This is a genomic window from Chryseobacterium vrystaatense (genome assembly GCF_000737765.1).
GTDB classification, from domain to species: domain Bacteria; phylum Bacteroidota; class Bacteroidia; order Flavobacteriales; family Weeksellaceae; genus Chryseobacterium; species Chryseobacterium vrystaatense.
This window is the reverse complement of record NZ_JPRI01000008.1, coordinates 57,672-115,342: the sequence shown is the minus strand read 5'-3', so window position 1 is coordinate 115,342 and position 57,671 is coordinate 57,672. Positions and strand designations below refer to the sequence as shown.

Annotated in this window: 50 protein-coding genes (2 of these 50 cut by a window edge); 24 read left to right on the top strand and 26 right to left on the bottom strand. The window is 37.6% G+C overall.

The window, feature by feature from the left end; genetic code table 11:
- Positions 1-212: the 3' end of a helix-turn-helix transcriptional regulator gene (locus IW16_RS18650; RefSeq protein ID WP_034747980.1), read on the top strand. It extends 742 nt beyond the left edge of the window; the window shows 212 of its 954 coding nt (coding positions 743-954); its start codon lies beyond the left edge, outside the window; its stop codon occupies positions 210-212.
- A gap of 67 nt (positions 213-279) precedes the next feature.
- On the top strand, positions 280-1,380 hold the full coding sequence (locus tag IW16_RS18645) for a linear amide C-N hydrolase (RefSeq protein ID WP_034747978.1): 1,101 nt from the start codon (positions 280-282) through the stop codon (positions 1,378-1,380).
- 230 nt (positions 1,381-1,610) lie between these two features.
- Here IW16_RS18645 and IW16_RS18640 read toward each other — a convergent pair whose 3' ends face one another.
- Positions 1,611-2,102: a DinB family protein gene (locus IW16_RS18640; RefSeq protein WP_034747976.1), complete on the bottom strand. Its 492-nt coding sequence runs from the start codon at positions 2,100-2,102 to the stop codon at positions 1,611-1,613.
- 183 nt (positions 2,103-2,285) lie between these two features.
- Between IW16_RS18640 and IW16_RS18635 the strand changes: the two genes are divergently transcribed.
- The 5 genes from IW16_RS18635 (at position 2,286) to IW16_RS18615 (ending at position 7,024) form a co-directional block, all read left to right on the top strand.
- A complete protein-coding gene (locus IW16_RS18635; protein ID WP_034747975.1) occupies positions 2,286-2,870 on the top strand; it encodes a hypothetical protein in 585 nt (194 codons plus the stop codon).
- Positions 2,871-3,440: 570 nt separating this feature from the next.
- Positions 3,441-4,010 carry a cob(I)yrinic acid a,c-diamide adenosyltransferase gene (locus tag IW16_RS18630; protein WP_034747973.1) on the top strand — a complete coding sequence of 190 codons (570 nt, stop codon included), beginning with the start codon at positions 3,441-3,443 and terminating at the stop codon, positions 4,008-4,010.
- Positions 4,000-4,647 carry a thiamine diphosphokinase gene (locus tag IW16_RS18625; protein WP_034747970.1) on the top strand — a complete coding sequence of 216 codons (648 nt, stop codon included), beginning with the start codon at positions 4,000-4,002 and terminating at the stop codon, positions 4,645-4,647. The genes IW16_RS18630 and IW16_RS18625 overlap by 11 nt, the downstream gene beginning before the upstream one ends.
- Positions 4,644-5,519, top strand: coding sequence for a tyrosine-protein phosphatase (locus IW16_RS18620; protein ID WP_117590665.1), 876 nt, complete (start codon positions 4,644-4,646; stop codon positions 5,517-5,519). The genes IW16_RS18625 and IW16_RS18620 overlap by 4 nt, the downstream gene beginning before the upstream one ends.
- Positions 5,520-5,629: 110 nt before the next feature.
- Entirely contained in the window at positions 5,630-7,024 is a 1,395-nt protein-coding gene (locus IW16_RS18615) for a type III PLP-dependent enzyme domain-containing protein (RefSeq protein ID WP_034731926.1), read from the top strand.
- A 153-nt stretch (positions 7,025-7,177) separates the two neighbouring features.
- On the opposite strand, the gene IW16_RS18610 is transcribed toward IW16_RS18615, so the two are convergent.
- Positions 7,178-8,383, bottom strand: a complete 1,206-nt coding sequence (locus IW16_RS18610) for a WD40/YVTN/BNR-like repeat-containing protein (protein WP_165572004.1) — start codon at positions 8,381-8,383, stop codon at positions 7,178-7,180.
- A gap of 97 nt (positions 8,384-8,480) precedes the next feature.
- Positions 8,481-9,140: an HAD family hydrolase gene (locus IW16_RS18605; protein ID WP_034747961.1), complete on the bottom strand. Its 660-nt coding sequence runs from the start codon at positions 9,138-9,140 to the stop codon at positions 8,481-8,483.
- Between the two features lie 472 nt (positions 9,141-9,612).
- Between IW16_RS18605 and speB the strand changes: the two genes are divergently transcribed.
- The 4 genes from speB (at position 9,613) to IW16_RS18585 (ending at position 13,593) form a co-directional block, all read left to right on the top strand.
- A complete protein-coding gene (gene speB, locus IW16_RS18600; RefSeq protein ID WP_034747958.1) occupies positions 9,613-10,470 on the top strand; it encodes an agmatinase in 858 nt (285 codons plus the stop codon).
- Between the two features lie 69 nt (positions 10,471-10,539).
- Positions 10,540-11,400 (top strand): bifunctional helix-turn-helix domain-containing protein/methylated-DNA--[protein]-cysteine S-methyltransferase, encoded by an 861-nt coding sequence (locus tag IW16_RS18595; RefSeq protein ID WP_034747955.1) that lies wholly within the window; start codon positions 10,540-10,542, stop codon positions 11,398-11,400.
- A 172-nt stretch (positions 11,401-11,572) separates the two neighbouring features.
- Positions 11,573-12,970, top strand: a complete 1,398-nt coding sequence (locus tag IW16_RS18590; protein ID WP_034747953.1) for a toxin-antitoxin system YwqK family antitoxin — start codon at positions 11,573-11,575, stop codon at positions 12,968-12,970.
- A gap of 14 nt (positions 12,971-12,984) precedes the next feature.
- A complete protein-coding gene (locus IW16_RS18585) occupies positions 12,985-13,593 on the top strand; it encodes an alpha-ketoglutarate-dependent dioxygenase AlkB family protein (protein WP_034748502.1) in 609 nt (202 codons plus the stop codon).
- Between the two features lie 151 nt (positions 13,594-13,744).
- On the opposite strand, the gene IW16_RS18580 is transcribed toward IW16_RS18585, so the two are convergent.
- From IW16_RS18580 to IW16_RS18565, 4 genes are all read right to left on the bottom strand, one after another.
- Positions 13,745-15,604 carry a CocE/NonD family hydrolase gene (locus tag IW16_RS18580; RefSeq protein ID WP_034747951.1) on the bottom strand — a complete coding sequence of 620 codons (1,860 nt, stop codon included), beginning with the start codon at positions 15,602-15,604 and terminating at the stop codon, positions 13,745-13,747.
- Positions 15,605-15,751: 147 nt separating this feature from the next.
- A complete protein-coding gene (locus IW16_RS18575) occupies positions 15,752-18,481 on the bottom strand; it encodes an outer membrane beta-barrel protein (RefSeq protein WP_034747949.1) in 2,730 nt (909 codons plus the stop codon).
- Between the two features lie 95 nt (positions 18,482-18,576).
- Positions 18,577-18,996, bottom strand: coding sequence for an SH3 domain-containing protein (locus IW16_RS18570; RefSeq protein WP_034747947.1), 420 nt, complete (start codon positions 18,994-18,996; stop codon positions 18,577-18,579).
- Positions 18,997-19,003: 7 nt separating this feature from the next.
- Complete coding sequence (locus IW16_RS18565) at positions 19,004-19,489, bottom strand: BON domain-containing protein (protein ID WP_034747943.1); 486 nt, start codon at positions 19,487-19,489, stop codon at positions 19,004-19,006.
- A gap of 220 nt (positions 19,490-19,709) precedes the next feature.
- Here IW16_RS18565 and IW16_RS18560 point away from each other — a divergent pair, with 220 nt between their 5' ends.
- Both IW16_RS18560 and IW16_RS18555 read left to right on the top strand, forming a co-directional pair.
- Complete coding sequence (locus IW16_RS18560) at positions 19,710-20,960, top strand: dicarboxylate/amino acid:cation symporter (protein WP_034747940.1); 1,251 nt, start codon at positions 19,710-19,712, stop codon at positions 20,958-20,960.
- Positions 20,961-20,966: 6 nt separating this feature from the next.
- Entirely contained in the window at positions 20,967-21,689 is a 723-nt protein-coding gene (locus IW16_RS18555) for a phytanoyl-CoA dioxygenase family protein (protein ID WP_034747937.1), read from the top strand.
- Positions 21,690-21,829: 140 nt separating this feature from the next.
- Here IW16_RS18555 and IW16_RS18550 read toward each other — a convergent pair whose 3' ends face one another.
- Positions 21,830-24,631: a GH92 family glycosyl hydrolase gene (locus tag IW16_RS18550; RefSeq protein ID WP_034747933.1), complete on the bottom strand. Its 2,802-nt coding sequence runs from the start codon at positions 24,629-24,631 to the stop codon at positions 21,830-21,832.
- A 102-nt stretch (positions 24,632-24,733) separates the two neighbouring features.
- Between IW16_RS18550 and IW16_RS18545 the strand changes: the two genes are divergently transcribed.
- The gene (locus IW16_RS18545) at positions 24,734-27,076 is read left to right on the top strand and encodes an outer membrane beta-barrel family protein (RefSeq protein ID WP_034747931.1); all 2,343 of its coding nucleotides are present in this window, start codon (positions 24,734-24,736) and stop codon (positions 27,074-27,076) included.
- Between the two features lie 297 nt (positions 27,077-27,373).
- On the opposite strand, the gene IW16_RS18540 is transcribed toward IW16_RS18545, so the two are convergent.
- Complete coding sequence (locus IW16_RS18540; RefSeq protein ID WP_034747928.1) at positions 27,374-27,829, bottom strand: hypothetical protein; 456 nt, start codon at positions 27,827-27,829, stop codon at positions 27,374-27,376.
- A 158-nt stretch (positions 27,830-27,987) separates the two neighbouring features.
- On the opposite strand from IW16_RS18540, the gene IW16_RS18535 reads away from it, so the two are divergent.
- Together IW16_RS18535 and IW16_RS18530 are read left to right on the top strand one after the other, a co-directional pair.
- Positions 27,988-29,097, top strand: coding sequence for an Mrp/NBP35 family ATP-binding protein (locus IW16_RS18535; protein WP_034747925.1), 1,110 nt, complete (start codon positions 27,988-27,990; stop codon positions 29,095-29,097).
- A 46-nt stretch (positions 29,098-29,143) separates the two neighbouring features.
- Positions 29,144-29,392 carry a NifU family protein gene (locus IW16_RS18530; RefSeq protein ID WP_051890476.1) on the top strand — a complete coding sequence of 83 codons (249 nt, stop codon included), beginning with the start codon at positions 29,144-29,146 and terminating at the stop codon, positions 29,390-29,392.
- A 206-nt stretch (positions 29,393-29,598) separates the two neighbouring features.
- Here IW16_RS18530 and IW16_RS18525 read toward each other — a convergent pair whose 3' ends face one another.
- From IW16_RS18525 to IW16_RS18500, 6 genes are all read right to left on the bottom strand, one after another.
- Positions 29,599-30,033, bottom strand: coding sequence for a hypothetical protein (locus IW16_RS18525; RefSeq protein ID WP_034747921.1), 435 nt, complete (start codon positions 30,031-30,033; stop codon positions 29,599-29,601).
- Positions 30,034-30,041: 8 nt separating this feature from the next.
- Positions 30,042-31,127, bottom strand: coding sequence for an efflux RND transporter periplasmic adaptor subunit (locus IW16_RS18520; protein ID WP_034747918.1), 1,086 nt, complete (start codon positions 31,125-31,127; stop codon positions 30,042-30,044).
- 11 nt (positions 31,128-31,138) lie between these two features.
- Positions 31,139-34,291: an efflux RND transporter permease subunit gene (locus IW16_RS18515; protein ID WP_034747915.1), complete on the bottom strand. Its 3,153-nt coding sequence runs from the start codon at positions 34,289-34,291 to the stop codon at positions 31,139-31,141.
- 16 nt (positions 34,292-34,307) lie between these two features.
- The gene (locus IW16_RS18510) at positions 34,308-35,693 is read right to left on the bottom strand and encodes a TolC family protein (RefSeq protein WP_034747912.1); all 1,386 of its coding nucleotides are present in this window, start codon (positions 35,691-35,693) and stop codon (positions 34,308-34,310) included.
- A 67-nt stretch (positions 35,694-35,760) separates the two neighbouring features.
- Positions 35,761-36,165: an HYC_CC_PP family protein gene (locus tag IW16_RS18505; protein WP_034747907.1), complete on the bottom strand. Its 405-nt coding sequence runs from the start codon at positions 36,163-36,165 to the stop codon at positions 35,761-35,763.
- A gap of 236 nt (positions 36,166-36,401) precedes the next feature.
- Positions 36,402-37,787 (bottom strand): T9SS type A sorting domain-containing protein, encoded by a 1,386-nt coding sequence (locus tag IW16_RS18500; RefSeq protein ID WP_034747902.1) that lies wholly within the window; start codon positions 37,785-37,787, stop codon positions 36,402-36,404.
- Between the two features lie 175 nt (positions 37,788-37,962).
- Here IW16_RS18500 and IW16_RS18495 point away from each other — a divergent pair, with 175 nt between their 5' ends.
- Both IW16_RS18495 and IW16_RS18490 read left to right on the top strand, forming a co-directional pair.
- Positions 37,963-38,529 carry an NfeD family protein gene (locus tag IW16_RS18495; RefSeq protein WP_034747898.1) on the top strand — a complete coding sequence of 189 codons (567 nt, stop codon included), beginning with the start codon at positions 37,963-37,965 and terminating at the stop codon, positions 38,527-38,529.
- A 30-nt stretch (positions 38,530-38,559) separates the two neighbouring features.
- Entirely contained in the window at positions 38,560-40,128 is a 1,569-nt protein-coding gene (locus IW16_RS18490) for a flotillin family protein (protein ID WP_034747895.1), read from the top strand.
- A gap of 57 nt (positions 40,129-40,185) precedes the next feature.
- On the opposite strand, the gene IW16_RS18485 is transcribed toward IW16_RS18490, so the two are convergent.
- From IW16_RS18485 to ppk1, 6 genes are all read right to left on the bottom strand, one after another.
- A complete protein-coding gene (locus IW16_RS18485; RefSeq protein ID WP_165572003.1) occupies positions 40,186-40,893 on the bottom strand; it encodes a barstar family protein in 708 nt (235 codons plus the stop codon).
- Positions 40,894-41,002: 109 nt separating this feature from the next.
- On the bottom strand, positions 41,003-44,041 hold the full coding sequence (locus tag IW16_RS18480) for a choice-of-anchor I family protein (RefSeq protein ID WP_034747889.1): 3,039 nt from the start codon (positions 44,039-44,041) through the stop codon (positions 41,003-41,005).
- A 207-nt stretch (positions 44,042-44,248) separates the two neighbouring features.
- A complete protein-coding gene (locus IW16_RS26710; RefSeq protein WP_165572002.1) occupies positions 44,249-44,401 on the bottom strand; it encodes a hypothetical protein in 153 nt (50 codons plus the stop codon).
- The gene (locus IW16_RS18475) at positions 44,398-45,051 is read right to left on the bottom strand and encodes an NAD-dependent epimerase/dehydratase family protein (RefSeq protein WP_034747886.1); all 654 of its coding nucleotides are present in this window, start codon (positions 45,049-45,051) and stop codon (positions 44,398-44,400) included. Before IW16_RS18475 ends, IW16_RS26710 begins: the two co-directional genes overlap by 4 nt.
- A gap of 434 nt (positions 45,052-45,485) precedes the next feature.
- Positions 45,486-46,370, bottom strand: coding sequence for a Ppx/GppA phosphatase family protein (locus IW16_RS18470; protein WP_034747883.1), 885 nt, complete (start codon positions 46,368-46,370; stop codon positions 45,486-45,488).
- Positions 46,367-48,439 (bottom strand): polyphosphate kinase 1, encoded by a 2,073-nt coding sequence (ppk1, locus tag IW16_RS18465; protein ID WP_034747880.1) that lies wholly within the window; start codon positions 48,437-48,439, stop codon positions 46,367-46,369. Before ppk1 ends, IW16_RS18470 begins: the two co-directional genes overlap by 4 nt.
- 421 nt (positions 48,440-48,860) lie before the next feature.
- Here ppk1 and IW16_RS18460 point away from each other — a divergent pair, with 421 nt between their 5' ends.
- The 4 genes from IW16_RS18460 (at position 48,861) to IW16_RS18445 (ending at position 53,511) form a co-directional block, all read left to right on the top strand.
- Positions 48,861-50,834, top strand: coding sequence for a type VI secretion system Vgr family protein (locus IW16_RS18460; RefSeq protein ID WP_034747877.1), 1,974 nt, complete (start codon positions 48,861-48,863; stop codon positions 50,832-50,834).
- On the top strand, positions 50,812-51,219 hold the full coding sequence (locus tag IW16_RS18455) for a hypothetical protein (RefSeq protein WP_034747874.1): 408 nt from the start codon (positions 50,812-50,814) through the stop codon (positions 51,217-51,219). The genes IW16_RS18460 and IW16_RS18455 overlap by 23 nt, the downstream gene beginning before the upstream one ends.
- Complete coding sequence (locus IW16_RS18450) at positions 51,216-52,835, top strand: phospholipase effector Tle1 domain-containing protein (protein ID WP_034747871.1); 1,620 nt, start codon at positions 51,216-51,218, stop codon at positions 52,833-52,835. The genes IW16_RS18455 and IW16_RS18450 overlap by 4 nt, the downstream gene beginning before the upstream one ends.
- A 79-nt stretch (positions 52,836-52,914) precedes the next feature.
- Positions 52,915-53,511, top strand: a complete 597-nt coding sequence (locus tag IW16_RS18445; RefSeq protein ID WP_051890474.1) for a DUF2931 family protein — start codon at positions 52,915-52,917, stop codon at positions 53,509-53,511.
- Here the strand turns inward: IW16_RS18445 and IW16_RS18440 are convergent.
- The 5 genes from IW16_RS18440 to IW16_RS18415 form a co-directional block, all read right to left on the bottom strand.
- The gene (locus IW16_RS18440; protein WP_034747867.1) at positions 53,495-53,731 is read right to left on the bottom strand and encodes a hypothetical protein; all 237 of its coding nucleotides are present in this window, start codon (positions 53,729-53,731) and stop codon (positions 53,495-53,497) included. The two genes, IW16_RS18445 and IW16_RS18440, sit on opposite strands and share 17 nt — an antisense overlap.
- On the bottom strand, positions 53,709-54,044 hold the full coding sequence (locus IW16_RS18435; RefSeq protein WP_034747864.1) for a hypothetical protein: 336 nt from the start codon (positions 54,042-54,044) through the stop codon (positions 53,709-53,711). The genes IW16_RS18440 and IW16_RS18435 overlap by 23 nt, the downstream gene beginning before the upstream one ends.
- Before the next feature lie 349 nt (positions 54,045-54,393).
- Positions 54,394-54,594, bottom strand: a complete 201-nt coding sequence (locus tag IW16_RS18425; protein WP_034747860.1) for a hypothetical protein — start codon at positions 54,592-54,594, stop codon at positions 54,394-54,396.
- A 42-nt stretch (positions 54,595-54,636) separates the two neighbouring features.
- Complete coding sequence (locus tag IW16_RS18420) at positions 54,637-55,194, bottom strand: response regulator transcription factor (RefSeq protein ID WP_034747859.1); 558 nt, start codon at positions 55,192-55,194, stop codon at positions 54,637-54,639.
- 7 nt (positions 55,195-55,201) lie between these two features.
- On the bottom strand, positions 55,202-55,423 hold the full coding sequence (locus IW16_RS18415) for a hypothetical protein (RefSeq protein ID WP_034747856.1): 222 nt from the start codon (positions 55,421-55,423) through the stop codon (positions 55,202-55,204).
- A 100-nt stretch (positions 55,424-55,523) separates the two neighbouring features.
- On the opposite strand from IW16_RS18415, the gene IW16_RS18410 reads away from it, so the two are divergent.
- Together IW16_RS18410 and IW16_RS18405 are read left to right on the top strand one after the other, a co-directional pair.
- Positions 55,524-55,838 carry a helix-turn-helix domain-containing protein gene (locus IW16_RS18410; RefSeq protein WP_034747853.1) on the top strand — a complete coding sequence of 105 codons (315 nt, stop codon included), beginning with the start codon at positions 55,524-55,526 and terminating at the stop codon, positions 55,836-55,838.
- Positions 55,839-56,457: 619 nt separating this feature from the next.
- Positions 56,458-57,671, top strand: partial view of a type VI secretion system Vgr family protein gene (locus IW16_RS18405; RefSeq protein WP_117590664.1) — the 5' portion only. The gene runs 1,009 nt beyond the window's last position; 1,214 of the gene's 2,223 nt are visible here — the first part of the coding sequence; it begins with the start codon at positions 56,458-56,460; the stop codon falls past the right edge of the window.

Sequence of the window (57,671 nt, the reverse complement as noted above, 5' to 3'; positions counted from 1 at the left end):
GTCATATCGTCAATTCCAAAAGATACTATGGATTTGTGGAAGAAACAGAAAAAGAGAATGGTATTGAAATGACCTTTGATACCGAATGGATCGATGAAGGGTTCCCGCGTTGGCTGATCACTTTTGCAGACTATGCCACTATTTTGGAACCGGAATTCTTAAAGGTGAAAATCAAAAATTTGGTGGCAAATATTTCAAAAAAAGCAGAATGAAAGTAAGGATTATAATAATCTCTTGAACTTGATCTGATACATAATAAAAACATAGTTATATAAAATCATGAAACTTTTATTCTTACGTGGCTTGCTGTTAGCCGGGCTTGTTTACTCCGGCATTCTTTCCGCATGTTCAGTATTTTTATTAAAAGGAAAAGACCATTGTGTAGTGGGATTTAATGAGAATTGGAAAACAATGCCCGGAATGATTGTGGTAAACAAACGGGATACTGAAAAAAGAAATATCAGCTGGGAAAACCTCACCACTGATCAGTCAAAATATGATAAAGAATGGACCTCTCGATATGGATCGGTCACTTTTAATCTTTTAGGATATGATTTTCCCTGTTATGGAGTGAATGAAAAAGGACTTTTTCTGGTTGAACTGTATCTTGAAGAAACAACAAAAGTATTCAATCCTGCACAGCCCAATATGTTTTGGGCTCAGTGGATTCAATATCAGCTGGATAATTACAAATCGGTACAGGAAGTCGTAGACCACTTGAATGATGGGCCCAATATAGATTGGTGGCCCAATGCTGCGGGAAGCCATTTTTTTCTGAGTGATGCCAAAGGAAATACCGCTACAATCGCTTTACTTAACGGGAAATACAAAGTATTGACGGATAAAGATATGCCGATGCCTCTTCTGTGTAACAATCAGTATAAGAAAGATTTTGATAATGCTAAAAAGTTTGACTTCTTGGGAGGGACCGAGAAATTTGATTTTACCGGGCAGGGAAAATGGGAAGACCGGTATAACAGAGCTTACTATATGCTTAAAAACTATCAGTACGATAAGAAACCTGTAGACTACGCCTGGAATATTCTGAATTCCATTTATGCAGGAGAATGGCAAACTGTGATTGATGTGAAAAACATGAATCTGTATTTTCGGTCAGATCTGAAAAAAGAAATTAAAACGATTGATATCCGTCAGCTGGATTTTTCAAAGAAAGCTTCCGTTAAATTTTTAGATATCCATACAGAAAGGCTGGGAAAGGTCAATGATGGTTTTCAGACGCTGACGCTGAAAAAGAACGATGAATATGTTGAAAAAGGATTCCCTATAGGATATGATAATAAAGAATTTTCGACTTCCGGAATGTTTGTAAAACTAAAGGAGAATATCACCCGATTTTTTACCCATATTTTGCCTGAATAAAAAGATAAAATCGGGCTTCACATTTGTGAAGCCCGATTTTTAAAAATTTATATCAGTTGAATAAAGAAACTTTTACTTAAACTAAAAAGACAAAATAAAAAACGACAAAATCTGCGGTGTCTGTATTTAAAGTATGGATAATTCGAGTGATTGGCTTTGCGATTCTGAAGCTTCATTTTTTTGTCTGGACTGAATCATCATTTTCAGCCTGAGTAAAGGCATTAATGATCCTAAAATCTCTCCCAAAAAAAAGGGGGCTCAATTCCTAAAGCTCTAAGATACGTATACCCCTGACCTCTGTGGTGAATTTCATTATCAATGAAATAAAGAATGTTCTGATACACCGGGAATTCATACTGCCCGAATAAATTGAATGTTTCCTGCAAACGCTCCTCTGTGATCTGGCTGTAATAATGGTTGATCACTTCGGTTTCCTCATCCCATTTTTTAAGGATATCTTCTTTCGTTTTTGGAACGAAACCTTCTTCGTTGTAAGCTTCCATGTTTTTTTCAACAATTCCTTTTAAAGCTGGTCCGCCGATGCCGATCAGTTCTCCTGCCAGCTTTGCGAAGGGTCTCATGCCGCCTACAGAAAATTCGAATAATTCTTTTTCCGGAAAAGCTTCGATTACTCTTCTTGTCAGGTTTCTATGCCCTTGCCAGTGCTCTAATAATTGATCGGAAGTCATAAATTGTTTTGTGGCCGTTGCTGTAGTTGTCATAATTGTATTGTTTAGTTTGTTATTGTTGATACAAAGGTAAGCCGGGGTTATGACAACAGTTTGTCAGCAGTGTTTCTGACTTTGAAAAAATATTTTATTTATTAACTAAAATATATAGGTGTGTTTCTCCGTTAAGATGTAAATTGCATTCATAATAAAAATGCCCGTTATTAAAATCTCGAAATGAAGAAGTATATTTTGCCTGTTATTCCTGTTTTTTTATTAATATCATGTAATAAGATTGAAGAGAAAATAGACGAGACTGTTCAGAAAACTACAGAAACCGTACAGCAGAAAGCGCAGCAGGCGGTAGAAGAGACCGTCAAAAAAACGGTGAGCGAATCGATTAATTCCTTAGCTAATTCCCAGGATGTAAAATTTAACGAAGTATTTCCCAATGAAGGAAAGTCTGTCGTTTCAGAAGATACTGGAAAGAAATTTAAATTTCCAAACGGTTCCGAGGGATATATCTTTAAGTATAAGTCAGACATTGCAGTACTGCTTCCTTTTCTGGAAAGGCAGCCTTCTTCCGATGAGAGCAAATCAGATAAAACAGCCCGTAAAATAGACGGACAAAGTATCATTGACAAAATAAGTTTTGTCTCAAAATTCCTTCCTGAAAACACTTTTGACACCAGTTTTCTCGAAGATATTAAAAGTGATAAGAGTATAGAATATTATAAACTGAAAAGGTTTCCGAACAACAGTACGATAATCTATAATCCCAAAAACCAGACCATCATACAATATGTAGAGGTAAATAAATAATTTGTGAGTGACCGGATTTATCCGGTCATTTTTTTTGGAATAGTATACATCTTCAACATTTTTATGATCAATTCAACCCGAAAGAAAGAGAAGCACGCTTTATCCCGAATTATTGTGTTATTTTTAGCAGCATTAATTTTTGTACAGTACCTGTAATCAATGAATAAGGTTATTAATATTAATTTAAAATTATGTCTGATATTAGTATTTTTAACGAAAATGACATCTATTTTCTTTTAGGAATTTGTTCGATAGGAGTAGGTTTTTTTCTCACCATTGCTTTGGTGGTACTTAACTTTTTAACTAAAAAGAACAAGAAATTCACCTATTATGTTCTCATGTTTTTTATCTATTGTATCTTATCTTTTGCTTCAATATGCTTTTTACATTCCATTAATTTTTTTTGAAAAGTGAAAAAATAAGATGGTGCTGAAGCGAAATAGTGTATCTGTTAATTAAGGCAATAATCTATACTTTTCAGACCTTAGTGTTTATTTTAATTTCCATATTGACTTGTGATTAAAATCAGGTATACCTTGCAGATTGTACAAAATAAAGTATTTTAGTAGTATGAAAATTTATACTAAAACAGGAGATAAAGGACAAACCGCGCTATACGGCGGTACAAGAGTTTCCAAGGCCAGTGCGAGAGTTGACAGCTACGGAAATATAGATGAGCTTAATTCATTCATTGGGATTTCTAAAAGTCATATTGAGGATGAAGAGGTTTTGAAGCAGTTGAAGAAAATTCAGTTTGATCTGTTTACGGTAGGCTCAGAAGCTGCAACACCGGTAGATAAATTGATGCTGGCCAACGGAAAATCACGTCTTCCATTGATTATTTCAGATACTGAGATCGAAGAACTTGAACAGTGGATGGATGCTTTTGAAGATCAATTGGAGCCGCTTCAGTATTTCATTCTTCCGGGTGGTGGAAAATCTGCAACATTTTTACATGCAGCAAGAACGATTTGCAGAAGAGCAGAACGTTCGCTTGTTTTCTTAAATGAATCTGAAGAAGTTCGTCCCGAGCTGATCAAATATCTGAACCGACTCTCTGATTATCTTTTTGTTTTGGCAAGATATATTTCAAAAATCAATAACGAACCGGAAGAATACTGGAACCCGAATGAAAGATAAGGCATTACTTTTCATTAACGGAGATCATCCAAAAACCTTTCCGGATCCTGCTAATTATGGTTTAATAGCCTGTACCGACGGTGCTTTTCACTATCTGAAGAATATGGGTTTCCCTCTGGATAGGCTGGACTTCATTTCCGGTGATTTCGATTCTCATTCAGGATCAGATGAAAGTGTTTATCAGGGGAAATTTATTCTTACTGTGGATCAGGATAAAACCGATTTTCACAAAGCATTGGAAATTATCCTTGAAAAAGGATTCACAGAAGTGGATGTTTTCGGAGGAAGTGGAGGTGAACAGGATCATTTTTTAGGAAACCTGACGGTAGCGTATGCTTTTAAAGATAAGATGAACCTGAAATTCTACGACGAGTTTTCTGAGTATTATTTCATTCCCAAACAATTTAGTGTGAAAGGAGTGAACCGCAAAATGATTTCCCTGTATCCTTTCCCTTCTGTAGAGAATATTACTACAAAAGGTGTCAACTGGCCATTAACTAACGGAAGTTTGAGCATTACTTCAAGGATTGGAACCAGGAATTTTGCAGTTGAAGATGAGGTTTCCATTCAGTATGAGTCCGGAGATCTGCTGTTTTTTGTTGGAATTAATGAAATAGAATATCCCAAAATATATTGAGAGATTTAATAAAAATATCGATGCTGTTGATGCTGTCATTTTGTGTTTTTTCCTGTAAAACACAGGATTTTACACAGCCGCAATATGGCAGAAATGAAACACAGAATACAGTTACAATCAAAAAAGTATATAATTTCAGGACCATTGGAAGTATTAAAAATGTTGAGGGACGAACTTTAATAGAAGGAAAATTCTACAGAAGCGGACATCTCCATAAGCTGAAGACTGGATCATTCAAAGAATTGGAAAGTTTGGGGATAAAGGAAGTGATAGATCTCAGAAATTCAAAGGAAATAGCAGAGAAACCAGACCACCTGCCGGCAGATATTGTTTATAAGAAATATTCGGCTTTTGAAGATGAAGGAGACCAACTGAGCCAGGCAAAAAAGCTTGTTTTAAAGGGGAAAGTAAACGGTTCCGATGCTGATAAAAGGATGATTGATTTTTACCGGGAATACGTAACGGAGAATCCTGAGGTGATCCGGAAAATAATCACTGAGATTCTGGAATCTGATCAGCCGGTACTTTACCACTGCACAGCTGGAAAAGACAGAACAGGGATTACTACAGCATTAATTTTAACGATTTTGAAATTTGATAAGGCAACAATTTACAATGATTATCTTTTATCAAATAATTACAGAAAAAAGTTAGTCCTTAAAAGGCTGAAACTGGCAGATAATCTACATTTTCTCTATCCTAAAATGGATGTCAGGGTTCTTGAAAAACTCAGTTGGGTAGAGGCTTCTTACCTCGATGCTGCCTTTGGCGAAATCAATAAGAAATATGGTTCAATTGATACTTATATTCAACAGGTTTTGGAAATTACAGAAGATAAGAGAGAAGAATATGTTAAGAAGTTCACGAATTAATAATCTGTAGGGGTTTTTGCTGAGTGCCAATTTTAAATTTATAATAAATTTAACGCTTAAAAATCAAACTTTTTTAGCAATTTTGCATTTCGTAATTCACTTGTCAAGAAATGAAAATAAAGTACTCGGAACTTATTGATCAGACATTGTACTTTCCTACAGAGGAATTTAATGTTTCTGAGAACAATTTGTTATTTCACGATGTTCCTTTAATGGAAGTCGTTGAAAAATTTGGCACACCGCTAAAAATTAGCTACCTGCCGAGAATTTCTCAAAATATCCAGAAGGCGAAAAGCTGGTTTAGGGAAGCTTTTGAGAAAGCCGAATATAAAAAGAATTATACCTACTGCTACTGTACAAAATCCAGTCATTTCAATTTTGTGCTTGAAGAAGCTCTTAAGAATGATATTTCTATAGAAACGTCTTCAGCCTATGACATGGATATTGTAAAATCTCTTTATGGGAAAGGTAAAGTAGATAAAAATATCGAGGTCATCTGTAATGGATTCAAGACTGATGATTATCTGGCGAAAATTTCGGAGATGATCAACAGCGGTTTTGAAAACATTACCCCGATCCTGGATAACTACCGTGAGCTGGATAAGCTTACAGAAAGTATTGATACCACTTTCGATATCGGAATCAGAATCGCTTCTGAGGAAGAACCGAAATTCGAATTTTATACCTCAAGATTAGGGATAGGATATAGAGATATCATTCCTTATTACAGCCAGAAAATCGCTGAGCACCCGAATGCAAGACTGAAAATGCTTCACTTCTTCATCAATACGGGGATCAAAGACACGGCTTATTACTGGAATGAATTGTACAAATGTCTTCGTGTATACGCACGTTTGAAGAAAATTGCTCCGGAAGTAGACTCACTGAACATTGGTGGAGGTTTCCCAATCAAAACTTCTTTAAACTTTGAGTATGACTATCAGTACATGGTAGAGGAAATTGTTTCTCAGATCAAGAAATTCTGTGAAGAGGAAGGAGTTGAAGAGCCTAATATTTATACTGAATTCGGAAGCTTTACCGTAGGAGAAAGTGGAGCGAATCTTTATAAAATCATTTCTCAGAAACGTCAGAACGACAGAGAAAAGTGGAATATGATTGATTCTTCATTCATGACTACACTTCCTGATACATGGGCAATTTCCAGACACTTTATCATGCTTCCGCTGAACAGATGGGAAGATACGTATGAAAGAGTATTCCTGGGTGGACTGACTTGTGATTCGGATGATTATTACAATTCTGAACAGCATACCAATGCGATCTATCTGCCGGTTTTCAGCGATACCAAACCCCTGTATATTGGATTTTTCCATACAGGAGCCTATCAGGAAACGATCGGAGGATATGGTGGTGTTCACCACTGTCTGATGCCTCAGCCGAGACATGTCTTAATTCAGAAAGATGAGAATGGTGAGCTTCAGTATGAAGTATTCCGTGAAAAACAGGAACCGGAAGATATCTTGAAAATTCTAGGTTATAAATAAGACTTCAACCTGTCATTGCGAGGAACAAAGGTAACGAAGCAATCTCACTTTTCACTTCGTTTATTCAGAATGATAGGTCATAATAATAGATAAAATAAAAACTCTCAGATTCTGAGAGTTTTTATTTTTTTATCATAATGTTGAAATCACATCCTATTTAATCTGGATTTTTTGAGAATAATCTCTTTGTTCACCATGAATAGTAACGATGTAAACTCCCTGATTAAGTTCAATAGTTTTGGTTTCTCCTTTCTTCACAGGTACTCCGGACTTTATTAAGGCCCCGGACATATCATAAATAGAAATATTTCCACGTGTTGAAGGGGATTGTACAACGACTGAATTGTTTTGAGTATAAACTTTAAATGAGTTTACAGTTGTTTCTTGGGTTGCCAATGCAGATGCGTTAGAATATTTATAGAATTTGTTACCTCCCACAGCATGGCCTACATTTCCGATGCTTCCCATATAACTGATATATTCGTTTCCCGGAAGCGTATAGATGACATCCTTAGTCTTAATATTGTATATTTTTTGGTCTGCATATCCCATAAACATCCCATCTGGGAAAGCATCTGTAACAGCATATCTAATGAAGTTATTGGGTAATTTCTGCCATATATTGTTTGATGATTTAAGGAAGGTTGTACCATCGTAGCCTAATGTACCATAGAAATATTCTCCTGTAAGATATCCTTTATAATGTACACTGGTATATCTACGGGATTGGGCAGTAGAATAATTGGGCATTGTTAAAATCTGTGTCCAAGTCTCTCCATAGTCATTGGTCTGATAGAGATACATGCCGATAATGCCATATCCTTCACCAGTACTTGGGTTTATACTTTGACCATTGGAGTTAAGCTCAAAATCATTTGAAGAATATATTTTCACGACTGTCCAGTTTTGACCTCCATCTGTGGTTTTGTATTTACCTTTGCTGGTTTTCATAATTCCTTCAGTAAGGGAAGAATATTTCACGCTTCTAAGATAACCCATAGAGTTACTTACAGTTGATATTGTCCAGGAGATACCTCCATTGGTTGTTTTATAGATATTTTGGTCATGGAAAGCCCATATATTATTTTCATCCAGAAAGCTAAAACCAGGAACATATCCTAAATTATTCTGTTTGAAAATTTCGGTCCAGGTTGTTCCTCCGTCTGCCGTGTACTTAATAGCTCCTTTGCCATCATTAGTAAATCCAGATACAAATCCCTTATTTTCATCAATAAATGCAGCAACCCAGTTTTGAGAGTGGTCCGTGAATGTGTATTTTAAATTCCAGCTATTTTGGCTGTAGAGAGCATGATTTCCTATAGTGGCAAAAAGAACAGCGGTCAATAATTTAAATTTCATAATTTTAGTTTTAAAAAGTTTGTAAAAGTAGAGAATTTGCATCAATCTTTATTTACAAATGAGCCAAAAAAACGCTCAATTTTGAGAGTTTTTTCATTTAAAAATATTTTGAAAGCTTATCCAGTTCCAGTTCTTCATAATCTGAAACCACGATATCGGCTAAAGTATAATCCTGATTTTTTGAATGTGGACTTCTGTAGGCTGCACAGAAAATTTCAGCTCTGCTTGCTGCAAGAATTCCGTTGGTAGAATCTTCAATGACCATACAGTTTTCTGCCGGTTCTTCTGCCATTTCTGCGGCTAAGAGAAACACCTCCGGGTGAGGCTTGGATTCCTTTAGAGCCGCACCGCTTATTTTTCCGCTGAAATACTGTTCAAGCCCAAACTTTTCAAAAACCATATTGATAGTAATCATCGTTGCTGAAGAAGCAAGTATAAGCTTAATGCCACTCTCATGATAATGTTTGATCAGTTCCCTTACTCCAGGAATCAGGTCAAATTCTTCATCATTATCAAAATAATCTTTGAAATGAGCTCTTTTAATGGCAGCAATAGTTTCGTAGGTCTGCGTTAAATTATATTTCCCGATCAGTGTTTCAGCCACTCTTTTCGTGGAAGCTCCCGTTAAAGAGGTGTATAAATCTTCGGAAACAGTGATCCCCAGTTCGTTAAATGTTTTGAAATAAGCTTTTCTGTGAAGTGGTTCTGTATCTACAATAACCCCGTCCATATCGAAAAGAACAGCTTTTAAGGACATATTTTGTTTTTTACAAAAGTAGGGAATTGGTTTGAAAGGGGAAAGGGGAGGAGAGCTAAGCTAGGAATTAAGAATCAAGAGTCAAGATGCTAGATGTCAGATATCAGATATCAGACATGAGACTTTTTTGGATTAAGTTTAGAAAATGTTAATGGTGAATGATAGAACCAAGAACCAAGAGTCAAGATGCTAGATGTCAGATATCAGATATCAGACACGAGACTTTTTTGAATTAAGTTTAGAAAATGTGAATGATAAAATCAAGAATCTAGAGTCAAGAGTCAAGAACCAAGATGTCAGGCAATGATCCGGTTGACTTAATTACTGCGAACTGGCAACTGGCAACCATCAAATTTATGACCACCAGCAACTGACAACAGATCTACACTCATTTACCTTCAAACTCACAAACTCTTTGTATCTTTGTCAGGAATATTTCAATCTTTAAATCATTTAAATTTTTAAATAAAACATGAGAACATACGCAGGAATTCCTGAAGAAAATGCAACGTTAGAAAACTCTAAGGTAATGCTGGTAACCGTTCCTTACGATGGAACTTCAACATGGGGTAAAGGAGCGGACAAAGGTCCGGAATTATTTCTTGACGCTTCCGAAAATATGGAGCTTTATGATATTGAAACAGGAACTGAACCTTTCCTTGAGGGAGTGTATCTGGCTGGAGAAGTTTCTGAAAATTCCAGTCCTGAAGCGATGACGGAAGCCGTTTACCAAAAAACAAAAGAGTTATTGAATAATGAAGGAAAGGTATTTACCCTTTTTGGAGGTGAGCATTCTGTTTCTATTGGTTCAATCCGTGCGGTAGGTGAGAAATTTGAAAATCTTACTGTTCTTCAGTTAGATGCTCACACAGACTTACGTCCGGAATTCCATGGATCTACTTCTAACCACGCATGTGCGGTTTTTGAGGCTAATCAGAAGCATAACTTAGTGCAGGTGGGAATCCGTTCTATGGATGCTGAAGAAGCGGAATACCTGCCTGAAGGAAGAGTGTTTTTTGCGCATGAAATTGCAAACAATGACAACTGGGTGAATGATGTTCTGGAAAAAGTTTCAGGAAACGTTTATATCACGATTGACCTTGATGCTTTTGATCCTTCGATTGCTCCATCTACAGGAACTCCGGAACCTGGTGGGCTTCAATGGTACCCAACATTGGAATTATTGAAAAAAGTATTTGAAAAATGTAATGTAGTAGCTTTTGATATTGTTGAATTAATGGATTCTCCAATGCCTAAACCAACTGCTTTCTTAGCCGCTAAGCTATATTACAAAATGCTTGCTTACAACCATATCTATAACAACAACTAAAATTCCGCAAGAATCAGATTTTTTCTGCCCTGTATTCTTTGGAAATTTGTGAGGTAAAAAAGAAATAGTATGTCCGCACAAAGTCAGATCGATTATAACAGAATTGCCAAAGCGATAGAATATATCCAAAGCAATTTCAGGCTTCAGCCAGGTTTGGAGGAAGTGGCAGATAAAATACACTTGAGTCCCGCTCATTTTCAGAGGATATTTACTGAATGGGCAGGAACAAGTCCCAAGAAATTTTTACAGTTCATTAGTCTTGAACATGCCAAAAATTTATTGAAGGAAGAGAAAGCGAGTTTATTTGATACCGCTTATGAGACTGGATTCTCCAGCACAAGCAGGCTTCATGACCTCTTTGTGAAAATAGAAGGAATGTCTCCGGCGGAATATAAAAACGGCGGAAAAAGCCTGAATATCAATTACAGTTTTTCCAAAAGTCCTTTTGGATACGTAATGGCAGCCTCAACAGAAAAAGGGATCTGCTATATGGCTTTTGAAGACGATAAAGAAACAGCATTGGGAAAGTTGAAACATACATTTCCCAATGCTTCTTTTTTTGAAAGGCTGGATGTTCTCCAGAAAAATGCCTTGTCCATATTCGATCAAGACTGGACGAAACTCAATACAATTAAATTACACTTAAAAGGAACAGATTTTCAGCTTAAAGTCTGGGAAAGTCTGCTCTCTATTCCAATGGGAAAACTCTCTACCTATGGCAGCCTGGCAGAAAAAATAGGAAATCCCAATGCATCCAGAGCTGTTGGAACTGCAATAGGCAGCAATCCTGTAGCGTTCCTTATTCCCTGTCACCGTGTCATCCAGTCTACGGGACATATTGGAGGTTACCGATGGGGAAGCGAAAGAAAACAGCTGATGGTAGGCTGGGAAAGTTCGCATATGTACTCTGAAAATTCTATTTTACCATAATCTATTACTGAACAGGGATTCATAAATTTAGGTTTCGGCTAAAACTCTTCTGGTGATGACTTTTTTATTGATCCTTTTTGTATCTGTCTTTGAAAATTATTTGTCCGATTTATGTTTTGTATTACCTTTAGATTTTAAAAGTGTGTAATATTTCGAATTGACATTCATCACCATGAATTTTGAAATTAAAGAAGGGCTCAATTTGCTTTCTATAAGTTATGAACCTAAATACTATAGTGAAAGTCTTACGATAGGAAACAGTCCGGTACTTTTTCTTTGGGATGACTGTGATGATCCTGGAGATGAAAACCTGGTGTTGCTTCCTATGGATAACGAAAGTAAACACTTAATTCATAATAAACTGGAGAATGTTGATCTGGATGTAGATTATACAGACCGGATAGAGGATTTATTTGATATTTTGGAACCTTTACTGCAGGTATTAAAAAACGGGAAGTATCATCTTGATTTTACTGTACCTAAAATACACAAGAATTCTGGTCGTATTGCTGCTTTTGCAGAAGAAAGGCTTGACAGGCAAGACGTAGAAAAAGAAATCAAAAAATATGATGACAAGTTAAGGCAGAATATCATATACGATTATACTTTTCACGGAACTTACAACGGAACTCATCGTTTTAATGAATATGAACAGCCTTTTGTAGCCTGGAAATCCAAAGAAGAGATCAATATCAATCTTATAGAACATTATGAAAGCCTTATTTCATCCGGTGCGCGGCCGTTTGCCATCATTTTTACCGGAAAATTTTTAGAAGATGATTATCCGCACGAATATATTCTCGATGGGCATCATAAGCTTTGTGCGTACAGGAAACTTGGAATTGATCCGCCTTGTGCTGTTATCACATTTGTACCGGAACACAGATCGGAATTTGAAATCGATCTGGAAGGTATTTCAAGACTTATCTTTCCGTGGCAGTTTGATCATTTTTACGAAAACTGGCATGGGAAAAATAACTATTTTAAGAACAACCCTGAAAGTTCTCTTAAAAAATATTTCAAAAACGGGTTAGTTACATTTTTATATCCTGACGACAGAAAAAGAGCAGAGGGATTCTATATCAATAATCTTCCGGATGGCGATTTTAAGCATTGGTACGAAAATGGAAAAATAAGTACTATCAAAAGTTTTTCTCTTGGAAAACCTACAGGAAGATCAGTATATTATTATGATGATCAATCAGATCCCAGTGACAGTGAAAATTCTTTGGATCACCGGAATATCGGTTATGAATTTATCTATAAAAATGGAGAACTCAGGGTGACAAAAAACTGGAATAGAGAAGGTAAAATAGAATCCATTGCCATCCATGATTTCAAAAGCATAAAACAGATTCCTTTAACGGAGGAGATTATTTGGGAGTATTCGATGGAAAGTTACAGGAATACAGTAAGGCAAAAGGAAGCTGAAGAAAAAATAAAAGAACTTGAAAAAAAAGCCAGAGATATTCAATGGACAAAAATAAAGAAGGAGGAGGTCATGTATGAACGGCTGAAGTTACTTCTGATCGCTGTAGTTATTCTGGTAGTTATAATTTACTTTATATAAAATTTTAAATAATGATGAATCTGTTTGAAGACCTGTCAGAATTTCCGGTGAATATTCTTCCGAATGACGGAACGGTCCATTATTACGGAAAAATCTTTGACAAAGAAAGGTCAGACTTTTTTTATGATTACCTGCTCCATCAGATTCCCTGGGAAAATGATGAGGCGGTGATCTTTGGAAAATTGATTTTAACAAAAAGAAAAGTAGCCTGGTTTGGAGAGAAAGCCTTTGAATATACGTATTCCAAAAGGACAAAACAGGCGAAGTTCTGGACTCCCGAATTATTGGAGTTAAAGAAAAAGTGTGAAGAAGTTTCGGGAGAAACATACAATTCCTGCCTTCTCAATTTATACCATGACGGAAGTGAAGGGATGGCCTACCACAGTGATGGTGAAAAAGACCTTAAAAAATATGGGGCCATTGCATCCCTTACTTTTGGGGCAGAAAGAAAATTCTTATTTAAGCATAAAACAACCAAAGAGAAAGTGGAAATATTTCTGGAAGATGGAAGTTTGCTCATTATGAAAGGGACAACACAGGAAAACTGGATGCACAGACTTCCTCCGACAACGAGAGTAAAAACACCGAGAGTGAACCTTACATTCAGAACGATTGAGGAGTAAGAAAATGATACCGCTTGTGGCTGAGGTATTCGAAATCTATCAGTCACCTAATGAAAAATTCCGGTCGCTGAGGTTATCAGCGACCGGAATTTTAATTTAACAGTATCTATACTATATAGCTGGCTCATGCTTATGAAGCCACACCACTTTTTTATTTTAAGACTTCAACTTCAATAGAACTGTCGTTATACACTTTGATGAAAGCTTTTGTATAATCTTCCTTCGTGGCAAAATTTGGATTATCCATGAATTTCTGAGGATTGACAGCAAAAAGTGGCCACCATGTACTGCTGATCTGAATCTGGATTTTGTGTCCTTTCTTGAAAGTATGTACAACATCCTGCAGCCTGAAATTGACGGCAGTCTTCTGATTAGGAACCAGAGCTTCTCCCTTCTCTCTTGAGTTTCTGAATCTGGCAGGCATGATCTCACTTCTTACCATTTGGTGGTAATTTGGATAGATCACACCCTCTTTCTTTTCTTTAGGTTTGAAATCCTCAGGGTAAACGTCAATTAATTTTACAGCAAAATCTGCGTCAGAAGAAGAGGAGGCGATATTCAGTTTAGCTATAATCTCTCCTGCGAAACTCATGTCTTCCGTTAAAACATCAGTGGTAAAAGTCAGAACATCAGGTCTGCCAACGGCAAATCTCTGGTCTTCCGACATATAGTTTTTAGGAGTAAATCCATTGAAATCTTTCAGGTTGTCTGAGCTTAAAACAGGATTGTTAGGGTCACTGTAGTATTCTGAAAATCCCTGTCCGGAGGCATTTTTTAATGTTCCGTCAGTTAAGTAGAAATTGACCTTCTGAGCATTTTTAGGAGGATAAGAGGCAAATTCTCTCCATTCTTTGGATCCTGTATCATACATCAAAGCTTCCGGAAGTCCGGCATCTTCTTTTGTATTTCCTTTTAAATAGTGATTAAAGAATTTGGTTTCAATATTCTTCTGATAGTAGGTGGCAATGCTGTCTCCAAAATAAATCTGATTGTGAAAATGTTTCCCTTGTTCCTGTGCCCATGCTCCATGAGAGAAAGGTCCCATGACGATCGTGTTTTTAGCTTTAGGACTTGTTTTTTCTATGGTTTTGTAAATATTTAATGGTCCCGAAAGATCTTCTGCGTCAAACCATCCTCCAACAGTCATTACGGCATGGTTTACATTTTTAAGATGAGGAAGAAGATTCCTTTTCTGCCAGTATTCATCGTAATTTGGATGGTTCATGATCTCGGTCATGAAGAAATTGTTCTTATAGTATTTTTCATAACCATCCTTTAAAGTTCCCATATCTCTGTAAAACTTAAGGCCGTCTTCTGAAGTCTGCTTAATGAAAGAATCCATATACCAGGCTTTGTTTTCAGGTTTTGTCTTCTGAACACCGAAAACAGGAAAAGTTCTGAAATAGCCCATCATAAATCTTCCGTTGTGAAGAAAATCATCATTCCAGAAGTCAGAAATAGGAGCCTGAGGAGATGAAGCTACCAGAGCAGGATGCTGCGCCAGTATTCCTACTGCTGTATAAAATCCGGGGTATGAAGTACCATACTGTCCGGCCTTACCATTATTGTCTTTAACGTTTTTCAAAAGCCATTCTATCGTGTCATAGGTATCTGTGCTTTCGTCAACATCTTTTTTCGTTTTGCGGTCTGTCTGAGGAGTCATATTGGTGAAGGTACCTTCGCTCATATACCTTCCGCGTACATCCTGGAATACAAAAATATATTTGTCCTTCATCAAAAACTTATTAGGTCCCAGTTTCGCTTTATACTCATTTTCTCCGTAAGGAGCAATGCTGTAGCAGGTTCTCTGCATCAGAAAAGGATATTTGTTTTTATTTGAAATATCTTTCGGAACATAGACCGCTGTGAAAAGCTTTACTCCGTCACGCATCGGAATGTAGAATTCCTTTTTGGTGAAATTATCTTTTACGAAAGTATCCTTCTGATCCGTGCTCTGTGCACTTCCAAGGATAAAAAATAAAATAAATAAAATTGAAATATGGATCTTCATAAATAAAATTTACGGCTAATTTAAAAATAAAATGCATCCAAAACACGGTATAGTCCTAATCTTTACGTCTGAAAACATAAAACAATAAAAAAAGGCTGGAATAATCCGGCCTTATGGTTAATGATGAAAATAAAAAACATGTTCTTTTTACATCTTTTTCCCTGCAAACCTGTTAAGTTTCATACTCAGCGAGAACATGATGTAACGCTTCAGGATGAGATCTTCGCGGTCTTCAATGTATGAATTGGAGATGATTCTTCTGACACTTTGGTTTTGATTCAGCACATCATAGACTTTCACCTTTGCAGTGAATTGTTTTTTTAAGAATGAATATCCTAAACTGGTATTCCAGAAATAAAAATCTTTTTTAAAGCCGGGTGCAATATTGGAATTTGTATTGTATTCAAAATCATTTCCGAAAACCAGCCTGCTGCTGAAAAGATAATTGGTGAGTTCCAGTTTCAGGGTCTGACTGGCGGTATTTACTTTGTCAATACTGTAGTTTGTATATTTTGAGAAATTATAGGCAAGTCTGTAAGAGGGTTTAATGCTGAATTTATCTTTAATCTCATAGGTCACATTAAGACCTGGGTTCAAGCTGTATGAAGCATTTGTAAAAAACTGACCGTTAATGAATCCTTTGTTGTAAGTGTACTGCATATTGAATCTTGGACCTATCGTCAGTTTACTGTCTTTCCATTTGAACGTTTTGTTGAATCCTGCACCTGCGGTCATATTCTTATTACCGCTTACGTTATCATATGTTACAAGCTGTTTGCCTGAATTATCATATCTTGAATAATTGACAACGTCATTATTTCTGTACACAAAACTAAGACTCACGTAATAATTTACATTTTTTACCAGATTGTAATTATTAAAAAACAAAGAACTGTTATTGCTCCATGTGTTTTTTAAGCTAGGGTTTCCTGTAGAAGTCACTAACGGATTGGAAGTGTCTTCATAAGGGGTAAGCTGTTCTGCACCGGGAATCGTAAAATCTGAGTAATTGTAAAGATTTAACATTGCATTTTCGGAAAACTGATACCGGAAATTAAAATTATAGCTCGGAAGTGCAAAATTTTTCTGAAGACCGTACTGCTGACTGTTATAAACGGAACTGACTTTCATATCCGAAATGTCAACAGTCATCGATCCCCAAAGGCTGAATTTCTTTTTATTCATTTCAAAAGAAAGTTGGGGTGAGATCTGGCTGATCTTTTGTCTCAGGCTGTTAGACAAAGGTGAATTATAGTCAGAATACTCTCCTGAAGCAGCATTAAAATCATTAACATCTCTGGAGTCTCTTGAAATTTTTGAGTTATAGGCCACTTCAAAACTTACCGATGCAGAATCTGAAATAGGTTCAGTATATCCTGCACTGAAATTATAGATACTGTTTTGATTGATGGTTCTGGACAGCTGGTTTCTGTTGTCGTTCTGTTCGTTGCCCTGATAAAATAATGTTTGGGATCGATTGAGATCATTATTGTTCGACTGGGAAATCGTGCTGGTCATTTTAGCATTCAGTGACCGCCTGTCCTTTCTGAATTGTTTTGAATAATAAATATAAGGATTAAATGAATTGTTTACCGACTCAGTGCTTGTGTAAGAATCATTTTCATTCAGCAGCCCATTATCTCTTAATGTAGAAGATTTTGAGCGTCTGATGCTTGAATTTTGAGTATTGCTAAATCTTGGTGAAATATAAACTGTGCTTAAAGAATCCAGTTGGATTTTTGCTGATGCGTCTACATTGTACTGTTGAGATTCGCTCTCACCTTTGCTTTCAGAATGAGTAGTAAGCGTATAGTCAGGAAGAAGAGTCGTTCTTGATGACTTGGATGCTGTTTCCGTATCAGAATTGGAATGATTTAAACTGAAATTATCCAGGTCCATCTCCTTTCCGAACTTGTCATTGTAATTAATTCCTATGGTTGTGGATTTCTGTATCCCTTTTCCTCTGCCGGATGAGGATACTCCACTCTGTATTCCCGAAGAGTTCCTGCCTTCTCCCATGCTGTCAAAAACATCATCATTGGAAAAGCCCTGAGAATTGATATTGTTGGATGAAGCAATAAGGCTTATTTTGGTATCTTTTTTAAAATAACTGACCAATGCGCTGCCTTCATAACGCTTGTCTGAGCCATAACCCAGCATAAGTCTGGACAGCAGTCCCTGATTCTTTTTTTCGTCAATATTAAAATTGATCGTTGTATTAGTAGATTTTGGTTTCTTTCCGCTTAATTCTTCCTCTTTTGTTTTGGTTGTTGTAAACTGGATATTTTTAATGATATCTGCAGGAAGATTCTGAAGAGCTATTTTACCGTCTTTATCAAAAAAAGGCTTACCGTTGATCATGATCTGATCTACTTCCTTTCCGTTTACAGTGATCTTTTTATCGTTGTCGATCTCTACACCCGGAATCTGTTTCAGAAGTTCTTCAATTTTACTGTCAGGGCGGACTTTTATCGCAGAAGCATTAAATTCTACAGTGTCTTTCCTGATCTTTACCGGAGATACGGTGATCTTTATTTCTTCAATACTCTGAACCTTATTTTTTCCAAGTTCTATGGCTCCTAAAGAAAGAGACTCACTTATTTTTGCTATCTTTTTTGAATAGGGAGAAAGCTTTTCTGCATTGATCATTAAAATAGAAGGCTCACTCCGGGCATCTGTTTTCAGGGAAAATTTACCCTCTTTATTGGTAGCGGTATAGTTGATGATGGATGAATCTTTTTCTTTAAGGAGATAAATTGTAGCATTTTCCAGCGGTTTTTGATCAGAATCAGACACCTTTCCGTTAATGTATATGTTTTGTGCATTCAGGACCATACTATTGATTGCCAATAGCAGCAGCCATAAGAGTTTCTTCATTCAGTGCTTTCTTTAACGGCGTAAAAGTATAAAAAAACATCCCCAATTGGGGATGCCTGTCTTAATTTTTTCAAAAGTTTAATATTTCGAAAAATTTATGCTCTTAAATATCTTGAATAAGCATAACCTTCCTGACCGTCGTCAGTTTTCACTTTCCACCAGTCATCAGAAGTCTGCTCGATCAAAGTTACTGATGAACCTTTAGCAGCTTTTCCTACTACAGCAGCTTCGGTAGAAGGCTCCTGTCTGATGTTTAGATTAGAATCTTCTGTAGCTACTGTTAAAGCAGCACCTGAAGTTAATCCTGAAACCTGTACGTCAATATTGATATCTGAAGCCGAATAAGTAGAATCGATAGTTCCTAAAGCATTCCAAACTGCATCTTTTGCTGCTGTATTGGAAGCACTTCCTGAAACGTAAAGAATACCGTCCTGCTCCTGAACCTGAAGATTGGAGATTCCTGCAGACTGTGCTGCTGAAACTACACTTGAATATTTATCTTGTAATGTACTCATCTTAAAATTATTTTACCACTAGGTTATTGTTATACTTTCCGATTTTCAAAGCATCTACAGATTCTTTGATCTTTCTTGCCTGAAGGCCGGAAACATTTCCAGTTAGAGTAAGCTGTCCGTTTACAACTTCCACTTTTACAGATGGGAAATCTTTAACTGCGTCCTGAACTTTTTTCTGAACTGCAGGATCTACAGCAGATGCAGTTTCTACCGGTGCAGTTGCAGCAGGAGCTACAGTAGCCATATCCATTACTTCTTTTACTCCGTTGATAGCTTTTAACTTGGTGATCATAGCATCCTTAGACTGCTGATCAGCAAAAGTTCCGCTTAAATGAGCAACTCCTTCTTTTACTTCAACAGTAGCATTGGGATTAGAAGTTACGATGGTTGTAGCCTGAGTCTGAAGATCGGCATCAGAAATTTTCTTTTTACAAGAAACCGCTCCAAAAGATATAGCTACAGCTAGGGCAGCCATTGCGATAGTTTTTTTCATATTGTATATTTATAATGTTGTTAATACAATCAAATGTAATAATAAAATTTGTACCAAAAGAATAAAAAATCAATAAATGTTTCTTAATTTTTTTGCAATATTTTATAAATCAATGTTTTAATTTTAATGTATTATATACTTAATCCAAACTTAACCGGAATAAGACAAAATATTGTACCAATTGAAAAACTGTTATATTTGTGGGAATTGAACAATATATATGAAAGGACAAAATAAACTTTTTATAGCCATTATCATTGCGCTTATCCTGGGAGTAGGAATCGGAGGTATCGTACACGTAAAATATCCTGAAAGTGCGGAACCTTTTTCCAAGAATATCAAACTGCTGGGAACTGTTTTTATCAGACTTGTACAGATGATCATTGCACCATTGGTGTTTACGACCCTTGTGGTGGGAATTGCCAAAATGAGTGACATCAAAATGATCGGAAGGGTAGGAACAAAAGCAATGTTGTGGTTTATTTCCGCATCACTGGTTTCTCTTTTTATAGGACTGATCCTTGTGAACTGGCTGGAACCCGGCCATGTAACTAAACTGCCGATTCAGGATGCTGCCGCTGCGGAAGATCTTCTTAAAAGCAGCAAAAGTTTTTCACTGGAAGACTTTGTAAAACACATGATCCCTAAAAGTTTATTTGAAGCTTTTGCGACCAATGAGGTACTTCAGATTGTAATTTTTTCCATCATGTTTGGAGTAGCTCTTGCTAATTTGGGAGAAGAATACTCGAAGCCTGTGGTTAAACTTTTTGATATTATTGCCCACGCTATCCTTAAAATGGTTGGCTACATCATGTGGTTTGCGCCGTTTGGAGTTTTAGGAGCTATTGCTGCGGTAGTGGCGATGAATGGGTTCGAAATATTTAAAGTATATGCTATTTATCTGAGAGACTTTTTCTTTGCACTGGCTGTACTTTGGCTGGTACTTTTACTGGTCGGTTATCTGATCTTAGGAAACCGTCTTTTCGAACTGCTTAAAAGAATCAAAGCACCTTTACTGATTGCTTTCTCGACGACCAGTTCAGAAGCTGTTTTCCCTAAATTGGTGGAAGAGCTTGAAAAATTCGGATGCAACAACAGAGTGGTATCTTTTATTCTGCCTTTAGGATATTCATTTAATCTCGACGGAAGTATGATGTATATGACATTTGCTTCTATCTTTATTGCGCAGATTTATGGTATTGACATGACATTGGGGCAGCAGATCACAATGCTTTTAGTACTAATGCTTACCTCAAAAGGTATTGCCGGAGTTCCAAGAGCTTCACTGGTAATCATCGTGGCTACCTGTTCCATGTTTGGAATTCCTCCGGAAGGAATCGCTTTGATTCTGCCGATCGATCACTTCTGTGATATGGGAAGAAGTATGACAAATGTATTAGGAAATGCATTGGCTACTTCCGCTGTTTCCAAATGGGAAGGACAGCTTGAAAATACACCTCAGGAAGTTTAACAAAACATGACAAAACAATATATACAGAATCATAAACAATATTTCCTTGAAAAAGGCCTTACCGTAATCAATTCGGTCTTTTCTGATGATGAGATTGAAAAGATAACAAAGTGCATTCGAAATGCAGATACATCGAGAGAGAATTTCAGAAAATCTGATGATCTTTTTGCCGTAAGACAGTTCCTGAAAGAGATTCCGGAAGCTAAGGATCTGATATTTAACGATACCATTAAAACCATTGTCAAACAACTCTTCGGAGAAAAATATTTTGCCATAAAAAGTATTTACTTTGACAAACCGGAAACCTCCAATTGGTATGTTGCCTATCATCAGGATCTCACCATTTCAGTTGATAAAAAACTGGAAATAGAGGGGTTTGGATCATGGACGACAAAAAAAAATCAGTTTGCTGTACAGCCGCCCCTGCCTATTCTGGAAAATATCTGTACTATCAGAATCCATCTGGATGATACGGATGAATATAATGGAGCACTGAAAGTCATCCCGGGATCGCATACCAAAGGAATCCGCAGACCGGAAACCATCGACTTAAAAACAGAAACAGAGAAATTCTGCGATGTACAGAAGGGTGGTGTTATGATCATGAAGCCGCTTACGCTTCACGGTTCCAATAGAACTACTGATGGCAGACGAAGAAGAGTTATTCATATAGAATTTTCTGATATGGAACTGCCTGAACAGTTGCAGTGGTCTGAAAGAATAAATTAAAAAGATTACGAAATCTGATTAATAGAGGGTGCTTAGATTTTGCTCAGCATCTTAATAAAACAAAATTCCCCTTTGAAATTTTCAAAGGGGAAATTTTTTATAATCTTCAAACTCATGTTAACTTCCAGCTTCTTCCCGATTTATTTCACAGAAATCTCGTCAATAAAAATATATGCCTCACCACCGGCTCCCTGATGCCATTTCGGAAGTTTTCCGTAGTAATGTGCTTTTACTTTTATATAACGGGCTTCGGTCGGAAGAATTTCTGCTTCGAAATCTCTGATCTGTACTTTTTCATCTTTAGGATCTATACTGTGATCTATTGTTTTCAACAGGATAAAGTCTTTTCCGTTCATGGAGGCATAGTATTCTACTTTTTTAGGCATTAAAATCCATGCTTTGCTGTCCTGAAGGTAGGTCGAGGATAATTTCGTGATTTGCTGAGGTGATTTTAAGTCAATTATTGCTTCAAAATTCTGTCCCTGGTAGCCATGCCATTCCCCTTTTCTCCAGTTCACATCACCTTTGATTCCATCAATCAAAGCCAGTTTTCCGTTAGCTGTATATTGAGGTGTTGCTTTTGAGTTGATGGTAATATCCCAATAATTTGGTCTTCTGTTGAACTGAGAAACGGTAACAGAACTCTTTTCTCCGTTTCTTTCAGAATAGGCGAGAACCTGGGTGGTTTTGCTGATGGTAAAAGGTCCTTTATACGGGGTGAAAGTTTTTCTTACATTGGCATCGTCTGAATTCATGGTCATGTAATAGACTTTATCCGCAGGATTCAGTGGGGATATCTGCACTTTCGCAGAGAAATCGAAGATCCTGTCTGACGCGATAACCGGTGCTGCGGTAAGCTGGTTATATTTGAAATCTTTCACAGGTCTGCTGTTTTCAAACCCCAGTTTTTGAAGCTCAGATTTACTGGTGTTTTTAGTGATTACTTTTGTTGTACCATCTTCCAGATGAATTTTAACCTCATCAAAATAAGGTGTTGTCGTTTGCCATTCCGGAAGTCCGGGAGTAACTGCATAGATTCCCATTGAGCTCAGAATATACCATGCACTCATTTGCCCGCAGTCTTCATTTCCGATGAGTCCATCCGGAGTGTTTTTATAAAAATTATCAAGAATATATTTGATCTTGGCATCTGTCTTTTCCGGTTTTCCTACATAGTTGTACAAATAGGCAATGTGATGGCTGGGCTCGTTCCCCTGGGCATATTGTCCCATCAGACCTGTGATATCTACCTGCTCTCTGCCTGTTGTTTTATCTGGTGCTTCGAACAGAGCATCAATGAACTGTTCAAATTTTTCCGTTCCGCCATGAGCAGCAATCAGTCCGGGAATATCCTGTTGTACAGAATACGAATAATGCCATGAATTTCCTTCTGTGTAATTATTGTTGACCTCTCTTGGATCGAATGGCTCGTACCAGTTTCCGTTCTTTCTCGGCTGCATAAAGCCACTTGTTGGATTATAAAGATTTTTCCAGTTCTGGGAACGTTTCATAAAGTTTTGATAATCTTCTTTTTTGCCTAAAATCTTAGCCATTTGTGCGATACACCAGTCATCGTAGGCATATTCTACTGTTTTGGAAACACTTTCGTGTTCATCATCAATACTGATATAATTGTTATGTTTGTAAGCATTTAAACCAAAAATATCCTGCATAGCAGAACTTTTAGATGCCTGAAAAGCTTTTTCATAATCAAATCCCTTGATGCCTTTGGCCATTGCATCTGCGATTACAGAAACAGAATGATAACCGATCATACATTCGGTTTCGTTGGAGGCCAGTTCCCAAACCGGAAGTTTTCCGCCCTGCTCATATTGTTTGATAAAAGTATTGATGAAATCTGCTGTTCTTTTTCTGTCAATCAGGGTCATGAGTGGATGAGCAGCTCTAAACGTGTCCCAAAGCGAGAAGACAGAGTAATAATCAAATCCATTCGTTGTGTAAAGTTTGTTATCACGACCTCTGTATCTTCCATCTACATCCATATTGATATTCGGTTGGGTAAAAACGTGATAAAGGGCTGTATAGAAAACAGAAAGTTTATCTTGATCATCAGATTTAACTTCAATTTTTGAAAGCTCCCTGTTCCAGTCGGTTTCTGCCTGTTTTTTTATCGTTTCAAAATCATTGGATTTACCTTCTGCCAGCATATTTTTTTCCGTTCCTTCATAACCTGTCGGAGAAATGGAAACTTTTACGCTGATCTTTTCACCTTTTTTAACATCAGCTGAAAATGCCAGTGCCAGTTTTGTTCCGGAAAAAAAAAGGTCTTCATGTCTGCCGTCAACCTCTTTTTTAGAGATCTTCATCGGTTTTGAAAACTCAATTCTGGCGTAGACATACTGATTGGTTGCCCAGGCCTCACTTCTTCTGAACACCTCAATGGTTTTATCATCAATAATCTTCACTTCTCCTTCCAGTAATTTGTCCCTGTGGTTGAGATCAAGAACGATATTGGCTTTTCCTGAATTGTTAAAAGTATATTCGTGGTAACCGACTCTTTTGGTCGTAGTCAGGCGGACATCGATATTGTTTTTATCTAATTTAACTGAATAAAATCCTGCCGATGCTTTTTCATTTTTATGTGAGAACTTGGAAGAATAGTCTTTGCTATTTAAGCTTGCATTTCCCATTGTAGGCATCAGCATAATATCTCCGTAATCAGAAACCCCTGTTCCATTGAGATGCGTATGTGAAAAACCATAGATCACAGAATCTGAATAGTGATATCCGCTGCATCCGTCCCAGCTTCCGTCTATCCTGGTATCGGGAGAAAGCTGTACCATTCCGAAGGGAACAGTAGCTCCCGGAAAAGTATGGCCGTGGCCTCCGGTTCCTATAAAAGGATTTACATATTGAGAATAATTCTGGGAATATATGATCTGGGCAATGAATAATGAGAAAACTGCCAGTCTTTTTTTCATATCATAATTTTATACCAACGAATATATTGAAAAAACAGCAGAACGGAATGTAATAAAAGAAAGTCAGGAATTGTCTTATTGAAAACTATTACTACAAAATACATGAAGAAAATATTAGTTTCTGTGATCATGCTGCTTCCGGTTCTTGGTTTTTCGCAGAGTATTACAGGAAAGATTACACAGACGGGAAATTCTGTTTCATATATAGAAATCATAGCCGTAAAAGATACAATCAGACAAACCGCTATTTCAGATGATAAAGGAAATTATTCTTTAAAACTTCCCGATAACGGAAATTACAATATAAAATTGATCCAGGACGGAAGAGAAATATCAACTGTGGATATTAGCGTAAACGGGGAAATGAAGCAAGACTTTTTCCTTGAAAAAAAAGAGGAAAAGCAGATTGAAGGAGTTACTCTTACTGCCAGAAAAAAGCTTATTGAGAGAAAAGCGGACCGGCTCATTTTTAATGTATCCAACTCTGTTGCTTCTCAGGGAATGGATGGTGCCGAAGCATTGTCAACGACGCCTTTGCTTAAAGTGGATGATAATGCAGGAATTTCAATCGCAGGAAAAAGTGGAGTAGCAGTAATGATCAACGAAAGAATGCTGAATCTCTCAGGAAGTGAACTTGTTACTTATCTTAAGAGTCTGAGATCTGAAAATATAGAAAAGATTGAAGTGATTACCACACCTCCCGCAAAATATGAAGCCCAGGGAAACAGCGGACTCATCAATATTGTTTTAAAGAAAAACCAAAATCTGGGCTGGAACGGAAGTGTGACCACGAGCCTTCAGCAACAGACCTATACCGGGGTTTCAAACAATATAACAGTCAATTATCAGAATGAAAAACTGCGTTCATCATTGAAATTAAGACAGTATGATACTCAAAAACATTCCTACGAAAACTATACAATAGAAGGCGCAGACGGTCTTAAAAGCTCGGACAACAGGAGAGATTTCGGTGACGGGCTTGGGGCTAATTTAAGTGTTGACTATCAGCTCAATGCCAAATCCAATGTTGGGTTTATTTACGATTATGGGTTCAGTCATTCCAATATGGATGTTCAGAATACTTCCAATTATTTTCAGGATGGAATGTATACAAGTACACTGTCTACTTATGCGGAACACCGTGCCAGAAACCAGCAGCAAACCATAAGTGCATACTACGATCACAAATTTGGAAGACTGAATCATAAACTGAGCATTACAGGAAATTATTTCTCCAATAGTCCAAAGAGCATGATTGATTTTACCACGATGGAAAATTCGGGGGACAGTTTTGTAGTGAGAACACCTTCTTCCGTTGATTATAAAATTTATTCGGGGCAGGCTGATCTTACCCTTCCGTATGAATTTGCAAAGGTGGAAACAGGAGTTAAGTTCACCAATTTTGACAACAATTCAAATATTTCTTACCAGAATCTCACGAATGGAAGTTTTATTACAGATCCTTTAAAAAGCAATGTATTTGAGTACAACGAGAAAAACTATGCAGCCTATGCCAGTTTTGAAAAAACGTTCAGTGAAAAATGGTCGGCAAAAGCAGGACTTCGCTATGAGTATTCCACAGTGAATGGTCATTCTTTAACCTCAGGGCAGCAGACAGAAAATTCTTACGGTAAATTCTTTCCTACGGCTTATATCACTTATAAAAGCAATGAGAATAATACTTTCAATTTAAACTATTCCAAAAGGATCAACAGACCAGGATTCCGTGCGATTAATCCTTACCGTTGGTATATCAATGTCAATTCTTATTTTACCGGAAATCCTTTACTGAAACCCTCTATCAACCATAATTTTGAGATTTCACATGTGTATAAAGGAAAGCTGTCAACCACTGCTTATTTCCAGAGAACGGTAGAAGCATTCAGCCAGTTGGTGAATCTTCAGGGGGAAAACAGGATCAGTACTTTTGCCAATTATTATAATCAGAACAGTATGGGAGCTACCGTAAATTATTCTGATACTTTCTTTAAATTCTGGGAAGCTAATTATTCTGCTGATCTGTCTTATATGGAAACTAAAGTTTTTGATACCGATGCTGCATCAAGAAAAGGAAACAGCTATAGTTTTGATTTTCAGAACAACCTGTCACTTAACAAAAGCAAAACTGTACAGATGATGTTTAACTATTGGTTCCGGCTGCCTTCCAATTCGGGGAATTCCTACATGAATTATGCAGGACTTGTTACCGCCGGGCTTAAATTGAGCCTTATGGAGAAAACGCTGCAGATGAATCTGTTGGTTTCAGATATCTTTAAACAGGGCAGGAGCCGTGGAGAAATCTATTATACAACAGGCACCCATTATTACAATAATTATTATGATGCGAGAAGGCTTACTTTATCGGCGACGTATACTTTTGGAAATAAAAAAGTAAAAGGGACTGACCGTAATGTGAAATTTGATGAGAAAAACAGGGCAAATTAAAAAAGATTGCTTTCCCGGAAGATGTTTTCATTCGTTCTTGAATATGGAATTCAGGAGGTGTCTGTGTATGAATGTAGGTTTTGACTCAAGCCACGTGAGTGGTAATGGATTTGTTAAACTAAAGTCTCTTTCTATTGATGAAACGGAGATCGTGTTCAAAAGAAATAAAGAAGGTTGTTTTTTCCTGACAGGAATTTTACTCTGTTAATCTCAATCCGTTCAAGCATTGAAAGAACTTTTATGCTTTGCTGATATAAGAATTTACAGCCATACCAATGAAAATGTGATCGGTAATATTTAAACTTCTCCATCAAAAGTATCATTTAAATAATCCTGCTGGTGAGTTTCTGTGCGGTCGGTTCCTAAAAATTTTTTCCAGACTTTGGACTCATGATATACAATTCCCATTTCCCATACACAATACGTCGGGAGGTGAACTGTATTTCTGTCCCAGACTTCAAATGTTCCCGAGCCGTCATAATAAACACTTTCCCAGAGTTCGTTCTCGCTTCTCCATGTACAGACCAGCAGCAGATACTTTTCGCCACATCTGTGCATGATAACAAATCCAAGATCATTTATATTCTGAAATTTTTCTTCGGCATTTTCTATGCAGATCTTGGCATTGGTAATATCCTGGAATGAAACAGCAGCAGGATCTTCTGCAAGATTATACCATTTGAATCTGGTTTTTCCAAGTGTGAAAATACCTTTGGGAGAGGAATATTTAGAGGGATAAGGACTGGAATTCATAAGGAATATTTTAGAATGGTGAAACTGTATTTTAAAGATGGAGATAAGAAATTGAAGAGCGTCTGTTTTGTAATCTTATTTATGATATGGAGTTATAGATTTTATTGATTCTAAATTATCGAAAAAATCCGTAAATTTGTGAACAATTTATATTTAGTATGTTGACGAAAGAAAAGGTTCAAGATTTCCTTAAAGAGATAGAGGTAGATGATTTGGTGAATAACTTTCAGATCATGGGTGATGATGTTTATATTGACATGACTGCTCATTCTCCTGCCATGCACGAAAAGAAAAAGCTGGAAGCAGCGATGAAGCAGGCTTTTGCCAGTGAGTTTGGAGAAGACATTCATCTGAAACTTAAAATTGTTTCTCCGGAACCAAGTGAGATTCAGCAAAGCCAGATTAAAGGTAAGCAGATTCCGGGAATTCAGAATATTATTGCTATTGCTTCCGGAAAAGGAGGGGTAGGAAAATCTACAGTTTCTGCAAATATGGCAGTTACCTTAGCTAAAATGGGTTTCAAAGTAGGAATACTGGATGCCGATATTTATGGGCCGTCTGTTCCTACCATGTTTGATACAGAAGGTGAAAAACCGATTTCTGTAGAAGTTGACGGAAAAAGTAAAATGAGACCTATTGAAAATTATGGCGTGAAAATGCTTTCTATAGGATATTTCTCAGGTGCTAATCAAGCGGTAGTATGGAGAGGCCCGATGGCTTCAAAGGCACTGAATCAGATGATCAGAGATGCAGCTTGGGGCGAACTTGACTTTTTATTGATCGACCTTCCTCCGGGAACAGGAGATATCCACTTATCCATCATTCAGGAAGTACCTGTAACAGGTGCTGTGATCGTAAGTACACCTCAGCACGTAGCATTAGCTGACGTTAGAAAAGGTATTGCGATGTTCCAGATGGAAAGTATTAATATTCCGGTTCTTGGATTAATCGAAAATATGGCGTATTTTACGCCGGAAGAACTTCCTGATAATAAGTACTACATCTTTGGACAGCAGGGAGCTCAGTATCTTGCTGAAGATCTGGGGATTCCGGTATTGGGAGAGATCCCGTTGATCCAGAGTATCAGAGAGGCTGGAGACGTCGGAAGACCTGCAGCGCTTCAGGAAGGCTCTAAAATTGCAGAAATCTACACTGAAACTGCGAGAAAAATGGTAGAAAGTCTGTTGGAAAGAAACAAAAATCTTCCACCTACAGAAGCTGTAAAGATTTCGACCATGGCAGGATGCTCGCCGAAAGCTAAAAAATAATTATTTTCAATTAAGTTTGAAAAATGCCGAATTGAACTAAAGAAATATGGAAACAAATATAACACACGAAGATACAGTAACGAGAGTAATGGAAGCTCTGGAAAGCATCAGACCGTTCCTTAATAAGGATGGAGGTGATATCGAGCTTATTGACGTGAAGGATAACCAGGTTTTTGTGAAACTTTTGGGTAACTGTTCCGGATGTTCGCTGAATTTCTCAACCCTTAAACTGGGCGTTGAAAATACCATCAAGCAACATGCTCCGGAGATTCAAAAAGTAATCAATGTAGAGTAAAAAATTACAAGAAATATTTTTTAAAGACAGGTTTTTCAGCCTGTCTTTTTTTGTTCTGATTTCAGAGCACCAGCATAAAATATCCGACAGATCAGGAAGCTTTTATTGTACTGATCAGACAACTTATTATTCTTGTCATTGAAAGGCAAAAAAAGACCTGATAAATAAATTACCAGGCCTTAAAAACAAGATTAAAAAAATATAGATTATGAATTTTGTGCTAAAAACTTCTTGTAGTTTTCCTCGTTTTCGAAATAAGCTACCTCTCCTTCATCACTGATCATGACAATATAAGCATTGGCTTTATCTACTTTCTTTCCGCTAAGAGGATCTACTGCTTCCCTCACGCTTTGATCGTTGGGAATCTTTTCCACACACATTTCGCAGCAGCCATAGTATATCTTTCCATCATAGGGAACTTCCATCTGCTTTTTGCCCATATAAGCATTGTTGACCATACAGACCGTTTCATTGGGTACCTGATCGCCTTTTTTGTATTTTCCTGAAGATGCTGCAGGCTGTTCTTTTTGTACAGGTTGTGGTTCTGGTTGCGGACTGCTTTTGGTTGTCTCCTTGCCACACGCATATATAATGGCAGATCCGAAAATAATGATGAATGTGTTTCTGAATATTGCTTTCATTGTTGATGTTATTTAATTAAACTTCCTTCTAAAATTTCTTCACTTCCTTTTTTGATGATCCTGTCGCCTTCGGTTAGTTCTCCAAAAACTTCGATCATATCATTGAGTATTCTTCCTTTTTTCACAGGCACAAATTGCGTTTTTCCTCCCTCATTCCTGATTATATAAATTCCCATATTACTTTCTACCAATGCTGATCTTGGAATAAAAAAAGTAGGTTCCTGATTTTGGAGAGAGATCACAGATTCTGCGATCATAAACGGTTTTAGTTCCCTTGAATGATTAATAAAGTCAGCTTCAATTTTTTCCGAACGCAGCTTCACATCCAGCGAACCTGATTTCCTTGAAATTTTTGCTTTAAAACTTTTCTCCGGAATTGCATTGATACGGAATGAAATGGTATCTCCCGTTTTAAGATATTGAACACTCGCCTCAGGAACAGACAGACTCAGGCGAAGTTTGGACGTATTTTGGATGACCATCAGCGGAGCTCCGCCGTTAGGACCTACGTAAGCACCCAAATCGACATTTCTTTCCGTAATAATTCCGCTGAATGGCGCGCGAACAATCAGATACTGATTAATATCCTGCAGCTCACGGTATGCTGATTTTGCTGCGTTTACCTGCGCCTGGTCAGACAGTTTTCTTGCGGTGATCTGATCCAGTGCATCTTTTGCAATAGCACCTTTTGTTTCATTTGCTCTGTACACTCTGTCATAATTTGATCTTGTTGCAGCATAGATCGCTTCCTGTGCCTGCCATTTTGCTTTAGCATTGGCTGCCTGTGACTGGATCTCCGGGGCTTCCAGAATCATTAAAACCTGTCCCGCACTCACATAGGAGCCGATATCTGCATTGATCTTTTTTACGTAACCCGGTATTTTTGCAAATAAAGCAGTTTCCTGATCCGGAATCAGTTCACCCGCAAGCTTCAGTTCCACTTTAGGATTGCTTTTTTTGATCTCCACAGTTTCCATGCTGTGCATCATCATCGGTTTCGCTTCTTTGGAAATGTCCGTTGTTTTTTCTTCTTTACAGGAAGCAGGAATACTTAGAAGACCTATTGTAATAGCTGTGTATATAATGTTTTTCATTGATGTAAAAATTATGCGTTGGGATTTAAATAATGGATACTTTCTTCGTCCTCAGGATCGAGAGATGGGGAAATAATACCTACATTTTTCTGCATCCACCCAAAAACCAACGGAAGGATGACAAGTACAGAGAATGTGGAGAAAATCAGTCCGCCGATAACGGCTCTTGCCAAAGGCGAAACCTGATCACTTCCTTCTCCGAAACCTATCGCCATAGGAAACATACCGGCAGCCATAGCCAGAGTGGTCATAATGATAGGGCGGATACGCAGTTTTGCAGCTTCAATTCCCGCTTCCAGGGCATTGTTTGTAGATTTCCGGATCGTTTCAGCATTACTGATCAGTAAAACAGCGTTGGCAATAGAAACTCCGATTGACATGATCAGTCCCATATACGATTGCAGATTTAGCGTTGAACCTGTCAGTTTCAGCAGCGTTAATGATCCTACCATCACAAAAGGAACGGTAGTTAAAATAACCAGTGATACCCTGAAAGACTGAAAAGTGGCAGACAGCATCAGAAAGATGACTACAATAGCAATGAGAAGTCCCGAAGCCAGACTGTCTAGAGTATCATCAAGGACAGGTGCCATTCCGGCTACTTCAATATTGACCCCTTTAGGAAGTTCACCCAGTGACTCAATTGCTTTTTTTACATCTTTTGAAGCCTGTTCCAGATCTTTTTTGTGGGTATTTGCCGTTACGGTGGTATAACCCATCGTTCCAAGATTGTAGCTTTCGCCCAATTCTTTTGTTGAGGTGATAGAGGCGACATCCCCTAATACAGGCCTTTCAGCATTTTTAGAAAGGGGAAGATTGGCAAGTTCCTCTTTACTGTTGAGGATATTTTGCGGCATCTGAACCTGTACATCATAGGCAATTCCCATCATACCTCCAACCCAGAAATTTTTATTCGTATATCTTGTGGAAGACGTGGCCGCTACCAGTGATTTCGAAATATCCTGAGCATCCAGACCTAATTGTGCAGCGCGAACCCTGTCTATATTGATCTGCAGGGCAGGATAATTCATCGATTGAGGAATTTGCTGGTCACGCAGATATTCAATTTCTTTTAACTTGACTAAAAGTTTTTCAGCATACATACGGTTCATCTTTTTCATCATTCCTGAAACCCTTACTTCAATCGGATTATTGGCTCCCTGACTAAGAATTTTTTCCGTCAGTTCTATAGGTTCAAAAGAAATCTGCAGATCCGGCATTTTTTCTCTATAATATGATCTGAGTTCATCCTTCAGCTCATCTGAATTTCCGTTAAATTCTTTTAAAGCAACCTGCATTAATGCTTCATGAGGCCCGGCATTGTATAAATAGATAGGGCTTACCGCAAATGTAGAAGGATGCTGTCCAATGAAGACGGAAGAAATGGCAATATTATCTTTCCCGACTTTACTTTTAAGATGCTCCAGAAACTTTTTCACTTTTACTTCAGTGACTTCGATCCTAGTTCCTTCTGCAGCTTTTATCCGGACCTGGAATTGTCGTGAATTGACTGATGGAAGAACATCTTTCCCTGTGATCTGATAAAGCCCAAATCCAATACCTAAAGCAGCAGCAAGACTTATGCTGACAATGATTTTTCTTTGTTTCATTAATGAAGACAGAAAACCTGCAAAACGGTCACGAAAACTGCTGAACCAATCTGATTTATGGTTTTCACAGGTTTTTGGATCGTGCTTCATCATCCAGTTGGCCATCACAGGAACAAATGTCTGTGAAAGTACAAAAGATGCAATCATAGAAAAGCCAATGGCCAGCGCTAAAGGCATAAACAGAGATCCGGGAATTCCGCTCATCATCAGTGCGGGAGCGAAAACTGCCAGAATACACAGCATGATCAGCAATTTTGGAAAAGCAATCTCTTTACAGGCATCCCAAATGGCCCTTGCTTTGGTTTTGCCCATTGCAAAATGCTGGTGAATATTTTCGATCGTTACCGTACTTTCATCCACTAAAATTCCAATAGCCAGTGCCAGACCCGATAAAGACATAATATTGATCGACTGTCCGAATAGTTTTAAAAATAATACCCCGGAAATAATGGATATTGGAATGGTAAGAATTACAATCAGTGCAGCACGACGGTCATTAAGGAAAAGCATTACCATCAATCCTGTCAGTAAAGCTCCGAGAATCCCTTCTACGATCAGACTTTTTAAAGCATTGGAAATATAAACCGACTGGTCGAATTCGTAAGAGATTTGTACTCCTTCAGGCATATTCCGCTGAATTTTCGGTAAAGCTTCCTTAAGTTTATTCACCACTTCCAGCGTGGAAGCATTGCTGGCTTTTGCAATATTGATATAAACAGAACGTTTTCCGTCAATCAGAGCATAACCGGTTGCAATATCAGCTCCGTCTTTCACCGTTGCAACATCCCTGATATAGACATTATCTGCCGTGCCTTTAAAAAGTGGAATATCTCCAAGTTCTTCCACTTTTTTCACGGTATTATTGGTTGGAGTTAAATAATTCGTATCACCGATATAAACATTTCCCGAAGGAGAAGTAATATTGTTACGGCTGATGGCTTCCACTACCTGTTCAGGAGATAAGCTGTGTGCACGAAGTTTGTAGGGATCTACATTGATCTCTATGGTTCGCGGACTCCCTCCAAACGGCGGAGCAGTTGTCAGTCCGGGAATAGCAATTAAGAACGGTCTTGCATTGAAATTCGCAATATCCTGCAGCTGATTATTGGTCTGCGTACTGCTTCGGAAAACCAGTTGTCCCACTGGCTGTGAAGAAGAGTCAAACCGGATGATAAATGGAGGCGGTGCTCCCGGAGGTAAAAATACCTGTGAACGGGTAGAAAGGGCATTGATCTGGGCAATCGCTTCTCCCATATTGGTTCCTTCATAAAAATTAACCTTCATAAGGGTCAGTCCCTGCGTATTTTTAGATTCTATACTTCTGATCCCGTTCGTAAACAAAAGCATATTAACATACATTTTCGTAAAATATCCCTCCATTTGCTGCGGAGTGTATCCATTAAAAGAATGGGCTACGTAAACGACCGGAAGATCCATCTCCGGAAGAATATCTACTTTTACATCTTTGGCTGCCTTGATTCCGAAGAACAGCAGGCCCAGAACCAATACCATTACAGATATCGGTCTGCGTAATGCAAACTTTATAAGATTCATTTTTCAGTTTTTTTAGTTAGTGAATAATAGCTTTGGTAATGATTGAAATATCTCCCTTGGAAGCGGCAATAAGTACGGTGGCCTGCCAAGAATTGTTTTTCGCAATTTCATAATTAATCTCAGCCCGGTTCAGCAGATATAAAGCCTGCGTAAAATCCACAATAGTGGTTAATCCGTTTTCATATAAGGCTTTCTGCTGATGATAAGCATCTGTGGCAGCTTCCATCTGTACTTTGGCTTCTGTGACCTTGGCCAGAGCATTTTTGAATTTTGATTCTGCGAGACGCTGCTGATTGGTCAATTCCTGTTGCAGCAATTGATGATCAAAATTCAGAGCTTCAGTCATTAACTTCTGTTCATTGACTTTTGAGCTGTTCCTGTAAAAATCGGTGAGATTCCAGCTTATATTAAATCCAAAGATGTAATTCATACGGTCTACACCGGCTCCTTTTAAATAAGAAGGAGAATAAGCGGAATTATCCTGAACATAATTCCATCCAAAGCCTGATCCACGCCCCTGAAAAACTCCGAAAAGAGAAAGAGAAGGCAGTCCTTTAGTAACGAGATGGGCCTCCTGAAACTTACTCTTATTGATTTTTTTAGAAATAAACATCATATTAGGATGAGCTTCCAATGAAGAAACCTCCGATGTGGTTATAGGAATATTTTCACTGAAATAATGATCCAATTGATAGCCGGTGAAGTCTTCAGCTAAAAGATCAGCGAGTTGTTTGTTATACTCAAGAACATGATCATTGGCATTGATAATGGCGGTTTGTGCATTGGACATTTCTGCTTTTGCGAGTGAGGCATCCACTTCAGGAATTAATCCGCTTTCAGCTCTTGCTTTGGCAATGGTATAGATCACCTCAGAACGTTTATGGTTTTCCAGCTGCACATGTTCCAGCCTTTGGCTTACAAGCAGGTTGAAATAGGCTCCGGCCGCTTTGATCTGATGCTGAAAAATTTCCTGATTGAGATCAGATTTCTGAACTTCCACGTCAGCAGTTTCCAGCTGTTCTTTAGTTTTCAGCCGTCCAAATGTATAGACATTCCAGTTGATATTGGCCAGATATAAACTTCCAAATGCAGCATTCCAGTTCTGATCCGGCAATGGCATTGAAGTAGAAGCTACTCCGAGTCCTCCCTGGCTGTACATCGGTCCATTCTGCGCATTGATGGTTCCGAAGTTCTGTTGTGCCATCAGAGTGACTTCCGGCAGATAATACGTTTTTTGAAGAGTAAGGCGTTCATGGGAAGCTTTGATATTCACTTCCTTTTTTTTGATGGACTGGTAATTTTTCCCGGCTTTCATCAATACATCTTCCAGGCCGGTTTGCTGCCCAAGGAAAATGGCGGGGCAGCCCAGCAGTATAATGAGGGCATTAAATTTTGAATTCATAAGATTGATTTAGAATGAATATTGAAAATAGGATCCCGGATTTGGGATGATACAATTCAATACGATTCTAAATTCTATAAACGCAATGGAGAATGAATAGGGAGGGGTAATTGAGATGATCGTTGGCGAAATCGAAATGAGAGGAAGTTTTTTCTGAATAAACAGGTGAAACTTCGAAGACCGTCCCTAAATTATGATAAGGAATGGAAGCTGAGAGAAACTTAACGGGTAAGTTTGTGCGAGAGGAGGTAAGATTGTCTGCCCGGTATACCCTTTTTACTTCCAGCTTGCAGCATTTTACATGGTTTTTTTCTTTATTGGTACTGCATTTTGGGCAGTCCATATCAGAAAGGTTTTTCAGCCCCACATGGATTTCACCTGAATTTTCTTTGCAGATGTGTTTGCTTGTCGTAAATCCAGAAGAAATTATGACATAAAGAAGAAGGAAAAATAAATGGAATACTCTTTTCATTTCGCGGGATAAAATTAGATCTAATCCCGGGCATGTTGTTATAGAATTCTGGCGGAAGTTTATAGTTTTAAGGATTTTTACCAGAATAGTATGGAATGCTTACTGCCCATTCTTCATTAAAACATTATAAAATATTTTAATGAAATCCTTAGGACCTATTAAAAAAGGCTCAGATTATAATCCAAGCCTTACATTTTTAAACTGGCATCGTTTGGTAAACGAGTTTCTTTACCATATTAGTTTTTGATCAGCTTCTTTGTTATTATTGTTCCGTGATCCAATTCAGTTTTTAGAAAATAAACGCCTTTTGTAAGGTCTGAAATATTGGAATTGTTTTCAGTTATCGTTTTCAACAATTTTCCGTCGGCAGAATAGAACTCGATTTTTCTTATTTTCTCTTTTGTAGTATACACCAAATTTGATCCGGCAGGATTTTCAAACGAAATGGAATTTTCAGAATGAACTTCATTAACCGATAGGCTGGATGCTGATACATTATACTTTGCAACTACATAGTACCATGTATTGGTTGACAGATCCTTTTTGTCTCCTCCCACATAAATCACATTGTCTTTTGCTAAAACTGACGTGTAATTTCCCTGTGCAAGAGCTGTTTCTTTATAAGAGTTTTGAGCATTCAAAGGGATCAGACTGCCTGAAGTATCATAGCTTACGATAAAGGGTTTGTCCGTTGATGCTGTCCCTACGAAATAAAGTTTATTTCCCGTTGTGTCAAAATTGCTGTAGAAATCAAGAGTGTTATTGTCATCAGTCAATGACATGAGGCTGGAAGTACTTCCAGCAGAATTGATTTTGTAGAATGAGTTACCATCCAGATCTAAAGTATGGATGCTGTTATCTGAGGCCTGTTTTGAATAATAACTTCCTGAATCCGGGTAGGTGAAAGTTCCATTGGTCCCAAAGGTACTTACCGGTGTTGCAGTGGTACTGATTTTATCAATCTTAGTGTCATAAAAAGCAAGAATGTGAGAATTGGAAAGCTGAATATTCCCACTGTTAGGCTGATTGATACTTCCATTAACTCCATAAGATGTATCGATAATTCCATTTGAAGACAATTTTATAAATTGAGCTCCGGTTGCCAGAAGAATAGAATGATCAGGAAGGACGACCGTATTTTGATATCTAAAACCATTGGTCCCACTGAAAGGAATTTTAAATTCGCCGTTATTGCCAAAACCTGTATCCAAAATACCATTAAGATCATATCTCAAAATACTTATTTCGGAAGAACTGTCATTTGAAGTTTTCTGGAATGTCACAAGAATTTTATCATTTCCCTGAGTTAAGACATTAAAATCACTCACATAATTGGGAAGGGTAAGTATTCCGGCATTTCCGAAACCTGTATTTAAACTTCCGTCAAGATTTAATTTATATATCCTGTTTGGATTGGTAGTACCGGATGCAGCAATATCTTTTCCGTAAGCAAGAATTTTATGATCAGTACTTAATGAAATCTTAAGATCATCTGCTTCTCCTGTTAATGGAAATGAGGCAATCCCGCCGTTTCCAAAAGATGTATCTAAATTGATAGTTTGAGCATTGATATTCATATAAAAAACGGACATCAATGCTACGCTTGTAAAAATTTTCTTCATAGTTATCGTAAAGCGGCGAAGTTATCGAAAACTGATGCAGTTTGAAACATGATATTTTACCTGATATCCCCGATAATTAATGAAATAGTATTCCTTAAAAAGAGCTGATCTTTTTTTATTATTTTAGGTTTAAAATGTTAGTTTTTTTTAAGTATATTTGTTAAAAACGCAGCATATGTTTGAATTTCTTCAAAATTTAGAGCCTCTTCAACAAGGGTTTTGGTATACGGCTATAGCAGCCAGCCTTATCTTTTTAATTCAAACGGTTCTCACTTTTGTTGGAGGAAGCCACGGAGACGTTATGCATTCTGATTTTAGTGGAGACAGCCATGCTGACAGTCCTTTTCAGTTATTTTCTTTCAGAAACCTCATCAACTTTCTTTTAGGATTCGGATGGAGTGGCGTAGCATTCTACAACTCAATAGGAAGCAAATCATTACTGATTTTTGTTGCAGTGCTCGTCGGAGCGGGGTTTATATTTTTATTCTTCATTCTTATTCTTCAGATTCTAAAACTTACCGAAGACAATACATTTAAGATGGAGAATCTCATCGGAAGGGCAGGAGAGGTATACCTTACCATTCCAGCAGATATGAGTGGTAAAGGAAAAATCACCATTTCTGTGAATGGTACCAGTCATGAACTTCCCGCGATGACGGAAGAAAAAGAAAAAATCCAGTCCGGTGATTCGGTGAGGGTAACTTACATCTACGACAAGATCCTTGTCGTTTCAAAAATTTAATTCATTATCAACCATTTTATAAAATAATTTATGGCAATACCAGGAAGTCTTATTCTTACATTAGTTATTGTACTTGTACTGTTCGTCACATTTTTGGCCCTTATTTCGAGGTACAAAAGATGTCCGTCGGATAAAATTTTAGTTATCTACGGTAAAACAGGTGGCAGCTCTGCCAAATGTATTCACGGAGGAGGTGCATTTGTATGGCCTGTGATTCAGGATTTTGCATACCTTGATTTGAAACCGATCTCTATCGAGGCCAATCTTACCAATGCGTTATCCAGACAAAATATCCGTGTGGATGTTCCGTGTAGATTTACGATCGCTATTTCTACAGAACCGGATTCTATGGGAAATGCAGCAGAAAGGTTATTGGGACTCGCTCAGGAACAGATCCAGGAGCTTTCTAAAGATATCCTGTTTGGTCAGCTTCGTTTGGTGATTGCCACCATGACGATTGAAGAGATCAATTCAGACAGAGATAAATTCTTAGATAATATTTCCAAAAACGTAGATACGGAATTAAAGAAAATTGGTTTAAAGCTGATCAACGTCAACGTTACGGATATCAGAGATGAATCAGGATATATTGAAGCTTTAGGTAAAGAAGCAGCGGCTAAAGCTATTAACGAAGCGATCATCAGTGTGGCAGAACAGACTAAGATCGGGGAAACCGGGAAAGCGATTGCCGACAGGGAAAAAGATACTCAGATCGCCGAAACACAAAGAGACCGCGATGTAAAAATTGCGATCACCCAAAAAGATAAGGAAATCAGTATTGCATCTGCCATAAAGGATGAATCCATTGGTAAGGCGGAAGCTGCAAAAGAATCAAGAATTGCCACTTCATTGGCGAACTCTATCGCCGTAAAAGGGGAAAATGAAGCTAAGATCACCATTGCCAATTCTGATGCGGAAAGAAGAGAGAAAGAAGCAGAAGCATTAAGAATTGCAACAGCCGCAGAAAAAGTACAGGCTGCACGTTCTTTGGAAGAATCTTACCTTGCGGAACAGAAAGCGGAAGTAGCGAGAGGGGAAAGAGAGCGTTCTACACAACAGGCCAATATTGTTGTACACGCAGAAATTGCCAAACAGAAAGCAATTATTGATGCTGAAGCAGAAGCCGAAAAAATCAGATTACAGGCAAAAGGGGAGGCTGATGCTATTTTTGCGAAAATGGAGGCAGAAGCAAAAGGTCTTTATGAAATCCTGACCAAGCAGGCTCAGGGGTATGACAAGATCGTGCAGGCTGCAGGAGGTGATACCAACAGTGCCTTCCAGTTACTCTTAATTGAGAAGCTTCCTGAATTGGTTAAAACTCAGGTTGAGGCAGTTAAAAACATCAAAATTGATAAAATTACAGTGTGGGACAGCGGAAACGGACATGATGGAAATGGCTCTACCGCTAATTTCGTTTCAGGAATGATGAAATCGGTGCCACCACTTAACGACCTGTTTAATATGGCTGGTCTTAATTTACCGGAGTATTTAAAAGGAAGACCGGATGAGGTTAAAACAGAAATTATAACGGTTCCTGAGAAGAAGGAAAAAAAGAATTTTGATGATATGAACCCGGAAATTGAAGTTCCGAAAGCATAATGTCAATGTATTAAAAATAGATATCGGGCGGAAAGCGAAGCTTTCCGCCCGAATTATTTAGTTTAAAATAATTTTTATATTATACTCTTCAAAAATCTGAATTATTTCATCAAATTTAGTCTTAAATAGTTTCTTACTTTTCTGATGATTATGCCAGGTTAACTCTGAAATAGATTCTACTCCAAAATCACCCCGAAGACAGTCGTACATTGCATAAATACTTCTTCCAAAATATCCTGCAGGCCCATGGATTTCTTCTCCTAACATGCAAAAGAAACTATCCAAATTATGGAATTCGTTTCCGTCAATCTGAAGACTGATGTCTTTTTTGATTTCATTTATTCTTGATATGCTAAGGGCATATACAAGCCAGCCTTGCAACTCACTTTTTTCAAATGTTTTCCAGGTATTCTTCTTTGCAATTTCATTATTGAGTTTCATTTTCCAAGCTTTGTGAAAACCTTTGGGATGACACCATACCTGTCCTGTTAACGTAACTGTATTTTTTTTCACCTTTATTATTTTAATCTTTCCTATGAAGGTTCTGGTTACAATAGATTTTTCATCATCAAGAAAGCAAATAAAACCATTGTTCTCACTGGTTTTGGCAGAGTTTTCAATAGCCCATATAAGATTGGAAACACGGTCAATATTGATTAGCCTTATAGAACGGCACATGATTCCTCCTGACCCCTCAATATTTTTAACCTCATCAATATATGCTATAATCTCTTCCGTTTTGTTATCAAGGGTAAATCCAAACATTTTTTCGTTATTTTCATGTATTAGTACAGGATCAAAACTATTGAATTTAACGGAAACAAAAAAGCCCCGGAAAAGCCGGGACCCCATCAACTCAATTATATATTATATCTTATTTTACAATAACCCTTTTTATATGTCCTTCAGACGTTTTTACAAGATAGACTCCTGATGAAAGTTTAGAAGTGTCTATGGTCAAAGCATTTTTCTCTCTTCCGAGCATTTTTCCTGACATATCATACAGTTCATAGTCCTGTGCTCTGTTGAAATACAATGTGTTTCCTTTATTTATAGGATTCGGGAATACATTGAAGGTTACTTTCTCAGTTTTTACCTCACCTGTTCCTAACGTAGGAGGAGAAGCAACTTCATACATAGATAATGTTCCGCTGATCTCATTAGCAATGATGACATAGCCTTTTCCGGTTGTGGTATTTCCCGGAGCAATATAAGTGATGCCTTCAGGCCCGTTGTCACCTCCATAAGCTGATGTAGAACGGGAATGCTTGTAATCCGTAAACGTAGGATTGTTGGGATCAGTAATATTATAAACCATTACCCCTCCTGTTCTTTCCAAAGTAATGAAAGCATACGTCTGTCCGTTGATAGCTGCCAAAGCAACTCCTTCCGGTTCAGGACCTTTAGCACGGCTTCTGTTTTTAGCACCGTTAGCTTCATTATCTGCATTAAACAGCAATGGATGATTCGCTGCAATGTATCGTTCAAACTTATCTCCGCTGTCATACACCAACTGCTTTGTATCTGCATTAAAAATAGAGAACGAACGGGCTCCCAAAGCTGCAATTTCTTCGAAATCTGAGTCGGCATCAAAGTTTCCGGTAGCACTGGAAACCCTGAATCTCCCCAGATTATAGGATGCTTTTAAAACAGATGACTGTGGAAACAATACCGGATCCAGTGTATAAGTATTTGCTCCTACCGTTGTTCTTTCGCTGTACCCCGACAGATCTTTTTCATCGCCTTCGTTGGCTGTTACGATATATTGGGTATTACCTACTTTATAATTCTGAACCGCATCAGGAATGTAATAGGCTTTCACAGGCCAGTTTGCAATCAATACTTCACCGTTGTTGTCTGAAGCATCGAAACCGTTACCGGGAAGGCTCATGTCTTTTTTACCCAATCCCCAGATTCCGGAAACTGTTTTGGTTGCCAGATTAATTTCAGCAACTGCATTGTTTTCCTGAAGCGTTACCCAGGCTTTCTGACTGTCTGAGCTTACGGTAATATACTCAGGTTCCAGATCCTGGGAAAGGGTATTATTGGTTCTTACCTTTCTCAGCCCTGTTGCTGTTAAAGCAGCTGTCTGAGAATCGAAACTGTTAAAATTCAGTGTATTGACGTTGGTTTGGGTGAGATTTCCGATACCACCTGTAATATCAATAATGCTGATCGTTCCTTCAGGGTCTATGGTGTAGGCATCATTAGGTTCTCCTTCATTGGCTGTGATCACTTTTGTTCCGTCAGGAGTGAAAGCGACCATGTCTGGAAGGGCACCTACGGTTACCTGTTTCAGGAAGTTTCCGTTAATATCAAAGAAAACGACAGAGCCATTCTGCTGTGGATTGGCATTAGGAGAAGCGGCAGCAATGATACCATTTTTAACCGCAATGCTTGTGATTCCTCCGTATGGAGCCATATTCACAGTTTTAACTACAGATAAAGCTGTTGGATTAGTGAAATCGATAATGTCAAAAACATCGGTGATGGAACTGATCGTAAATAACCTTTGTGTAGAAGGATCATGTATGACAATTTCTGTGGAACTGTTATTATTCCCTGAAGGGTCAAAACTTCCAACGTAATTCAGCTGGATCTGTCCCGAAGGAACCGGTGCAGGTTTGTCATTGTCCACAATATACACTGTTGCTGTCTGATCTCCGGATATGGTGGCTCCTGTTGGATTTTCAAGGCTTACTACAAAGTATTCTGCCTGCTGTTCTTCCAGTGTATCATCAATGATCGGAATATTTACGGTATAGCTTGTTGTAGATGGTGTAATATTAATAGTCTGATCAGCCAATGTAAAGTCGCTGCTGTTTGCCGTACTGAACGGTGCCGGCTTTACCACAAGATTAACGCTGGCTGCAGAAGGATTTGTTACATTGATCTTAAATGCAAGTGTTCCTGCATTTTCATTCACTTTAATGAAATTCTTATCCAAAGAAATCGTTGTTCCGGCGGTTGTAAAGGTGCTGGATGTTACCGCTGTTACTCCATTATCACTCAGATCTTCTACTGTATTGGGCTTTAGAGCAAGGTAATAGGTCTGTCCGGGAGTAAGGGGTACAGTTGGAATGACTGTAATTGTATTACTGATAAAAGTTGTTGTAAAGGGAACGGGAATCCCTGAAGCATTTCCGATACGGAAATCTACAAGGTTTTGTGCATTAGAATCGTTGATCGCGGAATTGTCTGTAAGTCTTACATTTTCATTAAAGGAAACAGAAGGATTTACAGCAATGGAGGCATTATTTGTGTTGTGAGCGGGAAGGTAGGTAACAGAAGGAGGTGTAGTATCTGCTCCTCCGGATGCAGTGGCGTCCATCGTAAAATTATCGAAACGGTTATTACCTCCTGTTCCGCCTCCTGTTGCAGAAAATTCTACTTTTAATTTAAAATTGGGATTATTGGAAACTCCTGCAACTGCAGAAAAATCAAAGGTAACCAGCTGAGGGTTGGCATCCTGTGGACTGACTGTTTGATAAGGAATAAACGTGGTACCATCCGTAGAATAGAACCAGGACTGAGTTCCTGCACCCTGACCAGACCTTCTTGTTGTAAATTTTACCACAGCATTTTGATAGCCTGTGGTTGGAAGATTAAACTGCAATGATCCCCCAATAGGATTATTAAATCTCAAATGGGTTCCGGCGGCATCTCCGTTTCTGGTGTTTAAATTATCAACACTGAAGTTCTGTCCGGTACCCCCTGCAAAATCTATTTGGCTGGTTCCTCCGGCTAAGGCAGCAAGAGATCCGCTGACTAAAGTGGAAGATGGAGTTGTAACAGAGGCTGCAGACGTATTATTGTTGAAATTCCAGTAATGGATAAGTGTCTGTCCGAAAAGTCCGCCCTGAAGGAAGAATGCGGCAATGACAGATCCTTTTAATAGGTAATTGTTGATCATTTTTTACTTGCATTAGATGTATGCAAAAATGAACTATAAAAGCTGTAAGTATTTTAATGTAATTTTAAGAAATGTTTAACAAAAAGGTAACAATGACTGTGAAAAGACTAAAGGGTAACAATGATAATATGATAAAACGGCAGAAATTTGAAGAAAACAAGATCTCCAATTTGAAAACCAGCGTATTGACGGTCTCTGCTTATTAACTTATTTTGAATGGTTTCCCGAGATATTTAATGTTTTATTGACGGATGTTTTACCGTCGAGAGGATTTTTCTGCATGTAGAAAAATCCTGAAATTGCAGTCAGAACCAGTAGTACAAAAATGACCAGAACAATTCTTTTTAACGTTTCTCTCATATAGTTAAGTTTTTAATGTCCCTAATTTCCAAAGCAGACGTTGGATAGCCTTTATGTACGGCATTGATCATTGCTCTGCCCACTTCGTGTAAAGTTAATGATTTTGAAGGTAAAAAAACAGGGAAAATCCAAATAAAAGGTTTGAAGAACCATTTTACATGGACTTGACCTTCAACGGGTTTCATGAATCCGGGGCGGAAATTGAAAGCATTCCTGAAGCCCAGTTTTTTTAGGGCATTTTCTGTTCTGCCTTTTACTCTCGCCCACATGAGTTTTCCGCTTTCTGTGCTGTCTGTCTGAGCTCCTGACACATAATTGAATACCATATCCGGATTCTGATTCAGAACGGCCTGAGCAAAATGAAGGGTCGTATCATAAGTAATCTTTGTATAGTCTGTTTCATTCATGCCTACGCTGCTGATCCCTGCACAGAAGAAACAGGCATCATATCCTTTCAGATGTTCATCATGAAGATCTATAGCCATGAAATCCGGGATTAAATATTCTTTAAGTTTAGCATGTTTTTTTCCGGAAGGTTTTCTGCTTACACTCAGGATTTCTGAAACATCAGGATTTTCAAGGCATTCCATTAAAACACCTTCACCTACCATACCGGTTGCTCCCGTAAGAATTATTTTGATCGGATTCATTTTTTTCTGTTGATATTATGCATGACGTATTACCATTTCGCATTACTTTAAATTTACAGAAAAAAAACGATATTTTGTAAGATAATATTGATAATCATCTTCTTAAAATGTAGATGATAGAAATTTTTTCAATATTTTTTGAGAGGAATCTGAGTTTTTGGCTTATGAATATATGGGTGAGCGGTATAAAGGTGCTGGAAATAACAGGGAAGGGGAGTGCCGTTGTATATTTGACCTTATAGCCCCGATTGCAGCGGCATCCTTTTTCTGTTTGGCATATGAAATAGGTAAGGTCTAGGAGTGGGTGGCGAAAAAGATAGAGCGGAAAGCGGAAAATAGCTCCTGAAAATGATATAATAGACAGTATGCTATATTTTTAAAAAGAAAAACCAGCTGCTTAATCAACTGGTTTTTAGTTATACTGTTTCAGAAACTTATTTTTTTTCGTGAAGCTGGCTGTAAATATTATGAATAAGTCCATCTGCTACAGAGATCTTAGGAACAAAGATTCTGCTGATATCGGACCATGACATGACATTGTTGAATATTCTCAAAGCATGAACCAGAACATCAGCCCTGTCTTCTCTAAGCGTATGCTTTGTCATTCTTTCTTCTACGGAAAGTTCGTTAAATTCCTTGTACACCTTTTTAAGATGGGCGAGGGTCATTGGTTTTCCGTCTTTGGTCTTGCTCATTGAGAAAACCTTATTGATATTTCCTCCCGAACCGATAGCAACCAAAGGTCTTTTGCTGACAATATTTTCTTTAATCTCTTCCTTCATCTCCTGCCAGTTTTCCGGCGTTACCAGATTGTTCAGAAGTCTGATGGTTCCGATGTTGAAGGATTTTTCATAAACCATTTTTCCATTTTCGTAAAAGGTAAGTTCTGTAGAACCTCCTCCCACATCAATATAAAGATAGGAGAATTCTTTGTCAAGCCCTTCTGCTACATGGTTTTCATAGATAAGTGTGGCTTCCTCGTCACCAGAGATGATCTCTATATTGATACCCGAAGTTTCCTTTACCTGCCTGATGATTTCATTTCCGTTCGAGGCATCGCGCATGGCACTCGTAGCACAGGCTCTGTAATGGTCGACTTTGTAAATCCTCATCAGATCACTGAAAATCTTCATAGAATCGATCACCATTTTTTCTCTTTCCTGCCCGATCATTCCCATGGTGAAAACATCCATACCCAATCTGAGGGGAATTCTTAAAAGGTTCAGTTTTATAAATTCTGGTTTATTGTTGCTGATCTTTACTTCATTGATCAGAAGTCTGGCGGCGTTGCTTCCTATGTCTATCGCTGCGATCTTCATTTTTTGCTTGTTTTAGCTTTTAAATATTTGTAGGTTTCTATTTGAGAACGGCATTCCTTTTTATCATTCCTGACATACTCGTTGCTCAATTTTTTGTCTAAAATACGAGCTTTTACGTTATCTCTCAACTGAATGTCGAGAATATCTTTCAATTCCTTCTTAAGTTCTTTGTCAGTGATCTTTGCAGCTGCCTCAATTCTATAATCCAGATTTCGGGTCATCCAGTCCGCAGATGAGATGTATAGGTCTTCTGCACCCTTATTGTAGAAATACATGACCCTTGCATGTTCGAGGTATTCGTCTACAATGCTTATCGCTTTTATCTTTTCTTTAAATTCTTTCTGATTGACCGGACAGTAGATTCCTCTTACGATCGTTTTTGTAATAACTCCTGCTTTTGCTGCTTCATAAAGTTTTTCAATAAGGGCTCTGTCGCTCATAGAGTTGACTTTGACGATGATTTCTGCTCTTCTTCCTGCTTTGGCTTCTTCAATCTCTTTGTCGATATGATGCACAATTTTTTCACGCATAAACTGCGGGCAGATTATTAAGTTTTTGCAGGTCTTTAAAACCGGTAAAAAATCATCCTTTGGTTTTTTAAGAACATTAAATACTTTATTGATATCTGCCATGATGCCGCGGTCGGAGGTCATTAATAAATGGTCACCGTAAATCTTTGCAGTCTTTTCGTTGAAGTTTCCGGTACTTACAAAACCGTATTGGAGTGTTTTGTTGTGGGACCGTTTTTTGATCACACATAATTTGGCGTGTACTTTTTTGTTGGGAATGCCTACGAGTACCGTGATTCCTTCAGGTTCAAACATTTCTTTCCACTTCAGGTTGGACTCTTCGTCAAACCTCGCCTGAAGCTCCAGCATAACCGTTACTTCTTTACCATTTCTTGCTGCATAAATCAGGGCATTGCTGATCTTGGAGCTGCTGGCAAGACGGTAAGCGGTAATCTGTATCGATTTTACATCAGGATCCATGGCTGCTTCACGCAGAAGATCGATCACCGGATTGTACTTATGATAAGGGAAAGAAAGAAGAACATCATCTTTTAAAATAACATCTGTCACGCGTTCCCCATTTTCAAAAGCCTGATGGGTAAAAGAAGATCGTTCTACAGGTCTTTCATAGGTTTCAAAAACATCAGGAAAATCCATGAAGTGTTTAAAGTTATGGATCTTTCCTCCCGGGATAATGCTGTCTTTCTTAGTCAAATTTAATTTCCTGATAAGAAGTTCCAGCAGGGCTTTGTCCATATCTTTATCAAAAACAAAACGGGTAGGTTTTCCTTTTCTTCTGTTTTTAAGTCCTTTTTCTATTTTTTCTGCGAAGTTGGTACGGATGTCATTATCCAGATCCAGTTCGGCATCTTTGGTCACTTTAAAAGCATTGGCAGCAAATTCATCATAGCCGAAGTACGAGAAAATATGCGGAAGGTTGAATGTAATGACATCTTCGAGAAGCATGACATTTTTTTCTTCCGGATCTTCCGTCGGCAGCAGGACAAATCTTCCTACAAAACGGGACGGAATTTCAATAATCGCATAATTGCTGGAATACTGCCAGTCTTTTTTTCTCATGGCAACACCCAGATAGAGACTTTTATCCCTTAAATAGGGCATGGGAGTATTTTCGTGAAGAAGGATGGGAATCACATTGGATTCTACCACTTCATCAAAATACTGTCTCACAAATTCTTTCTGCCTGGCGGTTAGATTTTTAGCATTTTTTATCGAAACTTTGAGATTCGCCATTTCCACCTGAATATGCTTCCAGGTTTTGTCGAAATTCTGCTGCTGTCTGATCACGATTTCATTAATCCGCTGAAGGATCTTGGATGGCGGCTGATAAAAAGATTCAGCGATCACTTTTTCTTTAAAATCCATGGCACGTTTTAATCCCGCCACACGTACCCTGAAAAACTCATCTAAATTGTTGGAGAAGATTCCGAGGAAGCGTATTCTCAGATGCAAAGGGACATTTTCGTCCATAGCTTCCTGTAAGACTCTTTCATTGAAGGCTAGCCATGTGATATCTCGCGGATTAAAGTGTACTGACATTCTAAAGTGTATATTTTATCAAAAATAGTAATTCGTAAAGTTTCTGTCTCTATTTCATAGATTAAACTTAGATTAATTTTAACAAATATGAAAATGTTTTCATGGAAATAACAATGTAATTTATTTTTTAAAATAGGAACCGTACGTTTTGTTGATTTTTTTATCATAATTCCATCATTTGTTTAAAATACTAAGTATGTAATTGTCTCATTTTTAAATAGTTAATTTGTTTTTTAAAAATATTTCATTACATTTGGATATAATCAAAAAGCATCAGTGATCTGTGAAACTCGTGGCTTCACAAGGACTTCATTGGTGAGGCTATATAAAAGGAAATCCAATATATAGCTGTGCTTCATAAAATGTTCCCCCATTTTAAAAAGAAGTCAAAAACAATAATCCATTATTAAAAACACCAAAGATGAAAAACAGAAACAGGGAAGGTAAAATACCCTCGGATGAAGCCTATTCAAAATTAAGAAAGTCTGCTTTTATTCCTGAAAATAATGCTGCACATATTTCTGAAAATCAAATTGCCGGTATCAACCGCGTGGTAAAACTTGAAGTATATGCAGATGGGAAACCGGTCTCACATTTCAAGCACTTTAAATTAAAACAAAGTGCTGTCAGGCATCATGAATTTGAAATTATCCTCGCTCACGACGCTTTGGAAAACCCACAGACTCAGGATCTGGAAGATGCCCATAAATTATTGGGAAAAAGACTTACAGCCACATTCAAATACAGAGATGTTGAGGAAACTCCCAGTACATCTTTTGTGGGTGTGATTACCGATGTGGGATTCAGCAGGGAACAGACCAGCCTGGGTGATATTGTACTCAAAGGATATAGTCCTACGATTTTGCTGGATGGGGCACCTCATACCCAAAGCTTTGGAGGAGATCTCCCTGTAAATATGGGAATTGTTGCCGATGAAGTAATCAAACAGGGACTTGATGGTTTCAACTTTGATTTTAATATTGACACCAACGACAGTTCGCAGATTCTTTACAGCTGTCAGTATGATGAAACCCATTATAATTATCTGGCAAGAATGGCAGAGGCTTATGGAGAAGAGTTCTTTTATGACGGCTATATCCTGCACTTTGGGAAGATGCCACAACACGGGAATCATCATATTCAGTTAATTGAGGGCAGCAATATAAGCGATGTTAATATACAGCTGAGAGCAGTCCATACAAAGCCCCGGTTTTATGGCTATAACAGCAGTAAAAATGAGAAACTGATTTCAGGAGAAACTCCCGTAAAGCATCTCGGAGAACTGGCGCGAACAGCATATGAAAATAATGACAGAGTCTACAGAACTCCTTCTTTAAGAATAGCTCCCATAAGAGCTGTTACCCATCTTGATATTGAATATTCTCAAAAAAGCACTTCGGGAAGCAAAGCTGTAGATGTTATGAATGTTTCAGGCTGTGCTTCTATCCCTTTTCTTCATCCCGGATGTGTTGCAGATTTGAAAATAAGGGAGCAGGATTCCAATACTACCCGGCACTTTACCACGCTTATGATTACAGAAACCACTCATGAGGTGAATGGCAGAGGATATTATACGGGAACTTTTGAAGCTGTTGCCGAAGGAACGGGTTATATGCCAAAACCTGAGTTTCACAATCCCAGACCGGAACCTCAGACTGCAACGGTAATTTCAAATGCCGACCCGGAGGGGCAGGGAAGAATTAAGGTAAGATTTGACTGGCAATTGAATAACAACACCGATTTCATCAGGGTGATGAGCCCCGATGCCGGCGGTACAGATCAGATCACCCAAAACCGGGGATATGTGGCTGTTCCGGAAGTGGGTGATCAGGTGATGGTTAATTTTCAACATGGCCATCCCGACAGACCATTTGTAATGGGCGGGATGTTTCATGGCGGAACAGGGTTAGGAGGAGGAATTAATAATCATATGAGATCAATACAAACCAAAAGCGGAATAAAACTTCTGATGAATGATGATGAAAGGAGCGTGAATATTACAGATCCAAGCGGAAATACCTGTTTGATGGACGGACAGGGAAATATCGTCATTACAGCGCCTCATAATATGACATTGAATGCAGGAGGAAATTTGGCCATCAATGTCGGACAGAATATGACCACTGCTGTTGAAATGAATTCAAATGAAACCGTAGGAGTAAATAAATCTTTAAGTGTGGGAATGACGAATATGCTGACGGTGGGAAAAGACTTTATCACCAGTATTATTGGGAAACTGACCCATTATGTAAAAGGAGATATGGAAACTTTTAGCGAAAAAGAACATAAAACAATTGCCATAAAAGGAATGGAGATCATCAGTGAACATAAAATAGAGCATCATGCCGAAAAAGAAATTAATAACAACAGCAATGAGAAATCTAAAAATCACTAGCGAATGCTCTGTTCTGAATATAGAAAGAGACAGTATCATAATTGCCATTATCGTTGGGAAAAGTGTGATTTTATTTAACAAAAAAAATCAGTCATTTTTCTACTTTTTTTATGCTACTGAAGAGTCTCCCAAGAGAATCTATTTCCGTCACCTGGTGGAGGGGAGATCCAATCTGTTCTGTAGTGGAGGATTCATTGTTTCCAGCGATGGAAAAACTGATGAGCTGCATTGTCCCGGAGATTCTGTGAATATACAGGATGGAGGAATAGCGGCTTGCCTGAAATATACCTACTTGCAGGAGTTGCTGGAATCCTGTTTTTATGTTTCCGGACAGGAGAGAATATATGATTTTATGAAAGAAGAATTTTTAATACCATTACCATGAGCATAAACTATTTTGTAGAAGGTAAGATAACAAACAGAGTAAAAGGTGATTATCTGGCATTTTCTAAGGAAAGTATTAGCCATAACAGCGCACTGTCCATAGAACAGTCCGGAAAAGAATCCGGAGTAAGTTATCATCATGCAAAAGTGATACAACCGAACGATAATCCCGTCAATTTACTGGAGGTAAACCTGAATCTTTTTTTTGATGGAACCCAGAACAATAAGACCAATACCGATCTCGGAAAAGATTACAAAGAATCTAACCATGAGGATGACAGTTATACGAATGAATATTCCAATGTGGCCAGGGGATATGATGCGGTGGATCCTACTGCGGAACATCAATATGCTGTATATATAGAAGGTATTGGGACAGAAGACACGAAAAGTGAAATGCACTTGTTTGGAAATGTGCCAAATCAGGGTATTCTCTTTGGTACTGGCCCACGGGGAGTTATTGCTAAGGTTACAAAAGGCTGTGTGCAAGCAGGCCGGCAATTGGCAAAATATTCACAAAAAGACATTCATCTGAAAGTAAATGTGTTTGGTTTTAGCCGTGGGGCAACAGCAGCCAGACATTTCCTGCATATAGCGACGAATCCTGCAAGAGTTCTTAAAAAATCCAAAGAAATAGGGATGGCTGTCCCTCCTTATGAAGCAGAAGGAGAACGCATTGAGGTAAGGCAGAATGATGAGCTTATTTTGAAGCATGGATACTTTGGTGCTTGCTTAACATATTGGGATGTTCTTCCAAAAAGAATAACGTTCAATTTTGCCGGACTGTATGATACTGTTGCTTCTTACGGGATGGATCACCGGGAAAAGTCTATAATGGGAAAAACAGTTATAAGTGGTGATACCAGACAGTTGGGTCTTGATGCCATAAAAAAAGCCTATTTTACCTTACAGATCGCAGCCGAGAACGAGTACCGTGATAATTTTGATTTAACGGATATCGATAGTGCCGGAGTACGGGGCTTACAGTTTATCTTACCGGGGGTACATTCTGATATTGGAGGATGCTATGTTAATGGAAATGAAGAAAAAGTGGATCTGTATACAGAAAAGGAAAATGAAGGCAGGAAATGTGAGGAGTTCAGGAATATACTTATAGAAGAAGGATGGTATACTCCGGAAGAGATTGTGGTACAAAAAATTACTGATCCCCATAAATATGGAGTCAATACAAAATATATATTGGTAGGAACCCGGAGGCCTTTTAATACTTATGATAGAATTGCACTTCATACGATGTTTTATTATTCAGGTCAAGAACAGTTTGGTGTTAAGTATATGCAAAAGGGAATTGACAATCACAAAATAACAGATCCTTTTCTTATAAAGATCTATGAGCAGTTGAGTAATTATATGAATGCCTGCAATACCCTGCGGAATACCTATGTACCCAATTACAACCAAGGGCATTCTTCAGGAGATTACCTGACAAGAATAAAGGCTCTGCATTACGAAGATTTTATGGATGTAGATCAACTTAAGAGATTGAGGAATAAATACCTTCATTGGTCTGCCAGTGCCACCAAAATAGGATACGGACCGAGGGTTGGAAAAGTAGCAAGCGGGAAAGAACGCACAAGAAATATACAATATGGATAATATGAAATATAAAATAAAACAAGTAATACAGTATATTGTATGTTTTGTACTCTGTATTCATTTAACACAATGTCAAAAAATGAACGATAAAAAAATGGCTTTTCATGTTGAAATATCTCATCCGGATAATAAATATCAGATCACTCCTGTATTTGACAAGATAAAAACATTAGAAGGAACCCATGCAGGATTGCCTTATGGAAGTTCTTCCGGAAGTTGGGGGGATTCGGGTAAATTATGGACAGAGCAGTACGGAACTCCTATAGGTGCTGATATTACTTATTATGCTGATTATGAAAATGTTTATTATCATCTGGATATTGATTTTCCTGTTGATACCATAAGGGATTATATGGAACGGGCATATTCAAGGAAAGAAGATAAACAAGGAGAAACTAAGGAATATAGAAGATTAGGTAGAGGTTTCGAATCTGGAGGAGGAAAAGCTTATGACAGTTTTTCTACACTGGTTTTTGGTTTTGCTCCAAAAGGCATGGTTGTGGTCTGGCTTAATTTTGGAAATACGCGCATTGAGCTTGGTCGTTATCAGGCAAAACAGGTTACGGATCCTGCAGAAATTACTAAAGCTAAAGAGAAATATATGAGGGTATATCGTATAAGCCCGGACAATATCAGATTTGAGATTATTAACCTTTTCTCTAAATTGAACCTCTAAACCTTCTGATTTGTAGTGCTTTTCTGTTTCTGATTTGATTGAGTCTATATTCATGGTATACAGTATTAAATTTTTGAATTTTAGAGATAGCAAAGCGTGCTGATGCTTCTATTGTTTCCATTGCGCTGATAAATCTTTGTCCGGCAATTTCACCATCCCTAAAAGCGCTTATAAACTGCCATCTAAATTTTATATTTTTACGATGTTTTTTGCTTGTCATTTTCTTGCTTTTTATCCAGATTAAACTCGGCAATTCCTTTTATTTCGTATAAAGAGAAGTTAATAGATCTGACACCACTCAATCCAAAGTCCCTGTTTAAATCTCCAAACCTAAACCAGCTCACAATACGTGGTCTGCAACGTCTATTCTCTTGACAAATGAAATTAATATGAGCTATTAAATTTTCCTTAAATGTTTGAACAGATCCAGCATCTAAAAGCTTTCTATCGTTTTGAAGCAATAATTCCTGAATGCTTCTCTCAACTTCACTTGAAGGAACCCGGACGTTTGCAACAATGGTTAAGTATTTCATATAGTATTATTTTGTTATTATTTATTTTTCGCTTTGTTTTGGAGTAAAAAGGACGGCCCCACAAGAGGAACAATGCCAAGTCTGCCGAAGATCCTCCTCATTACCACAATTACATTTTTTCCATATTTCGTGGTTGTGTTCTTTTAATAATTTATCAAATGAGACGTCCCCCCTCTTAGTCACCAATTCAGAAATGGAAAAATCTCTATAGGGTTTATTTTTATAGGATTTGATAAATGCCTGGATATCATTATTCATAATACAGTAATTTTTAATTTTTAAAGAAAACCCAGCCAACCATCGCCGGCCGGGTAAAAACTAATCGCCATGAAACTCAATTAAACATGAGTTAATCTAAACTTCTATATATTTTATCTAACTTATCATTCATTTCATCTCGGATATCGGGGGAAATAATGATTAATCCGAAATCAAAATACATTCTCAATTTTCTTGAAAAAGCATACAGCTCATCTTCGCTTTTAATAGCACGGATTTGCTTAATTGTGCCATTTTCATCAAGCTTTGCTATAATAGTTTTTGTTATCATGCTTTATAAAAACCCCGCCTAAACGGGGCACAGGTTAAAAGATTAGATCAAGCCCAAAATAAACGCTACGCTGGCCAGTTCTTGTTTCGTTGAAATTCTAAGTGAATTATATAATTTAGTTCGGTACACCTCAAAAGAACCCAAGGGTATTTCTAGTTCCTCCGCTATTACAGTATTTTTTTTTGCTGAAATTAAAAGACTAATTGCTTTTTCATCAAATGAGTCCAAAGGGATACCCTTATACTCAATGCTTTTACATACTTTCCCAAAGCCTAAACACTTGTTTTTTAATGGACAATCAAAAGAATCAGCAGCGAAAACACCATCCTCATAATCAGGTGTAAAGTTTAATCCACCAAAGCGACATTCTGCCAACTTCCTTTTTTGTTCTTTTCGAGAAGGAAACCATCCCTCTAGAATTAGTTTTGTCTCAGGTTCAGAGTCAATAATATGATCTAAAAATCTTGTTTCTTCAGAAGGAAGTTCTTTATAGTCTAAAACTCTGCCTCCTATAATAGCAAAAAGCCTTTCTTCTTCCTTTATATAGAAGAGCTCTAAGGAGCCGTCACGCATCCCTGCATATAACCTAGTTGAAGTCATTTTATATTTATTTTAAAATTGATTTTGTTTCTTCAGCAACTTGTTGAAGTGCAGCAATTATTTTAACATCTCCAGATTTTCGACTTTTTACCTGTCTAATTGCACCGGCAGTAACACCTGGTACAATCTTTAACACTTTATCTACATATCTTTTAGGAAGATAATTATCAATGACTTCAAATGATTTTGCAATATTGAAATCAATTTTTTTTGGCTTGTTACTTTTCATTACTTTTGTGACACTTCGTTACTTAATGTGACAAAGTTACCTATTATATCTTATGATACAATAGGTAACGTAAATATTTTTAATTAAATAACATAACTAAATGACAATCAGCGAGAAAATTTATCATTATTTAAGAATCAATGACATTACTGTGAAAGATTTTGCTGAAAAACTAAGCATATCGAGAGTGACTTTATCTGCAATGCTTGCCGGTAGAAACAGATTTTCTCAGGATTTCTTTGAGGCATTAAATGAAAATTATCCGGAAATAGATATCAATGCGCTTGTCAATAAAAATGTGGATGTGGCTTTTCTAAATGAAAAAGGTCCGAAGAATCCGGACTCAGAAAGAATAATAGAATTAGAAAAAAGCCTAAAAGAGATTAAAAAAATTTTAAATAAAACGAAGATTTGACACAAATTTGTCAAAATAAAAACCTAACTAACTGATAAACAACAATGAAATTAATTCTGTCGAGGTCACTTAAGGAGACAACTATTTGATAGTTGTCTCTTTTTTTTTACGCATAAAACCCTATATATCAAACTTTTACAGCCTGACATTTTATGGTTTGAATTTTTTGATGTAAAATCCCTAGTCCACCTGAAACAGACAGTCTAAAAGTGCTCTATCAGAGATTTCATCGACATTTAAGCTTGGTTTGAAATCCCATTAAGGTTCTAGTATTTCTTTCTCTTTTGGCTTATTGTAATTTTTCGATACTAAATATAGTAATTCCAAAATATGACTGAAACTGTATTTGAATTTTTTAAATAAGATATTAACCTAGATAGTTATTTTGAAAAAGACTGACTTGTAAAGCCAATCATTCCTATTTTAAGCTATTTTAATACACTCATCATTATTACACCAAATCTGTTTTAAAACTCGCCCCAAAAACCTATCTAACTTCCTCAAACTTTTTTAATCAATCGTAGTTTTACTACACTTTTTGAATTTTTTCAAGATTTATTTATGTGGTACTATTTATTTATCTATATTTAGTGATATAAACACAAATACCACAGTATTAATGAGAAAGAATATTTCCAATTCTGAAAAGATTTCAGAGAACCATATTGCAGGCATTAACCGTGTGGTTAAACTTGACATTGTGGTTGAAGGGAAATCTATCAGCCATTTTAAACACTTTCGTTTACAGCAAAGTTCCAGAACACACCATAATTTTGAACTGACTCTAGCTCATGATTCTTTAGATGAGGTACAGAATCATAACCTTGAAGAAGCCAGACAGTTTTTAGGAAAACGAATTACAGTAACTTTCAAATATAAAGACTTTGAAAATGAAAGCCCCGAAAGAACTTTTGTAGGAGTCATTACAAAGATTGCATTTAGCCAGGAACAAATGAGTCTTGGTAATATTGTTCTGAAAGGATATAGTCCAACAATTTTGATGGATTCAGCTCCACATACTCAGAGCTTTGGAGGGAGTCAATCTGTAAATACGGCTATCATTGCAGATAATATTATTAAAGAAGCATTAGGAACGAGTAAATTTGATTTCAGAGTAGAGACTCAAAATAAAAGTTATATTAATTACAGTTCGCAATATTGCGAAACACATTATAATTATCTTGCAAGACTAGCAGAAGCCTATGGAGAGCAATTTTATTATGATGGGTATATCTTACATTTTGGAAAACTTCCATCACCTGAAAAGCCTATCCAACTTGTTTACGGAAGTAATATTACAGATGTACAGGTAGAGTTAAAAGCTGTTCACACTAAACCTGAATACTTTGGTTATAATAGCAGTAGCCATGCAAAAATGTTGGGTTCTAATGATGACATTAAGCACTTAGGGAATTTACCAGCCAAAGCCTATGAACTGAATCATAATATTTTTAAAACAAGGTCACTGACTCCTACCCCTATCAATGCAAATATGTTTCTTGATGTGGATGATTCTCAAAAAAGCGCTAGAGGAAGTAAGGCTGTAGAGGTTTTTACTGTGTCTGGAAATACAACAGTTCCTTTTCTGTTTGTAGGCAGTATAGCAGATATAGACATGAGAAATCAGGACAGTAACCAAACTTCCCATTTCACGACATTGATGATGACAGAGGTAAGCCATGAAGTGGATGCACGAGGTTACTATACGGGAAGTTTTGAAGCAATAGCTGAAGGGACTGGATTTATGCCTAAGCCTGATTTTGTAATGCCTAAGGCAGAACCGCAGGTAGCAACAGTCATTTCTAATGCAGATCCCTTGAATCAGGGAAGAAT

Excerpts from the sequence above, each read along its gene's own strand:
- IW16_RS18555 (WP_034747937.1), top strand. The coding sequence starts at position 20,967 with ATGACAAAACAATATATACAGAATCATAAACAATATTTCCTTGAAAAA.
- IW16_RS18615 (WP_034731926.1), top strand. The coding sequence starts at position 5,630 with ATGAAAATAAAGTACTCGGAACTTATTGATCAGACATTGTACTTTCCT.
- IW16_RS18540 (WP_034747928.1), bottom strand. The coding sequence starts at position 27,829 with ATGAATTCCAGTCCTTATCCCTCTAAATATTCCTCTCCCAAAGGTATT.
- IW16_RS18510 (WP_034747912.1), bottom strand. The coding sequence starts at position 35,693 with ATGAATTCAAAATTTAATGCCCTCATTATACTGCTGGGCTGCCCCGCC.
- IW16_RS18490 (WP_034747895.1), top strand. The coding sequence starts at position 38,560 with ATGGCAATACCAGGAAGTCTTATTCTTACATTAGTTATTGTACTTGTA.
- IW16_RS18625 (WP_034747970.1), top strand. The coding sequence starts at position 4,000 with ATGAAAGATAAGGCATTACTTTTCATTAACGGAGATCATCCAAAAACC.
- IW16_RS18610 (WP_165572004.1), bottom strand. The coding sequence starts at position 8,383 with ATGAAATTTAAATTATTGACCGCTGTTCTTTTTGCCACTATAGGAAAT.
- IW16_RS18640 (WP_034747976.1), bottom strand. The coding sequence starts at position 2,102 with ATGACAACTACAGCAACGGCCACAAAACAATTTATGACTTCCGATCAA.
- IW16_RS18560 (WP_034747940.1), top strand. The coding sequence starts at position 19,710 with ATGAAAGGACAAAATAAACTTTTTATAGCCATTATCATTGCGCTTATC.
- IW16_RS18530 (WP_051890476.1), top strand. The coding sequence starts at position 29,144 with ATGGAAACAAATATAACACACGAAGATACAGTAACGAGAGTAATGGAA.
- IW16_RS18595 (WP_034747955.1), top strand. The coding sequence starts at position 10,540 with ATGTCCGCACAAAGTCAGATCGATTATAACAGAATTGCCAAAGCGATA.
- IW16_RS18520 (WP_034747918.1), bottom strand. The coding sequence starts at position 31,127 with ATGAAAAACATTATATACACAGCTATTACAATAGGTCTTCTAAGTATT.
- IW16_RS18580 (WP_034747951.1), bottom strand. The coding sequence starts at position 15,604 with ATGAAGATCCATATTTCAATTTTATTTATTTTATTTTTTATCCTTGGA.
- IW16_RS18515 (WP_034747915.1), bottom strand. The coding sequence starts at position 34,291 with ATGAATCTTATAAAGTTTGCATTACGCAGACCGATATCTGTAATGGTA.
- IW16_RS18505 (WP_034747907.1), bottom strand. The coding sequence starts at position 36,165 with ATGAAAAGAGTATTCCATTTATTTTTCCTTCTTCTTTATGTCATAATT.
- IW16_RS18410 (WP_034747853.1), top strand. The coding sequence starts at position 55,524 with ATGACAATCAGCGAGAAAATTTATCATTATTTAAGAATCAATGACATT.
- IW16_RS18570 (WP_034747947.1), bottom strand. The coding sequence starts at position 18,996 with ATGAGTACATTACAAGATAAATATTCAAGTGTAGTTTCAGCAGCACAG.
- IW16_RS18605 (WP_034747961.1), bottom strand. The coding sequence starts at position 9,140 with ATGTCCTTAAAAGCTGTTCTTTTCGATATGGACGGGGTTATTGTAGAT.
- IW16_RS18450 (WP_034747871.1), top strand. The coding sequence starts at position 51,216 with ATGAGCATAAACTATTTTGTAGAAGGTAAGATAACAAACAGAGTAAAA.
- IW16_RS18525 (WP_034747921.1), bottom strand. The coding sequence starts at position 30,033 with ATGAAAGCAATATTCAGAAACACATTCATCATTATTTTCGGATCTGCC.
- IW16_RS18585 (WP_034748502.1), top strand. The coding sequence starts at position 12,985 with ATGAATCTGTTTGAAGACCTGTCAGAATTTCCGGTGAATATTCTTCCG.
- IW16_RS18635 (WP_034747975.1), top strand. The coding sequence starts at position 2,286 with ATGAAGAAGTATATTTTGCCTGTTATTCCTGTTTTTTTATTAATATCA.
- IW16_RS18645 (WP_034747978.1), top strand. The coding sequence starts at position 280 with ATGAAACTTTTATTCTTACGTGGCTTGCTGTTAGCCGGGCTTGTTTAC.
- IW16_RS18415 (WP_034747856.1), bottom strand. The coding sequence starts at position 55,423 with ATGAAAAGTAACAAGCCAAAAAAAATTGATTTCAATATTGCAAAATCA.
- IW16_RS18445 (WP_051890474.1), top strand. The coding sequence starts at position 52,915 with ATGAACGATAAAAAAATGGCTTTTCATGTTGAAATATCTCATCCGGAT.
- IW16_RS18500 (WP_034747902.1), bottom strand. The coding sequence starts at position 37,787 with ATGAAGAAAATTTTTACAAGCGTAGCATTGATGTCCGTTTTTTATATG.
- IW16_RS18495 (WP_034747898.1), top strand. The coding sequence starts at position 37,963 with ATGTTTGAATTTCTTCAAAATTTAGAGCCTCTTCAACAAGGGTTTTGG.
- IW16_RS18475 (WP_034747886.1), bottom strand. The coding sequence starts at position 45,051 with ATGAATCCGATCAAAATAATTCTTACGGGAGCAACCGGTATGGTAGGT.
- IW16_RS18545 (WP_034747931.1), top strand. The coding sequence starts at position 24,734 with ATGAAGAAAATATTAGTTTCTGTGATCATGCTGCTTCCGGTTCTTGGT.
- speB (WP_034747958.1), top strand. The coding sequence starts at position 9,613 with ATGAGAACATACGCAGGAATTCCTGAAGAAAATGCAACGTTAGAAAAC.
- IW16_RS18630 (WP_034747973.1), top strand. The coding sequence starts at position 3,441 with ATGAAAATTTATACTAAAACAGGAGATAAAGGACAAACCGCGCTATAC.
- IW16_RS18455 (WP_034747874.1), top strand. The coding sequence starts at position 50,812 with ATGAGAAATCTAAAAATCACTAGCGAATGCTCTGTTCTGAATATAGAA.
- IW16_RS18550 (WP_034747933.1), bottom strand. The coding sequence starts at position 24,631 with ATGAAAAAAAGACTGGCAGTTTTCTCATTATTCATTGCCCAGATCATA.
- IW16_RS18420 (WP_034747859.1), bottom strand. The coding sequence starts at position 55,194 with ATGACTTCAACTAGGTTATATGCAGGGATGCGTGACGGCTCCTTAGAG.
- IW16_RS18440 (WP_034747867.1), bottom strand. The coding sequence starts at position 53,731 with ATGACAAGCAAAAAACATCGTAAAAATATAAAATTTAGATGGCAGTTT.
- IW16_RS18425 (WP_034747860.1), bottom strand. The coding sequence starts at position 54,594 with ATGATAACAAAAACTATTATAGCAAAGCTTGATGAAAATGGCACAATT.
- IW16_RS18480 (WP_034747889.1), bottom strand. The coding sequence starts at position 44,041 with ATGATCAACAATTACCTATTAAAAGGATCTGTCATTGCCGCATTCTTC.
- IW16_RS18590 (WP_034747953.1), top strand. The coding sequence starts at position 11,573 with ATGAATTTTGAAATTAAAGAAGGGCTCAATTTGCTTTCTATAAGTTAT.
- IW16_RS18460 (WP_034747877.1), top strand. The coding sequence starts at position 48,861 with ATGAAAAACAGAAACAGGGAAGGTAAAATACCCTCGGATGAAGCCTAT.
- IW16_RS18535 (WP_034747925.1), top strand. The coding sequence starts at position 27,988 with ATGTTGACGAAAGAAAAGGTTCAAGATTTCCTTAAAGAGATAGAGGTA.
- IW16_RS18470 (WP_034747883.1), bottom strand. The coding sequence starts at position 46,370 with ATGAAGATCGCAGCGATAGACATAGGAAGCAACGCCGCCAGACTTCTG.
- ppk1 (WP_034747880.1), bottom strand. The coding sequence starts at position 48,439 with ATGTCAGTACACTTTAATCCGCGAGATATCACATGGCTAGCCTTCAAT.
- IW16_RS18575 (WP_034747949.1), bottom strand. The coding sequence starts at position 18,481 with ATGAAGAAACTCTTATGGCTGCTGCTATTGGCAATCAATAGTATGGTC.
- IW16_RS18565 (WP_034747943.1), bottom strand. The coding sequence starts at position 19,489 with ATGAAAAAAACTATCGCAATGGCTGCCCTAGCTGTAGCTATATCTTTT.
- IW16_RS18485 (WP_165572003.1), bottom strand. The coding sequence starts at position 40,893 with ATGTTTGGATTTACCCTTGATAACAAAACGGAAGAGATTATAGCATAT.
- IW16_RS26710 (WP_165572002.1), bottom strand. The coding sequence starts at position 44,401 with ATGAGAGAAACGTTAAAAAGAATTGTTCTGGTCATTTTTGTACTACTG.
- IW16_RS18435 (WP_034747864.1), bottom strand. The coding sequence starts at position 54,044 with ATGAAATACTTAACCATTGTTGCAAACGTCCGGGTTCCTTCAAGTGAA.